Annotated in this window: 37 protein-coding genes, 1 tRNA gene and 1 other RNA gene (2 of these 39 running past the window's edge); 29 read left to right on the top strand and 10 right to left on the bottom strand. The window is 42.4% G+C overall.

The window, feature by feature from the left end; translation table 11 throughout:
- Window positions 1-591: the 5' portion of a YggS family pyridoxal phosphate-dependent enzyme gene (locus tag M8998_RS04290; protein WP_249990891.1), read on the bottom strand. Its footprint begins 99 nt before the window's first position; 591 of the gene's 690 nt are visible here — the first part of the coding sequence; the start codon lies at window positions 589-591; its stop codon lies off the left edge, out of view.
- Window positions 592-666: 75 nt separating this feature from the next.
- Between M8998_RS04290 and M8998_RS04285 the strand changes: the two genes are divergently transcribed.
- From M8998_RS04285 to M8998_RS04270, 4 genes are all read left to right on the top strand, one after another.
- Window positions 667-1,272, top strand: coding sequence for a DUF4296 domain-containing protein (locus tag M8998_RS04285; RefSeq protein WP_249990890.1), 606 nt, complete (start codon window positions 667-669; stop codon window positions 1,270-1,272).
- Window positions 1,273-1,293: 21 nt separating this feature from the next.
- On the top strand, window positions 1,294-3,678 hold the full coding sequence (locus tag M8998_RS04280; RefSeq protein ID WP_249990889.1) for an endonuclease MutS2: 2,385 nt from the start codon (window positions 1,294-1,296) through the stop codon (window positions 3,676-3,678).
- Window positions 3,679-4,000: 322 nt separating this feature from the next.
- Window positions 4,001-7,198 carry a TonB-dependent receptor gene (locus tag M8998_RS04275; RefSeq protein WP_249990888.1) on the top strand — a complete coding sequence of 1,066 codons (3,198 nt, stop codon included), beginning with the start codon at window positions 4,001-4,003 and terminating at the stop codon, window positions 7,196-7,198.
- A 177-nt stretch (window positions 7,199-7,375) separates the two neighbouring features.
- The gene (locus tag M8998_RS04270; protein WP_249990887.1) at window positions 7,376-7,729 is read left to right on the top strand and encodes a hypothetical protein; all 354 of its coding nucleotides are present in this window, start codon (window positions 7,376-7,378) and stop codon (window positions 7,727-7,729) included.
- A gap of 100 nt (window positions 7,730-7,829) precedes the next feature.
- On the opposite strand, the gene M8998_RS04265 is transcribed toward M8998_RS04270, so the two are convergent.
- The 3 genes from M8998_RS04265 to M8998_RS04255 all read right to left on the bottom strand — a co-directional run bounded on the left by M8998_RS04265 (window position 7,830) and on the right by M8998_RS04255 (window position 10,922).
- A complete protein-coding gene (locus M8998_RS04265; protein ID WP_249990886.1) occupies window positions 7,830-8,642 on the bottom strand; it encodes an SDR family NAD(P)-dependent oxidoreductase in 813 nt (270 codons plus the stop codon).
- Between the two features lie 45 nt (window positions 8,643-8,687).
- On the bottom strand, window positions 8,688-9,206 hold the full coding sequence (locus M8998_RS04260; RefSeq protein ID WP_249990885.1) for a GtrA family protein: 519 nt from the start codon (window positions 9,204-9,206) through the stop codon (window positions 8,688-8,690).
- Between the two features lie 90 nt (window positions 9,207-9,296).
- On the bottom strand, window positions 9,297-10,922 hold the full coding sequence (locus M8998_RS04255; protein WP_249990884.1) for an ABC-F family ATP-binding cassette domain-containing protein: 1,626 nt from the start codon (window positions 10,920-10,922) through the stop codon (window positions 9,297-9,299).
- A 289-nt stretch (window positions 10,923-11,211) separates the two neighbouring features.
- Here M8998_RS04255 and M8998_RS04250 point away from each other — a divergent pair, with 289 nt between their 5' ends.
- Window positions 11,212-11,820: a hypothetical protein gene (locus tag M8998_RS04250; protein ID WP_249990883.1), complete on the top strand. Its 609-nt coding sequence runs from the start codon at window positions 11,212-11,214 to the stop codon at window positions 11,818-11,820.
- 189 nt (window positions 11,821-12,009) lie between these two features.
- Here M8998_RS04250 and M8998_RS04245 read toward each other — a convergent pair whose 3' ends face one another.
- A complete protein-coding gene (locus M8998_RS04245) occupies window positions 12,010-13,221 on the bottom strand; it encodes a TlpA family protein disulfide reductase (RefSeq protein ID WP_249990882.1) in 1,212 nt (403 codons plus the stop codon).
- A 310-nt stretch (window positions 13,222-13,531) separates the two neighbouring features.
- Here M8998_RS04245 and M8998_RS04240 point away from each other — a divergent pair, with 310 nt between their 5' ends.
- The 5 genes from M8998_RS04240 to M8998_RS04220 all read left to right on the top strand — a co-directional run bounded on the left by M8998_RS04240 (window position 13,532) and on the right by M8998_RS04220 (window position 21,021).
- Window positions 13,532-14,056, top strand: a complete 525-nt coding sequence (locus M8998_RS04240; RefSeq protein WP_249990881.1) for a sigma-70 family RNA polymerase sigma factor — start codon at window positions 13,532-13,534, stop codon at window positions 14,054-14,056.
- A 106-nt stretch (window positions 14,057-14,162) separates the two neighbouring features.
- A complete protein-coding gene (locus M8998_RS04235) occupies window positions 14,163-15,293 on the top strand; it encodes a FecR family protein (RefSeq protein ID WP_249990880.1) in 1,131 nt (376 codons plus the stop codon).
- Between the two features lie 16 nt (window positions 15,294-15,309).
- Window positions 15,310-18,336: a SusC/RagA family TonB-linked outer membrane protein gene (locus tag M8998_RS04230; protein WP_249990879.1), complete on the top strand. Its 3,027-nt coding sequence runs from the start codon at window positions 15,310-15,312 to the stop codon at window positions 18,334-18,336.
- A gap of 12 nt (window positions 18,337-18,348) precedes the next feature.
- Window positions 18,349-20,001 carry a RagB/SusD family nutrient uptake outer membrane protein gene (locus tag M8998_RS04225; protein ID WP_249990878.1) on the top strand — a complete coding sequence of 551 codons (1,653 nt, stop codon included), beginning with the start codon at window positions 18,349-18,351 and terminating at the stop codon, window positions 19,999-20,001.
- Between the two features lie 33 nt (window positions 20,002-20,034).
- Window positions 20,035-21,021: a metallophosphoesterase gene (locus tag M8998_RS04220; protein ID WP_249990877.1), complete on the top strand. Its 987-nt coding sequence runs from the start codon at window positions 20,035-20,037 to the stop codon at window positions 21,019-21,021.
- A gap of 245 nt (window positions 21,022-21,266) precedes the next feature.
- Here the strand turns inward: M8998_RS04220 and M8998_RS04215 are convergent.
- Window positions 21,267-21,351: transfer RNA gene (locus M8998_RS04215), tRNA-Ser, on the bottom strand.
- A 199-nt stretch (window positions 21,352-21,550) separates the two neighbouring features.
- On the opposite strand from M8998_RS04215, the gene M8998_RS04210 reads away from it, so the two are divergent.
- The 5 genes from M8998_RS04210 (at window position 21,551) to M8998_RS04190 (ending at window position 29,111) form a co-directional block, all read left to right on the top strand.
- Complete coding sequence (locus M8998_RS04210; protein WP_249990876.1) at window positions 21,551-22,399, top strand: GH25 family lysozyme; 849 nt, start codon at window positions 21,551-21,553, stop codon at window positions 22,397-22,399.
- 35 nt (window positions 22,400-22,434) lie between these two features.
- Window positions 22,435-23,415: a cation diffusion facilitator family transporter gene (locus M8998_RS04205; RefSeq protein ID WP_249990875.1), complete on the top strand. Its 981-nt coding sequence runs from the start codon at window positions 22,435-22,437 to the stop codon at window positions 23,413-23,415.
- A 65-nt stretch (window positions 23,416-23,480) separates the two neighbouring features.
- Window positions 23,481-23,849: a transfer-messenger RNA gene (ssrA, locus tag M8998_RS04200) on the top strand.
- Between the two features lie 1,117 nt (window positions 23,850-24,966).
- Window positions 24,967-26,409, top strand: a complete 1,443-nt coding sequence (locus M8998_RS04195; RefSeq protein WP_249990874.1) for an MAC/perforin domain-containing protein — start codon at window positions 24,967-24,969, stop codon at window positions 26,407-26,409.
- A 734-nt stretch (window positions 26,410-27,143) separates the two neighbouring features.
- Window positions 27,144-29,111 (top strand): fimbrillin family protein, encoded by a 1,968-nt coding sequence (locus M8998_RS04190; RefSeq protein ID WP_249990873.1) that lies wholly within the window; start codon window positions 27,144-27,146, stop codon window positions 29,109-29,111.
- 245 nt (window positions 29,112-29,356) lie between these two features.
- Here M8998_RS04190 and M8998_RS04185 read toward each other — a convergent pair whose 3' ends face one another.
- Window positions 29,357-31,051 carry a fibrobacter succinogenes major paralogous domain-containing protein gene (locus tag M8998_RS04185; protein WP_249990872.1) on the bottom strand — a complete coding sequence of 565 codons (1,695 nt, stop codon included), beginning with the start codon at window positions 31,049-31,051 and terminating at the stop codon, window positions 29,357-29,359.
- 1,000 nt (window positions 31,052-32,051) lie between these two features.
- Here M8998_RS04185 and M8998_RS04180 point away from each other — a divergent pair.
- From M8998_RS04180 to ku, 9 genes are all read left to right on the top strand, one after another.
- Window positions 32,052-33,110 (top strand): linear amide C-N hydrolase, encoded by a 1,059-nt coding sequence (locus M8998_RS04180; RefSeq protein ID WP_249990871.1) that lies wholly within the window; start codon window positions 32,052-32,054, stop codon window positions 33,108-33,110.
- Window positions 33,111-33,371: 261 nt separating this feature from the next.
- On the top strand, window positions 33,372-33,950 hold the full coding sequence (locus M8998_RS04175) for an RNA polymerase sigma factor (protein WP_249990870.1): 579 nt from the start codon (window positions 33,372-33,374) through the stop codon (window positions 33,948-33,950).
- Between the two features lie 50 nt (window positions 33,951-34,000).
- A complete protein-coding gene (locus M8998_RS04170; RefSeq protein ID WP_249990869.1) occupies window positions 34,001-35,140 on the top strand; it encodes a FecR family protein in 1,140 nt (379 codons plus the stop codon).
- A 124-nt stretch (window positions 35,141-35,264) separates the two neighbouring features.
- Window positions 35,265-38,576 (top strand): TonB-dependent receptor, encoded by a 3,312-nt coding sequence (locus M8998_RS04165; protein WP_249990868.1) that lies wholly within the window; start codon window positions 35,265-35,267, stop codon window positions 38,574-38,576.
- 18 nt (window positions 38,577-38,594) lie between these two features.
- Entirely contained in the window at window positions 38,595-40,466 is a 1,872-nt protein-coding gene (locus M8998_RS04160; RefSeq protein ID WP_249990867.1) for a RagB/SusD family nutrient uptake outer membrane protein, read from the top strand.
- Between the two features lie 246 nt (window positions 40,467-40,712).
- Complete coding sequence (locus tag M8998_RS04155) at window positions 40,713-41,297, top strand: hypothetical protein (RefSeq protein WP_249990866.1); 585 nt, start codon at window positions 40,713-40,715, stop codon at window positions 41,295-41,297.
- 3 nt (window positions 41,298-41,300) lie between these two features.
- Window positions 41,301-43,424 carry a cation:proton antiporter gene (locus tag M8998_RS04150; RefSeq protein WP_249990865.1) on the top strand — a complete coding sequence of 708 codons (2,124 nt, stop codon included), beginning with the start codon at window positions 41,301-41,303 and terminating at the stop codon, window positions 43,422-43,424.
- A gap of 3 nt (window positions 43,425-43,427) precedes the next feature.
- A complete protein-coding gene (locus tag M8998_RS04145) occupies window positions 43,428-44,804 on the top strand; it encodes a hypothetical protein (protein WP_249990864.1) in 1,377 nt (458 codons plus the stop codon).
- A 238-nt stretch (window positions 44,805-45,042) separates the two neighbouring features.
- A complete protein-coding gene (gene ku / locus M8998_RS04140) occupies window positions 45,043-45,801 on the top strand; it encodes a non-homologous end joining protein Ku (protein ID WP_249990863.1) in 759 nt (252 codons plus the stop codon).
- Here ku and ligD read toward each other — a convergent pair.
- Window positions 45,798-48,269, bottom strand: coding sequence for a DNA ligase D (gene ligD, locus M8998_RS04135; RefSeq protein ID WP_249990862.1), 2,472 nt, complete (start codon window positions 48,267-48,269; stop codon window positions 45,798-45,800). The genes ku and ligD overlap by 4 nt on opposite strands.
- 111 nt (window positions 48,270-48,380) lie before the next feature.
- Between ligD and M8998_RS04130 the strand changes: the two genes are divergently transcribed.
- Entirely contained in the window at window positions 48,381-49,022 is a 642-nt protein-coding gene (locus M8998_RS04130; RefSeq protein WP_249990861.1) for a hypothetical protein, read from the top strand.
- A 68-nt stretch (window positions 49,023-49,090) separates the two neighbouring features.
- Here the strand turns inward: M8998_RS04130 and gloA2 are convergent, their stop codons facing one another.
- Window positions 49,091-49,477, bottom strand: coding sequence for an SMU1112c/YaeR family gloxylase I-like metalloprotein (gene gloA2 / locus M8998_RS04125; protein WP_249990860.1), 387 nt, complete (start codon window positions 49,475-49,477; stop codon window positions 49,091-49,093).
- Between the two features lie 296 nt (window positions 49,478-49,773).
- Between gloA2 and M8998_RS04120 the strand changes: the two genes are divergently transcribed.
- The 4 genes from M8998_RS04120 to M8998_RS04105 are packed head-to-tail and all read left to right on the top strand — an operon-like array spanning window position 49,774 to window position 56,374.
- Complete coding sequence (locus M8998_RS04120; RefSeq protein ID WP_249990859.1) at window positions 49,774-52,956, top strand: SusC/RagA family TonB-linked outer membrane protein; 3,183 nt, start codon at window positions 49,774-49,776, stop codon at window positions 52,954-52,956.
- A gap of 28 nt (window positions 52,957-52,984) precedes the next feature.
- Complete coding sequence (locus tag M8998_RS04115) at window positions 52,985-54,526, top strand: RagB/SusD family nutrient uptake outer membrane protein (protein ID WP_249990858.1); 1,542 nt, start codon at window positions 52,985-52,987, stop codon at window positions 54,524-54,526.
- A gap of 8 nt (window positions 54,527-54,534) precedes the next feature.
- Window positions 54,535-55,299, top strand: coding sequence for a carbohydrate-binding protein (locus tag M8998_RS04110; protein ID WP_249990857.1), 765 nt, complete (start codon window positions 54,535-54,537; stop codon window positions 55,297-55,299).
- 7 nt (window positions 55,300-55,306) lie between these two features.
- Entirely contained in the window at window positions 55,307-56,374 is a 1,068-nt protein-coding gene (locus M8998_RS04105) for a glycoside hydrolase family 43 protein (protein WP_249990856.1), read from the top strand.
- An 86-nt stretch (window positions 56,375-56,460) separates the two neighbouring features.
- Here the strand turns inward: M8998_RS04105 and M8998_RS04100 are convergent, their stop codons facing one another.
- Window positions 56,461-57,671, bottom strand: the 3' portion of a protein-coding gene (locus M8998_RS04100) for a hypothetical protein (RefSeq protein ID WP_249990854.1). Its footprint extends 466 nt past the window's final position; 1,211 of the gene's 1,677 nt are visible here — the last part of the coding sequence; its start codon lies beyond the right edge, outside the window — the gene reads right to left on this strand; the stop codon is at window positions 56,461-56,463.

Below are 57,671 nucleotides of genomic sequence, written 5' to 3'. Positions count from 1 at the left end.
TGACATGCCCATAGACAGTGTGTCAAAGGAATCTGTTTTTCGGAAAAAACTCACTTTGATGCCATCGAACAACATCTTTAACTCGTAAAACTCTTCTTTTATGTGTTTTTCATTGTCCGTATTGGTCGCAATACCCATCAATCCTCGAATGCGAATATTATTTAAATCGTTCAACGATTCATCGCGCAATGCCTCGATCAATTCTGCATGGTCAAAGCCGAATTTTGCTTCTTCATCAGCGATGTGTATTTGCAGTAGACAATCAATGATCCGATTATTTTTAGCAGCATGCTTGTTAATCTCTTTCAGGAGCTTGAGTGAGTCAACCGACTGTATCATAGCGATAAATGACGCGATATACTTCACCTTGTTCGATTGTAAGTGTCCAATCAAATGCCATTCAATGTCTTGTGGCAGCGCCTCTTGTTTTGTAACTAACTCCTGCACCATATTTTCGCCAAATACGCGCTGCCCCGCTTCATAAGCTTCAAGAATGTCTTCGTTCGGCTTGGTTTTGGATACGGCTACTAAGGTTACTTCGCGCGCGCTTAACTCATTTTGTAAAGCTTCTATATTACTACGTATACTCATCTTCTTTGCATTTATTAACGAGCAATGGGATAGGCATTATCGTCCCGAATTGCTAAATTTGTACAAATTTACAAAATGCGTGCTTCATTCTTTGTGTTGATTCCACTGATTTTACTATTGGCCTCTTGTTCAGATAAAAGGCCCGACGGAATATTAGCGGAAAATCAAGCGACCAGATTGCTTACCGATGTGCACATGCTGGATGGCTATTTGCAAACATTGCCCATTGATAGTTCGCAGAAAGTAATTGATACCCTATACAAACAGCTTCTTTCTCGATACGGTCTGGATTCGGTGGCTTTTGCTCGTAATGTGGATTATTATTATGCTGATCCAGTGCTTACGGAGAAAATTTATAACACTATCCAAAAGCAATTAAGTGATGCCGAGCGAGATTTCAGTCGGGTAGATTCCTTGCGTTACGCCGCAGAACGGGACAGTCTAAATCGAATATCTCATTATCAACGATTAATGGATGTAAGGCAGAGTCTTTGGAATTTCTATCCGGATTCGACATTCCGCTTCGATTATGATAGCTATAAGGAGAGTTTGTATAGACCAAGTGGCCTTTACTACCTGTGGAAGCGGAGTGATATGACGCAGTATCGAACGGTGGCACCTCCAGCAATGGATTTGAGCCAGCCAGTAACAACGACGACCGATACGGTGAACGCATTATAATTTTATTGAGTTACATTATCTATGATATACCCTCCTAATGCAGCTGATAAGCTGGGTTTCCTCGAGATTAAAGAGTTGGTTCGGCAGAAATGCTTGAGTGAACCTGCACGAGAATTGGTGAGCAAAATACAACCTCAGGTAAACCCAGAACAGATTCAGAAATTCTTGCGCCAGACTGCCGAGTTTAAAAGCTTGTTGCAGACTGACGATCCGCTGCCAATAGATCATTTGTATCCTATCCGACCTTTGATAGAAAAGGCACGGGTGGAGGGGACTTTTTTGTTAGAAGAAGAGTTTCATCGGGTACTATTGTCATTACGTACCGTATTTGCATTGATCCGTTACTTTAAAGAGCGAGAAGGGCAATATGCACATCTGGATATGTTATTTGAACATCTGACGATTGAGAATGCAATTGTCCGCTCTATAGAACGCGTGATAGATGACCGCGGCAAATTAAAAGAAAATGCTTCGAAGCTGCTTTTAGACTTGAGCCAACAGATTCAGAAAAGCGAGCAAGAAGCACGTAAACGTTTGGAATCGGTGTTCAAAACCGCGCAAAACAACGGCTGGACAGCAGATGGCAACCTCACGATCCGAGATGGTCGATTATGTATTCCCATTTTGGCAGAGAATAAGCGGAAGGTAAAAGGTTTAATTCATGACGAATCTGCTACCGGACAAACGGCTTATATAGAGCCAGAAGAGGTGTTTCATTTAAACAATAAGGTTAGGGATTTGGAGTTTGCGCGTCGGAGAGAAGTGGTGCGCATCTTGACAGAACTTACCGACTCACTACGTCCGCATATTCCTTTATTACAATCCTATCACGGATTGCTCACTAAACTGGATTTTGTAAGGGCTAAAGCACTCTTTGCGATCGACATTGAAGCATCGTTACCGGAGATTTTGGCAACATCTGAAATCAATTTAGTAAATGCGCGTCATCCTTTGTTGTTTCTGAATGCTAAGGCAGATGGTACACACAGTATTGTTCCCCTCAATATTAAGATGGACGAGCAAGGTCGTATCATTTTGGTTTCTGGTCCGAACGCGGGTGGTAAATCTGTTTGTATGAAAACAGTGGGTCTGTTGCAATTAATGTTTCAGTCTGGTCTTCTGGTTCCAGCGGATGGTAATTCTAAAATAGGGATTTTCCGTCAGGTGTTTGCGGATATTGGAGATGATCAATCCATCGAGAGCGACCTAAGTACGTACAGCGCCCATCTTTCTAAGATGAAACACTTTACGCAGTTTGCAAATGCAAAGACATTGGTACTTATCGATGAGTTTGGTACTGGTACCGATCCACAATTTGGTGGGCCAATAGCGGAAGCAGTTTTGGAAGTGCTTAATACCAAAAATGTACGGGGAGTAATCACAACACACTATTCAAACCTCAAAGTATTTGCCAGTGACACAGCCGGATTAGAAAATGCTTCCATGCTTTTTGATAACGCAGCCATGAAACCGCTGTATATCTTGCAAATTGGCAAACCTGGCAGTTCGTACGCGTTAGAGATAGCACAAAACATTGGACTACCAAAGGAAGTGTTGCGTCTGGCAAAAACCAAAATTGGCGAACACCAGCAAAACGTGGAATCACTCTTGGTGAATCTGGAACGGGATAAAAAAGAAATTTACGATACTAAAGCCGCCATTCTAAAGCGTGAGAAGGAATTGCTGACGAAGCAACAAGAATATGAGGAGCTGCGCGATTATGTGGATACGAATAGGCGAGAGCTACTCAAACAAGCTAAAGAAGAAGCACGCCAAATCCTGAAAGACGCTAACAAACTAGTAGAAAATACCATTGCAGAAATCAAATCTGTGCAGGCTGATAAGGAGAAAACACGGGAAATCCGATCTACTTTACATCAAGCAATTGATAAGCATAGCCCGGTAAAACCTGCTGTAGCAAAGCCGATATCTAAGTCGGATGTAGCGGCGGATCAAGATCTCAAAGTAGGAGATTGGGTTCGGCTGCGCGAATCAGGTGCGGAAGCACAGGTAATGGAAATCGCTAAAAATAAAAACCTAATACTGGCGTTGGGAGAGCTTCGGACTGTGGTAAAGCCCGCCAAAGTCGAGAAGCTGCAAGGGAAGGAAAAGAAAAAAGCTGCGAAGCGGATTGGATCGCTATCGACAGGTGATGCCGCCGACTTCAGTCCTGAACTGGATATTCGAGGAATGCGTACTGATGACGCGATGCATCAGCTGGAGCTAGTATTGGATCGTGCTGTGATGATTGGTTATCCTTCTTTAAAGATTGTTCATGGCAAGGGAGACGGTATTTTACGCAAGTTTGTTCGTGAGTATTTAAGGAAGTACAGTCATATTTCCCATTTCGAAGATGAACATGCTGACCGCGGGGGCGATGGTATTACGTACGCCTACATCAAGTAGGCTAGGTAATCGTGTAACACATAGCTGTTTAGATTCGCTATAAATAACTTTGTTTGATACAGAATGACAATCTTTTTTTCCACAATTCAAAAATCTTACTTTTTCCAAATTTACAATTGGAGCACTGATATTTTAACATATCATTAACAGTTGATCTTGCACCATTGATAATTTTTCGATTTTTGAGACTTGTGCTTTAAAATTTGTACTTATCCACACATAAGGATAGTATGAATTCAATATTAAGTTTATGTTAAGCTGTTGATATACTGTTCCCTCTTCTTAATTTTGCCATGCATAATTATTCTATCAAACAAAACTTATGAAGAGATCTTTACTTTTCTTTGCGTTAGTCCTAGCTAGCTACGGAACTATCCAAGCGCAGGTCACGACGAGTAGTGTTACGGGGGTTGTAACACAGTCATCGGGGCAGGCAACACCAGGGGCTACCATCCGCGCTGTACATACGCCATCTGGAACAACGTACTCTAGTTCGACAAATGAAACCGGGCGTTTTAGCCTCGCTGGTATGCGTGTTGGCGGACCTTACCGTATAGAGGTAACTTACGTAGGACAGGATCCTGTGATCTATGAAGACGTTTATCTGAAATTAGGTGAAGCATTTTCACTAAATGTGTCTCTTAATGATGGCACAACATCTCTTGATGAAGTGTTAGTAAACGCGCGTAGTGGTAACAGAGCTTTAAAAACAGGTGCGTCTACAGGAATTAACAATCGTCAGATTCAGTCATTGCCCACTGTATCTCGCGGATTGAATGATTTTACTCGTTTCACTCCACAGGCCGATGTTAAGGGATCTTCAATTTCTATTGGTGGTATGAATAACCGCTTCAACCAGTTAACTATTGATGGCGCTGTCAGTAACGACGTGTTTGGATTAAGTGATGCTGGTACAAATGGAGGTAGTACGGGTGTTTCTCCAATTTCACTGGATGCAATTGAGGAAATGACAGTTCAGGTTGCTCCATTTGATGTAAGAGCCGGTGGCTTCGCAGGTGGTGGTATCTCCGCAGTAACTAGATCAGGAACAAATGAAATCCAAGGATCAGCCTATTTCTATACTAGAAATCAGAATTTAACTGGTAAAACTCCAGGCGGTCTTCGTGCAGATGGTCAACCAGGGACCAGACTAGAAGACTTCTCAGAACATCAATACGGTGTGCGTATTGGAGGTCCTTTGGTAAAAGATAAATTATTTTTGTTCTTAAACTATGAGCGTACAGAAAGTAATACTCCGCTAGGTTTTGCTCCCGGTGAAAATGGTTCTGAGTTGAGCGTAGCCGATGTTCAACGTGTGGCAAATCGCGCAATCGCTTTAGGGTATGATCCTGGAAGTTTTATGGATCAGTCTTCTAGCAATCAGTCGAACAAAATCTTCACTCGACTAGATTACAATATTAATGATATACACAAGCTTACCGCTCGTTATAGCTACGTAGGGGGTAGTGCCGTAGATCTGGGTAGGACTCAGCGAGCATTGACTTTTGAAAACGGGGCTATTCTTAGAGAGAGTAACACACATTCTGCGATTCTTGAGCTAAACAGTCGTTTTTCCAACGTTCTTTCTAACAATCTAGTAGTTGGCTACACATCGGTTAGGGAACCACGTTCTGCTCCAGGAGATCCGTTTCCACGTGTCGCGCTTCAGCTAGGTGACGATCGGTTCATTAATCTTGGAACGGAGCCATTTTCTACTGTCAACCAACTAAATCAAAGTATTCTTACCTTGACCAATAACTTGAACTTGTATAAAGGAGATCATACGTTGACTTTTGGTACGCACAATGAATTCTATAAAATGTACAATGGGTTTATAGGAAGTGCATTTGGTAATTATACTTTTGCTGATTCACCAGCTTCAGATATAAATCCGGCGACCGGTCAGCGTTATACTGCCATAGAAAATTTTGAACGTGGTCGTGCACGTGCATTTCAATACAATTATAGTAACACAGACGATCCTCGTCAAGGTGCAGACTTCTCCGCTTTACAATTAGGATTTTATGTGCAGGATGAATATCAGGCAACTCGCAATTTGAAGTTGACTGCAGGTGTTCGTTTAGACATACCTATGTATCTGACAGATCCTTTAGAAAATACGGATTTTAATAACTCGGCAATTGCTGCAAGGCATGGTGTGCAAACTAATAGAATGCCGAAGCCGGCCTTCATGGTATCGCCACGTATTGGTGCAAACTGGGATGTTAAAGGAGATCGTTCGACAATTGTGCGAGGTGGTGTAGGTGTCTTCACCTCAAGATTTCCTTTCGTGTGGTCCGCAGGAGCATACACACAAAGTGGTGTGCTTTTAGGAGGGAATCAATTAAATGCTGGTTCAGGTGCGCCTAATATCGATTTTATTGCTGACGTAAATAATCAACCGAAGCGTGACGGTGTACAAACTCCATCTGGAAATATATCTGTCTTGGATAGAAACTTGAAGCTTCCTCAAATTTTGCGTGCTTCTGCTGGTATTGATCATCAACTACCATGGGGTATTCAAGCATCTGCTGAATTTATGTACTCTAAAAACTTGAGCACATTTAGGTTTACAGATTTGAACATGGAAGACCCGATTGGTAGATTGAACGGATCGGATAATCGATTACTATATGCGGCGTCTACTAACGACCGTCGTGTAGTTGACAACTATACTCAAGTTATTTATGTAGATAACGTAAATGAAGGACACTCTTGGTCGGCAACGGCACAGCTTTCGAAGACCTTCAGTCAAGGTTTCTTTGGTTCCATAGCTTACACGTACACAGAAGCTAAAGATTTATTCTCTGGATCATCGTCTCAGAATCAATCAAACTTCTTCCGTACTGCCACTGTCGATGGTTCTAATCACGTAACTTTAGGTCACAATCCATTTAGTACTGGTAGCCGTATCATCGGATTCGCTTCTTACACGAAGGAATATTTAGGCTCATTAGGAACTACTATTTCATTGGTATATACGGGCCAGTCTGGTTCTCGATTTTCTTACTTAATTCAAGGTGATCCAGGCCGTGTAAGCTCTGGAAGTGCGAGTGATCAATTTGCGTTGATGTATATTCCTACCGATCAAAATGATATTAAATTGGAAGATCCTAATCAATGGGCTTCCCTCAATACTTTTATCGAAGCAAATCCTTATTTACGAGATCGTCGCGGACAGTATGCGGAACGTAATGGAGACCGTGCACCTTTTACCCATATTTTTGATTTTAAAATCTTACAAGATGTATTCACAAATATTGGTGGTAAGAAAAATAAATTGCAGTTCTCTTTAGATATTATGAATGTTGGAAACCTACTCAATAAAAATTGGGGTCAACAATATACAGGTAGTGGTAGCTTCTGGGATAATAGCTTTAGACCACTGCAGTTTACTACTCTTGATGCAGAGAATAACCCAGTTTATCGCGTAAATAATTTAGATAGAGATCCTTATTTAATATTAGATTTACCATCTAGATGGAGTGCTCAATTTGGTGTCCGTTATATCTTTAACTAGGTGTAATAGTATTGCACATCAATTAACCTTTAAAATCCCCAAGCATTCGCTTGGGGATTTTTTTATTGCAATTCTACAATTTTATCTTTAATAATAAATTAATATGTGGTAAGATCAAATTATAAAAGTCGAAGGCTATATTTGAGCGTAATAATCAATAGCAGCAAAAAGATGTACATGAAATTTTTTAAAAGCCTTATCTATCCCCAATCTATTTATGCATTAGCTGCTGCTTTATTATTGATAACAGGATGTAAGAAAGATGAACCCGGTGCGGAAGAAAATCAGTTTTGTTCCAGTCTTTCAACGCCCGTATCCGATCTGACGTTTACTAACACGGTTATTTACGAGAAGACTACTAATAATCAGTGGTGGAGGCATATTTCAGGTAGATCCGAAGTCGTTGAAGGTTGCCGGCTAAGAATTGTAAGACAAGGGAATCAGTCTGTTTATTACAATTTGGAAAAATTATTCAAATATGAACATATCACTGTTGATAACCAGAGAGAATTAAGGATTTATTTCGATTAACCGAAAATCACATTCGATGAGCGTTTATTTTTATAGATGTATAGTTAACCTAAATTAATTAAAGCTTGAAGAACACTCAAATGATCTTCGAGCTTCAATCCTATTTCTTATTCACCTTATCCCGATATCGCTTCGCAACGACCTGCGTGATCCATCTGTTGGGCAGAATGCTGAATAACGCTGCGCCGATTCGATTTTTAAGACCGGATACGCCCACATGTTTTTTCTTATCCAGTGCAATCATCAGTTCCTCCGCTACTTCTTCCGGGCTTTGCAATATTTTCTTCGCGTTTTCGTAACTCAAACCGAGTCCTTTCCCCATATCATTATCTAATCCTGCTGCTGCGTTAAAGTTAGTTTTCGTCAGGCCGGGGCAGAATAACAAAACATGCACGTTGAAAGGCTTATATTCTTGTGCAATAGCTTCTGTAAATGACCGGACAAAAGCTTTTGTAGCAGCATACGTAGCCATGTAGGGCATAGGCATAAAAGCCACCACAGAAGCAATATTGATGATGGTGCCTCGCCTTTTTTGCTTCATATCTATTCCTAAAAGTTGGGTGAATGCGACCAAAGAAGATACGTTGAGCTGAATCTGATCCATTTCTTCCTTAAGCGCTCTGGTACCAAATTCTCCACCTGATCCAATTCCAGCATTGTTAACCAATGTGTCAATTTCGAATCCTTTAGTTTTGATTTGATGATAGACTTGTTCAGGCATCTCCCGATCGGTCAAATCTGCCGACAAGTAATTTGCCCTGATGCCATATTGCTTTTCTAAAACAGTACATAGCGCGGCTAGCTTATCCGTGCTTCGAGCAATCAAAAGTAGGTTATTCTTACGTTGCGCAAATTGGTGCGCTATCGCTTCGCCTATGCCGCCAGATGCGCCAGTAATCAGGGTTACATTCATATCTTTATCCTTTACGATAATAATACAAAACGCGTGCTACGATGTTTAAAAATTTTTGCTAAAGGTGAATTTACGTTGTGCGAGGTAACTGTAAATGGTAATGATTGAGGTGCATAGAATCTGTGAAGGAGTAGGGTACCAGTGTAGTTTTTCGACAAATAGCTTCAGCAATAAATAATTGAGCACCACAGAACCCATATTGGCTACAAAATACCTGAACAAACGATTGCCGATCGGAAAGCGCATTCCATCGCTCCGAAATACGAGGTAATAGTTCAGGAAGAATCCGGTGAAAAAGGTGACGGCAAAAGACAACAAAAAAGCAAAAATATGCGGGCTGATTGTTATCAATCCAAACACATCCACATAGCGCTTTGCAATCACGTAATGATAAAACATAAAATAGAGGATCCAACTCAGCACGACATTACAGCCTCCAAAAAAGACATACTTGAATTTTTGGTAATTCAATAGATTTACCTTTCGGTTTTTGAAAGATATATTGATATCCGTATCCGCAATATAGCGTTTTAAAGTTTTTATCTTGCTATTGTTAGAATCCATAGAGGTGCTAAGATAACCAGCAAATTATAAAAAAACACCCTCGATGAATAAAATTTATCGAGGGTGTTTTACCATTAATGTTTTTTGTGCTTATTTGTACATTTCTTCGCGCTGCGCTTGTACGGCTTCCGACTGAATGTACTCGTCGTACGACATCAATTTGTCGATGATGCCTTTTGGCGTCAGTTCAATCACGCGGTTAGCTACTGTTTCCGTCAACTCATGATCTCGCGAGGTGAATAAAATAGAGCCTTTAAAATCCGTCATACCATTGTTCAACGCAGTAATTGATTCCAAATCCAAGTGATTGGTTGGTTCATCAAACATTAAGAAGTTAGCTCCTTGCAACATCATTCTGGAGAACATACAGCGCATTTTTTCTCCTCCGGAAAGTACAGAACATTTCTTCAATACTTCTTCACCAGAGAACAACATTTTACCTAGGAAACCACGGATAAACTGCTCATCTGAGTCCGGACGAGTAGAATAGGTTCTTAACCAGTCTACCAAATTCTCTTTGCTGCCTTCGAAGAAATCCGCATTTTCGATCGGCATATCTGCCGGTGTGATCGTTACACCCCATTTGAACTCACCACCAAAATCTTGATCGCGACCAGAAAGAATATCGTAAAAAGCGGAGGTTACCAAGTTGTTTTCTGCTAACACAGCGATTTTATCGCCTTTGTTCACCATGAAGGAGATGTCCTTGAAATACACCTGCCCGTCAATGGTTTTGCTCAGGCCTTCTACCTGTAAAATCTGATCTCCGGGCTCCCGATCCATCGTATTGAACATAATGGCTGGATATTTTCGGTTCGAAGGTTTGATTTCATCAATATTGATTTTGTCTAAAGCCTTCTTACGGGATGTAGCTTGTTTGGATTTGGAAGCATTGGCCGAGAAACGACGGATAAATTCCTGCAATTCCTTTACTTTATCTTCCATCTTTTTGTTCTGATCCGAACGTTGTTTCAATGCTAATTGAGAAGATTCGTACCAGAAGGTGTAGTTACCCGTGTAGATCGTCATCTTGCTGAAGTCAATATCTACAATGTGTGTACATACGGCATCTAAAAAGTGACGGTCGTGGGATACAACTAAGACAATCGCCTCATAAGAAGCCAAGAAATCTTCTAACCAAGCAATGGTTTTAATGTCCAAATCATTGGTAGGCTCATCCAGAATCAAGATGTCTGGCTTACCGAATAATGCTTGAGCCAGGAGTACGCGAACTTTCTCGTTACCATCTAGTTCTTTCACTAATTTGGTGTGCTGCTCTTCTTTAATGCCTAGATTACTCAATAGGGTAGCGGCATTACTTTCCGCATTCCATCCATCCATTTCTGCAAAAAGACTTTCCAGCTCTCCAGCGCGCTCACCATCGGCATCAGAGAAATCTTCCTTCATGTAGATAGCATCCTTCTCTTTCATGATTTTATACAAATCCTGATTCCCCATCATCACTGTTTCTAATACGGAGAATTCGTCGAAAGCGTAGTGATTCTGGTTAAGCACCGACATACGCTCACCTGGAGTGAAAGCTACGGAACCTGTAGAGGGATCAACCTCTCCAGAGATGATTTTTAAGAAAGTAGATTTTCCCGCTCCGTTTGCACCGATAATACCATAGCAATTGCCGGTGGTAAACTTCAAGTTCACGTCCTCAAAAAGTATGCGTTTTCCGAAACGAAGGGAGAGGTTTGATATATTAATCATTTAACGATGTATTTTACGTGTTAATGGAGATTACGCTCCATAAATTATAGTGTACTAATTCGGGTACAAAGGTACGATTAAAAATAGGAATTATTGACATTTATGACGAGGGCTAATCATGGTGAAGATACCGGGGTCAATGATTCAGGAATCAACTGAGATTAGATGATGTAACGAAATCGGAGTGCTTTGAAAAGTACTACCGCCTCTCGAAATACTGGTTTTCGTGGATTGATCTACTAGTCCTTTCGATATATATTAGTACTCGTATTTTATCTATAAAAGCGCTATGAAGAAACTATTCATTATTTTGACATTAGGATTGTTGTTTGCAGCATGTGCAAAAGACAATACCGAAAGTATGGAAGATAGAAATTTTAATAAGCTTTTTGGCGGCAAGCCTTATATAGGTACAGCTAGGGGAGTGCGATCACAACCTGGCACAGCAGATTATACCTGGAATGGAGAAGGTCGTGTTGCAGTGATTGAAGCTTCGGGCGATTCAGTCTCCGTGGTGTTTATGGCGGATTTCGCCGATGAAGGGGAAATAAACCTTAAGTTTCGAGGTAAAATTGACGGGTCTGATTTAAGATTGGAAGCGGCAGGAAGTACTAGCTACTTTTTGATCACTAATGAGCAGATTGACGGAAAGATTGAGAACGCCTCCCAAAGCATGGTTTTCGATGGGATCTTGCAGCGCGGAAAAGCAGATATGACCTTGAGTGTGTATTTTAAACAGACGGATGGCGCATTTCCTGCAGGTTCTACATTAAATTTACAGTTAAATACTAGCCGTGAAATTCCTAATGATGAAGACAATGATGCCGGATGTCAGATGCGTTTGGTTCCGATCTGGAGCCCCAATGGTATCACCATGGGCATGGTGCCTGATTGTTAGAGAGTTGAATGATGGAGCTGTTTCGGTGAAAACGACGGAAGAAGATGATCAGTGCTCTACTGATCTGATCTTAAATCACTGGCATAGCTTTTATATGCTTTGGTAAAACTAGACATATAATCTTCAAATATTCGATATGTCGATCGATTAGCCGCATATGTTCCTAGTTCGGATATTTATATTCTGACCTTAAAGCGTTAATTGATCGTATAGTTGCTGGCGTTCTAACTCATCCCGTACATCAAGGACGTTCATATCAAAATCTGGCGAAATTAACACACAATGAGGTATCCTTTCTACGAAGAATTTTTGCCTCACTTCTTTTACACTCTCGAATGCCAGCAACGATGGCCAAGGAATGTCATGCTCTTCCACTACTTTTCGAAAATTAGCTATTTCTTCCTGTCGATCTATCGTGATGTAAGTTATGTTCAGTCTGTGTCCTAAATCGTTATAAATCTTTTTGAGCAATGGAATTTCTTCTAAGCATGGTATGCACCAAGACGCCGTGAAAACGATTAAGTTGTATTTTGTGGAATCTTGAATTATCTTTTCCTGTTTTTTTGTATAAAGGGAGGGTAAGCTTTCGTTTTCAAATTTACCGTCCACAAACCGTTTTATTTGTGTCGCCCAAAATCCGTCTTTATATTTATCGGAGAGATTATCGTAAATGCTCTGAATGTCTTTTTTAGACTTATAGTTTGTAAGCGAGCTCGCGAGTTGTGTTATCAGGTATCTGGAATCAGGATGCTGTTTAGCGATATGTTTATACGCTGCAAGCTGCTCCTCATACGGCTTATCTTCGTCGTCAAACATGCTGAAAGAATGCGCTGCGCTTCTGACTCTAATATCAGACTCTATATTGTTTTCCGCTGTTATAGAAAAATCATATCTAATTATATCAGCTGTGATTAACGAATCTTCTTTATTTTTTGTCTTTAGCGAAATATACTGATCTGGATTAACCGATTTTTCTTTGAATTTGGCATAAATATAAGTATCCTCATCTTCCACGCCTACGTTTCCTATTGGTTGTTCGCTATCAGAGTCTTCTGAAATAAATCTGACTAACGATATGGTATTGCTTACAGAGTCGTATCCTTTCACACGTAAACTCATCGATTGTGAGTTTAATACAATGCTGTCCGGGATGGTGAATTTCCACATATATGTCTCCATTCGTTGACCTTCGATTGCTATTTTTCGATCTTCGGTATAGTCTAGGAGTGATAGATCCTCAAACGGAGCTTCTTCTAATTTCACAAATAGACGATACGATATGGTTTGCGCAAGGAGGCTAGGGCCCGATACAAAAAAAGCGGATAGGATACATCCAATAATGATTAGGTTTCTTTGCATTGCTTTCATCTGTGGGTTATTTATGAATTTCGGTTTTCTCATAAGAATGTGGGAATAGAATTATACATAATGTTACCTCAAAAAGATTTATATACTAGATGGCGATTGCTGTCGTTACCCCTTCTCGCTGGACGTTCATGGCTTACTCTTTAGACAGCTCGTTAAGATATTGAAAATAGATTTATTGCACAACACAAAAAATCCCTCATCTTTCGATGAAGGCTTTTGTTGCGGAGAGTGAGGGATTTGCTGCGTCATTCAGTAATCTCCTCATATGTTTGTGTAAATTCATATAAGCATAACAATTCCTTAAAAAGAGTTTGTGTGGAAAGCCAATACCTTTGTGGCACCTATGAATGAAATACATGCACTACAATCGGATAACGAGCTTGTCTTTAATAGGATTTACGAAGATTATCATCCGCGTATCTACAGTTTCATACTGAGTAGAACCAAATCTACCTACCTAGCCGAAGAGGTTACACAACTTACCTTTATCAAATTCTGGAAAAGTCGCGATGCATTAAGTCATACATTGGAAATCCATATACAGCTCTTTGGTATGGCTAGGCAAGTGATGATTGATTTGCTGCGAAAAGAGGCTGCTCGCTTCAAGTATGAAGGAGATACGGCAGAAACGCCGCTCACCAATTCCCTAATCAATGCCATCGAAAGTAAAGATATCTTGCAAATTATAGAGAAGGATATTGAGAGCATGCCCAAAATGCGACGATTGGTTTTTGAGCTTAGTCGCAAGCACGCCATGTCGCACCGAGAAATTGCAGATATGTTTTCTATTTCTACTAAAGCAGTAGAAAAGCATATCGGAAAAGCATTAGGCCAACTAAAACAACACCTGTACTCTGTGATGCTCTAATGCATGGTATGTAGTCCCGAAACACGAAATCATACCGACTTTTCAAATCCAGATTAAATAATTGTTAAGCAGATAGGGATGGTGGCTTGAGCCGCGTATTCCTAATATGAAGTCTAAAAAGAGAGCGTCCCCCAATCGGGAATGGACGGATCGAGAACGCCAATTGCGCGAATATCTTTGGAACGATCCGGGGATCGTCGAACGTTTATTTACGGATGATGCTTGGAAATCGTATACCGACGATCTCCCACACTCCGCTATTCCTAGCGAACAGATGTCTGCCCGTCTGCAGGAGTTGATGGCGGCCGACAGCCGAGATAAACTATGCACGCTAAGGCGCATGCGTCAACGTCAGCAATTGGCAAGGTACGCTATCGCAGCAGCAGTACTACTTTTCTGCGGTGTGTTTAGCTGGCAGGTATGGTTTAGTAGCGCTCCAGATAACCTTACCAATAACCCTATTGTAGCTGTTGCACCGCTACCCGACACGTCGTCGACTGTCTTGGTCAATGAGAGCAAGCAGCCTCGGCATTTTACGCTTCCCGATGGATCTACAGTGAAACTCTATTCGCAAGCCAGATTGACTTATCTAAGTAGCTTCTCACCGAGCAGTAGAGAATTACATCTAGCAGGAAAGGCCTATTTCGATGTGGCCAAAGACGCAGCAAGACCATTCACCGTGTATGCCGGCGCGACGAAGACGACCGCTTTAGGGACTTCATTCACCATCAATACACTCGAAAAAAACCAACGTACATCGGTCACCTTGCATACCGGCAAGGTGGCGGTAGCGCCGATTACGATGCAGGCTGTGATGAACCGAACCATCTTGAGTACACAAGGCGAACGAATCTTATTTGATGAGGCATTTCACCTAATCGCGCACCAGACACCCAACGTACAAAAACAAGCAAAAGAAGTACTCGATAAGTCGGAAAATACGGCTGTTAACCATGGTATGTTAACAATGGACAAGATTCCATTGGCACAAGTGATGACCCAATTGGGCAATGTCTATGGAAAAACAATTCACTTTGGCGAGCCTTCACTACAGCAGATCCAATACACAGGTACTGTTGACCTAGCTAAAGAAAAACTGGCTGACGTATTGGCAATCATCTGTCTGATCAATGATTTACGCTATACCGTGCAAGAAGACGGTTCTTATCTGTTGCTGCGCCAAGCGAAGCCTGAAGAAATTAATAGCATACACCAAATCGATACAATAAAACAATAAACCAAACAACTTAAACATGTCACACCATTTGCACACTTTTCAAAAAGTCATGGTACTTTTTGTTCTCCTAGGCGCGACGATCGGTCGAAGCCACGCCCAACAAGTACAAGTACGGGGCGGTACACAAAATGAGTCTGGAGGTTTCTTATCCGGCGTTGGGATCGATGCGGTTCATACCGAAGACGGCTTGAGTTACACGACCACTTCTAACAATCAAGGATTGTTTTCATTCAGTGGTTTGCCGACGGGAGGGCCATACCACTTTATATTCAATTCACTGGGTTTTGAGCCTGACACCTTACGCGGCTACTATATAAGATCGGGCGAGGTGCTGGCACTCAGCATCAAGATGCGTCCGGTAACTACTGCAATAGAGGAAGTGGTGATTGGTTACGGAAGAATTTCCCGTAAGGATGTGACGAGTTCGATCACGACCATCGAAGCGGAAAATATGAATGTCGGTGTGTTGACCTCGCCTGCGCAAATGTTGCAGGGCAAAGTTCCGGGCTTAACTATTTCTACCAATAACAGTAACCCAAATGCGACGCCTTCGGTGAGTTTGCGGGGAGCATCTACCTTACGGACTGGCGAAGCCATGGAGCCGTATTATGTGATCGACGGTGTTCCGGGCGCTTCACTGGCGCTAGTAGCACCAGATGATATTGCGAGTATCAATGTACTTAGAGATGCATCTGCAACCGCTATCTATGGTTCGAAAGCAGCCAATGGCGTTATTATCGTGAGCACCAAACGTGGCAAAGCCGGACAAACGGGCGTTTCGTACAATGGCTATGTGGCGCTGGATAAAGTGGCGCGCCGCTATGAAATGATGAATGGCCCGCAGTACCGTCGATTTGTCGAAGAAAACAACTTTAGCATAGAACCAACGGACGATCTCGGTGCCGATACAGATTGGCAACGAGAAGTAGAGCGCACCGGCGTGTCCAACAATCACAACATTTCTCTACTAGGTGCTACCGAGCGTACCCAATACAACGCCAGCATCAATACCTTTCAGAATAATGGGGTGATAAAAGGTACTGACATGGGGCGGCAGATCGCTCGCGGTTTCGTACAGACCAAAGCGCTGAGTGATCGACTAACCGCTTCATTCAATGTCAATGCCAGTATTACCAAGCAAAATGATGTGCTTGCGCTTGGCGACGGGCTGAGCGTGTACGACGCCATGTATTACTATTTGCCAGTTTCGCCCGTTAGGCAGGAAGATGGATCGTGGTTTGAGAAGACAGACCGCTCTCAATACGTAAACCCGGTATCCTTGATCGAAGAAAATGCAAATTTTACAAAAACCAAGGTATTGCAGACACACGCGCGTTTGGGCTATGAGATACTGTCGGGCTTGACCTACAATTTGGATCTGTCGATGCAAAACCGACAGTTCAACCCCTCGCAGTATTACACCAGCAAATCCATGGCAGCGCGTAATCAAAATGGCCGTTCTATCCGCGCCGCAGTGGAAGACGAGCGTAAAGTAATGGAGATGAACTTTAACTACGAGAAGACATTTGGCGACAAGCATAAGCTGAATGCACTAGCCGGTTATTCTTGGGAAGAAAACAATAATAATGACGGTTTTCAACTCACTACATCCGATTACTATGATGATGGCTTAGGATATTACAATCCCGGAATGGCCAATGTGGTCGACTTGCTTGGATTCGGTAATTATTACCTGTCCACCTTACGCATGATCTCTTTTTATGGTCGATTGAATTATACGTATAACAGCAAGTACATCTTTCAGGCAACGGTACGTCGCGATGGTTCTTCTGCATTTGGTGAGAACAATCGCTGGGCAACATTTCCATCCATCTCTGCTGCATGGCGCCTGTCAGAAGAAAGCTTCATCCAGGATTTGGGTGTTTTCAACGATTTGAAACTACGTGCTGGTTATGGCGTGAGTGGCAATTCATTAGGATTTGATGTGTTTACAGCGCGCCGTGTATATGGAGCTACATCAAGCTTCTACACGGACGCCAACGGGCGCGACTTACGGACTTTGGCCGCTTTACGCAATGCAAATCCTGATTTAAGATGGGAACGTACAGGGATGCTCAATCTAGGTTTGGATTTTGCCATCTTGGATAATAGGCTAAGTGGTACCTTGGAATACTACACCAAAAATACGACTGACTTAATTTATGATTATGCGGTATCCACTACAAAATACCTGTATAGTTCCTTAACGGCGAATGTGGGCGAGATCAACAATCGCGGTGTAGAGCTTACCTTAAACTTTGCGCCACTGCGTACAGGAAGCCTACGATGGAACACCGATATCGTAGCTTCGCATAATAGAAATGAGGTAACTCGTATATCGAATCAAGAGTTTTCGACGGCATATATCGACCTGGCAAATCTGGGCGGTGCCGGACAAAGTAATGCGTTTCAACAGCGCTTGATGGAAGGGGCACCTATTGGACAATTCTATACTTGGGAGTGGGCTGGCTACAATGAAGAAGGCATTTCCACATTCTACGAGCGCGATGCACAAAGTGGTGAGCGCACAGGTAATACCACCATTACGCCAGTAAATAAAGATCGTGCAATGACTGGTACGGCACAACCACGCTATACCTTGGGTTGGAACAATAATTTTCAATACCGCGGTTTTGCGTTAACTGGTATGTTTCAAGGCGTATTTGGTCATCAGATCATGAATGCTACACGTGCTCGCCATTCTAATGTGGTCGGTAATGCGGGGCAAAAAAATGTCTTGGCTAGCGTGTTTGAAACCGAACGGATGACAGATATCAATGCCCATTATCTATCTGATCGCTATTTGGAGAACGGTGATTACCTACGTTTGGCTTACTTGACGTTGGCTTATCAAATTCCTACCAGTGGCACTTCAATCAAAAACCTGCGCGTATATGCTACTGTAAATAATGTATTCACACTCACCGGATATAAGGGTGTAGATCCTGAAGTGGATCTAGGCGGTTTGATGCCCGGTATCGATAATCGCCAAACTTATCCGCGTACTCGCACCTGGATGTTTGGTCTAAACTTTAACTTATAATCTGAATCAATCATGAAATTATCTTTCTATACTTCTATTATATCCAGTGCATTAGGTACGGCTTTGTTACTTGCATCTTGTACTGATCTGGATGTAGATATTAAATCTCAATACACCGAATTTCCCACTACAGAGCGCGCTGCCGAAGCGATCTCGGCAGATGTATATGCTGCCTATCGAAGTGCCTTGGGCAACAATCATTGGATGGTGCAAACGATATCATCTGATGAAGCCGTGAGTCTGGCCATCGGTACAGATTACTACGATGGTGGCCGCTTTCGCGAATTGCATGTGCACAATTGGACGGCGGATAATGCGCTTTTGCCAGGTATCTGGAATGGCGCCATGTCTGGCATCAACCTCGCCAATAATGTTCTCGCTATCTTCAATGATGACGAGGGCGAGAGCGCCGCACCGATGCGTGCCATGCGCGCGTACTTCTATTTTATCCTGATGGACAACTTTGGCGCTGCGCCGCTTATCGTATCGAAGGTAGACCAGATCCCAGAACGAACTTCACGTGCCGAGATTTGCCAATTTATCGAATCCGAATTGTTAGCAGTACGTGAGCGTTTGCCGGTTGCCGTTTCTGCAGCTACCTATGGTAAAGCAACGCGCCATATGGCAGATGCATTGTTGGCGAAGCTGTACCTCAATTGGAGCGTGTATACGGCGGGCGATGTCGCGACCTATACTCCTGCAATGACGAATGAAAAACTAAATGAAGTCGTGGCTTTTTGTGATGAAATCATTCAATCCGGACAGTTTAATCTTAGCAGCCATCGCTTTTTGGAGAAGTTTAGACCAGATAATGGTCCGCAGATTCGAGACTTTATATTCGCCATGCCTTATGATCGGGAGAAACAGCAGGGAATGACTTATGCTCGTTTCTGGATTCACCGTAGTAGTCAAAATCAATTTGCTCCGCTGCCGCAAAGTGTGGGGGGAACGTTACGCGTATTGCCCACGTTCCTAGAAAAATTTAATCTTCCAGGTGATGAACGCAATGCTTCGTATATGGGTGGTTTGCAATATTACTGGTCAGATTACGCGCCCGATCTTAGTCGACCATTCTTAATCAGAACGTCCAAACGAGGTATCGATCAGGATTATACGGGTGCAGATGCGGATGCCGTGTTTAACTGGCATATGGAAACGACCAAAGAGATAAAATTGCGCCCTGATGGTGGACCAACCCTAAATGCGGGTAATGACCAGAAGGGGAGATCTATGGGATATCGTTCTGTGAAATTCTATATGGATGTCAATGTGACGGCTGCAAATCAGCGAAGCCAAAGTAACGATGTACCGATCTTTCGCTATGCTGATGTCTTACTGATGAAAGCAGAAGCGATTCTTCGTGGTGCTGCGCCAACACAAGGGCAAACAGCGCAATCGCTGATTAATGAGATCCGTACTTATGTGAAAGCACCAAATCTGACACAACAGCCTACACTGACTGACTTGTTAGACGAGCGCGCACGCGAATTTGCAGATGAATCGTGGCGCAGAAATGACCTGATTCGCTTTGGTGTGTTTGAGCAAGATTGGGGCTTCAAGTCGCTTTACACAGCAGGCTACAGTGAAAACTTCCGTAGAATATTTCCTATTCCGCGTCCGGTAATGGAGGTCAATACCAATTGGACACAAAATAATGGATACTAGCAAAGACAACTACTGATGAAGAGAAGAGACTTTATGAAAAGTACACTAGGCACGGCGCTCAGCGCCGGACTAGCTACGGTACCGCTAGTGAATGGTATGGCAGGAACTCCAGAAGACATGGAAGGTACGGCTGTAGACGGACGTGTGGTAGCCAAGGGCGAATACGATGTGCATTTTGTCGCTATTGGTGATTGGGGGCGTAACGGTGCAGACCACCAACGGCAGGTAGCGGTGCAGATGGGAAAGTGGACGACAGCACATCCGAATGACTTCATCATATCCACGGGCGATAATTTTTACCCATCTGGCGTGGTCAGTGAGCACGATCCCTTATGGCGTTATTCCTTCGAAGATATTTATTCGGATTTTTCGTTGCAGTGGGATTGGTATCCCATTTTGGGAAACCATGATTACAAGTCAGATCCTGATGCACAAGTGCGATACAGCAAGATTAGCCGAAGATGGAAGATGCCTGCGCGTTATTATAGCAAAGAGTTTCGTTTGAAGGATGGTAAAACAGCCTTATTGGCATTTATAGATACCAATCCTATGATCCCGGAGTTTTACAGCAACAAAGAGTATGGTCCGCATGTGGAAGGGCAATATCCTGAACGGCAATTGGACTGGCTGGATGAGCTCCTTAGCACGTCGACGGCGACTTGGAAAATCGTGGTGGGGCATCATCCAATCTATACAGCTGGTCCTCGTACAGAAAACTATGATACCAAGGCGGTGCGCAAGGTGTTGCAACCTATTCTGGAAAAACATCATATTCCTGTCTATTTATCTGGTCACGAGCATTCGCTACAGGATGTCCAAGAGGGAGGAACCTGCTTTCGCCAGTTGATCTCTGGTGGCGGCTCTGAAGTGACGCCCGTGAAGCCGGATTTGGATTTTGTAAATTATGCAGCATCTGCCTATGGCTTTATGTATTTCAGCCTCAACCAAGAAAAGATGCAAGTACAATGCATTGACCATCAAGGAAAGGTGTTGTATACAACAGAAATAAATAATACGTGATCCATGCGTCGAATAATTCACGATGGGCGTCGTAAACTTTGTTTTGCAGGGAGTCCAAATAGTGGTTGATAAAAGAATCCCTCATCTTTCGATGAAGGATTCTTTTGCGGAGAGTGAGGGATGGGTTTAGCCCCACTTCCCCAAACGCAGCCCTAAACCTCCAAGGATCGAACCCCTGGCCAACCCTTCTGTTCGAACCCTCACAACACAAAAAATCCCTCATCTTTCGATGAAGGATTTCCTTGCGGAGAGTGAGGGATTCGAACCCCCGGACCTGTAACAGTCAACAGTTTTCAAGACTGCCGCATTCGACCACTCTGCCAACTCTCCGCTGCAAAGGTAGAAAATTACCATATAGCTCCAAAACATATTTTTTAGTGTGCTGAAAATGAATATTATGTATTTTTAACAGCATGAAATCTGCATTTTATCTGTACAATACCCCAGCTATTAATGTCTCAGAAGTTCCAAATTCGTTTCGTTATTACGCTTGTGTGACGATATAGAAAGAAGTAATTTCGCGTTGTATATGGCAGCACCTCGGAGAAGCAGAAAACAGGTAGTCGTTTCGACTAAGAAAGAACGTTTGCCGTACCTTCTTTGGAGTATTTTTATCCCGTTGATCTTAATAATGATAACTGGCCTATGGCATTATCGAGCAGGCATTATATATTATACACAGACATTTTTTAGTAATGATAAGCCCGATCAACCTGGTAATAAGAGGTACGATGCTAGGAATATTTTTCTAATGTCCCAGCATAAAGATTATACGTTTGGAATGGATGTTAGTCATTATCAGGGGCATATTGTTTGGGATAGTATACGTACGATCAATGATCAATTTCCACTAGATTTCGTTTTTATTCGAGCCACTATGGGAGAGTCGGGCAAAGACCGGGAATTCAAAAATAACTGGGTAGGGGCTAGTCAAAAATCAAAAATAAAGGGCGCCTACCACTATTATCGGCCCAATGAGAATTCGCTAAAGCAAGCAAAGAACTTTATTAGGCAAGTGAAGTTGCAACCGGGCGATCTTCCGCCGGTACTCGATATTGAAGAGTTGCCACGTAATCAATCACTTCAAAATCTTCAAAAGGGTTTAAAACGATGGTTGATCACGGTGGAGCAACACTATAAGATCAAACCGATCGTTTATTCTGGTGATAGCTATTATACAGACTTTTTAGAAAGAGAATTTTCTGATTATGTATTATGGATTGCTAATTACAATTTTTGGGTCGAATCGCCCAAAGATCATTGGGATTTTTGGCAATTTTCAGAAAAAGGCAGCGTCAACGGGATCGCATATCCTGTCGACTTAAACATGTACAAAGGCAATATAGAAGAGTTGGAAAAGCTGTGCCTGCCGTTCTGATTTTTTTGGTTAGTTTTGCTATAAATTAAGGGTTAATGTCAAGAGAGAAAAGACTTATTTTGCTGTCTTTGTTCACAGGTGTCGGATTGATGCTGGTGAAGTTTATGGCGTATTTTATCACAGAATCCAATGCGATATTTTCGGATGCCGCCGAGAGTATTGTCAACGTGGTCGCCTCTTCCTTTGCGTTCTATAGTATCTATCTGTCCGCTCGGCCAAAGGATGAAAATCATCCCTATGGGCATGGTAAGGTAGAATTCTTTTCAATCTTTGTAGAGGGAGGATTGATTTTTATCGCGGGTTCTATTATCTTGGTCAAAGCGTTCTATGCCCTGATCGTACCTTCTCCAATCACCAATATTATGGAGGGGTTGTGGCTAATTCTTGCTACTGCGATCGTAAATTTCGGTGTTGGAGAATATTTGAAAAGGAGGGGAGCTACTCTTCGCTCGATGACCATCGAAGCGGATGGGAAACATTTGCAGATTGATGCGATCAGCTCTATCGGATTGATCGCCGGGCTTTACCTGATGAAGGTCACACAAATGGCTTGGATCGATACGGCGCTTTCTGCAGGGTTGGGTAGCTATATATTGTGGAGTGGATACAAGATGTTGCGAAAGTCCATAAGCGGTCTCATGGATGAATCTGATGTCGAGGTGATGCAGGAGGTGGTAGATGTGTTGGGGACAACTCGTAAAGAGGATTGGATTGATGTACACAATATGCGCATTCAGCGTTATGGCAGAGAGCTGCATGTAGACTGTCATCTCACCATGCCGAAATATTACACACTAACAAAAGTACACGACGTAATCTCTGATTTTGAACATACTTTAAATAAAGGCTTGGATATGCCGACCGAGCTTTTTATTCACGCTGATCCCTGTATGCCGCAATGCTGTCATTATTGTAATGTCAAGGATTGTCCTATTCGCGCCGAGGAGTATAGCAAGCATATCGATTGGACATCCGTTAATCTCCCGAAGAATATGAAACATTTTAGGGAGTGTTAAATAACGTTTATCCCAAAAAAATGCGTACTTTTGTATCCTTGTAATTATTGCGAATCTTACTATTTGGGGTCGACCGGAATTGACAGGATAGCGATGGTTATGTAAGCATGCAGTGCATTGTTAGTCTAGCACTATAATCTGAACTTTCAACTTTACAACTGGCGAAGAAAACTACGCCTTAGCTGCTTAAGTTAGACTTAACATAGCTATTTGTCTCGTTAGACTTCGTTCTACCGTCTAACATCAGAGGCATCGAACTGTAGAACTGGTTAATGTGATGTTACTAAGCATTGACAAGATTCAGTAACTAAGGAGCAGGGTATAGGTAAGCGACTCACCTTCCAGGTTCCCGACAATTAAAGAGAAGCTAAGCATGTAGAAAGCGTAGATCATACTATGTTTGGACGAGGGTTCGAATCCCTCCGGCTCCACAAAAAAGCTCAATCGAAAGATTGGGCTTTTTTTGTAAGCGAGGGATGAGAATCCGACAGGAGGGTTCGAACTGTTTTCGCTGCGGGCCGGTGTGCGGGGTTATGGGACGCAAGCAATCCCTCCGGCTCCACAAAAAAGCTCAATCGAAAGATTGGGCTTTTTTTGTGACCGAGGGATGAGAACCCGATAGGAGGGTTCGAACTTTCTTCGCTGCGGGCCGGTGTGCGGGGTTATGGGACGCAAGCAATCCCTCCGGCTCCACAAAAAAAGCTCAATCGAAAGATTGGGTTTTTTTTGTAAGCTAGGGATGAGAACCCTTCAATCAGGTTCTTACTTAATGCCTGCGGATTTTTGGTACGAAAGCAATTCCGCTGGTTTCCTATTTCAATATGTAAAATAGTTGAAATTAGATAGTTATTGTATTTACTATTGTTAGTACGATTTTGTAAATCATGGCTTAGAGAATAAATAAGCAAAGGAATTATTTGTTCTTATTTAAAGCCATAAAAGACATTTTCAAATCAATGATGAATTAGGCTGCGAACACATGAAAGGCGCAGCAAACCAGATAGCCGATCACCACCATCTGAATAGTATTGATGTTAAAATGAGCAATATCATTTGGTGTATATATTTTTTTCTCAACATAGGTAATGTTTTATAAATAATGTGGAGAAATAACATGCTTATAAAGGTTATTTCGAATACTAGTTAAATTAGTAAAAGAGGCGTGTGAGGTAAAGAATGCGAGTGATATGGTGGTTGATATTGGTAATAAGTCGCCAATTTTGTACTATACTAAATTGATAAACGTTTAGGTAGATAATCACTTTTATCATTCTTTAACCATTAATAATTAAGTCTCCCTATTACATCTTTATCTATCTTTATTTAAGTTACTTGTGTGGTTTATATAGGCATAATTTGTTTCGTGTATAACAACTAATTTTGCGGAATATTGATCTTATGCAAATGCTTGATGGTTTTTATAGGTAATGCAAATATCTCGATGTTTCATTATTACTACTATGATTAGTTATAAAAAATAATATTAACATTTTAAATTTTCCTTTTATTATTAAATTTTATATATTAGCAAAAACTATTTATCTCATGTGTATGAAATTAAAATTAATTGGAACTTTCTTACTATTGGCTACAATGGTAGGTTGTTCAGTATCCGAACTTGAAAATTTAAATGATCAAGACCAGATTGATCAAGAAATTAAAAAAAGGAAATCAACAATCAGCAGAAGCGTAATGGCAGCTTCGGATCATGGCCCCACTAATTTAATTGGTCATGGTTATGACGCGACTGGTTTATATGCTAACAGAGTCTCTGCAAAGTTAGCAGTTATTGATGTGCCCAAGTTTATCGCCAACAATAATGAAAGATTTATAGATGATGTTGGTGTGAATGACGATTTTAGATATATAATAGCGGATAATGCGGAAAGCTATTCTGATTCTCTATCGATAAACATTAATAGCGGTTTTGGAGTGAAAAAAATGTTCCGTACTGAAATAAATGCCTCATTCGGTGGAAGTTCTGCTTATCATGGAAGTTATTCATTAGCAAGTGCTAACAAACGAATTTTTATGAGGACATTGAGATTGGCAACGGCAGTCGAGGATCTGAGAAATAACTATCTGAGTCGCGAATTTCTGGAAGATTTAGAAAAGTACTCTCCTCAAGATCTTGTGGAATTTTACGGAACCCACGTTTTAACTCATATTCATTTGGGGGCAAAATTTTGTTTGGGTTATAAAACAGAGACCAATACAGAAAATAAACATCAGTCAGTAGCGGCGGGGCTAGCACTAAATGGGTTACAAAAAGTATGGAATGTAAAAGTAGATTTTGCTTACAATCATTCTGCAGCTAATTCCAATTCTAAACAGCAGATTAACTATAGATCAATTGGTGGAGACGGTAGCAAAGGATTGGTGGGAGAGATGATTTTAGATGGCAAAACGCCTCAAAAGATTAATATCGACAACTGGCAATCTACCGTAAACTTAAAAAATGCGGTATTGATTGAATATGGAAAAAATGGAATGGTACCGATTTATGAGTTTATTTCAAATCCTACAAAAAGGGAGTATATGAAAATCTATTTGGAATGGTATCTAAATAAGAATTCGACAAAGATTACACTTAATAAGATTCCTGTATACAGATATTATTGGACTTGGGCTCAAGATCATATTTATGACCCTCGCCCAAACTTAAGAGATTATGACTCAAATCTACAAAAGGAACATATTCCATTCTATGTGTATAACTATCAAGCACCCAATAGTGTTCCCGTTTATAAATATTACATAAAGTCTTATAAATCACATGTGTACTACACCGACCCTAATTTGCAGCGTCGAAATTCAGACCTTTCAAATCAGGGTATAATATTTTACGTTCCGAAAGCTACTGTACCTGGGGCAGTTCCTATTTATAAGCATTTTCATGCCTCTATGCACGATCATACATTTGAAAGGAATAATTATTTTATAGGATGGGAGAATCAAGGCATTGTATTTTATGCTTTTCCCAAGCCGCAGTAGTAATTAAAGTCAGTAAGATTTCGAACCCAAGCTTTTAAATTAGCTTGGGTTTTTTTGTGGAATTACAGTTTGATTGTATGCAGTAAAAGGTGTGTAAAAGCAGTAGTATAATCTTGCGCATCCTATTCCCTAAGCGCAGATATTGTAATTGCTTGATAGCCTTAATTTAGTATAATATACTGGTGAGGTGGTTGTCAATGCATCTTAGCTAATCCAATTCATATTCGGGATTAATTTCTTACGTGCAATCGGATACAATAGCTTAATAACGGTCTGAAGAGACCAAAATCTTGCTAAAACACCAATATCTATCTGCGCATTAGAGTAAATATAAATTCATAAAAATAAAATTATTTTTAAATTATTGTTTTTATTTATGTATTGAATCCAAGTATAGCAAATTAATGTTATTTTTTTATTTTGTAGTTATGTTATATCTTTACATTATATTTATAATAGTATTAGTTATATATATTAAATTATGTCAATCGCTGTATTAATTTTTACATGATTTTTGTTGATCAATCTTAATTTTATTACAAACAAAAAGAAATAATGATACCTGAAAAGAAACAATATGTCTCTCCGGAAATACAGGTTGTGTTTCTTGCGCTTGAAGAGAACTTTTCTGCCTCATCGGCAGTGGTGAGGCTAGGTGGACCGAACTCTTCGAATACTCCTGAGATAGAGGGTTGGGAAGATCAAAACTCTTCGAGCAATTTATATTTTTAAACATGATGTCAAATTCTGTTCAAAGACATGGGATTATAGTTTATGCCTTCTTGGCAGTTATCATTTCTAGTCTAATCTTTTCTTGCAAAGAAGATTTGAACAGCATTAGTGGGGAATCAACGTCTATTTCTGTAGATATCATTGGCATTACAGAAGAAATAGAGGCCGGGCAGGGTTTAGGTCTTGGAATATTACCACGCGCTGCTTCAAAAATACTTGAAGCACAGGTACCCATTTCTCCAAATAACGTTATTAATTTTTCGGATCTATCAGATGTTCAGGCGACTATTATATCTGAGCAAACAGGTATCGACGACAGATCTTCTATTAACGAATTTGATAGGAATCCCACGATGTCGATGCTAGCAAGTACACAAGCAAGAGCTTCAACTTTAATGACGCAAGGTAGAACATACAGATTACTACTTTATTATAAGAGGAATGGTCAGTTTGCCATGTCTGTCTTAGCAAACGCTGGTACTACCACTAACATTGAAGTTGTACTCAATGAAGAGTACCTCTGGTATGCTTACTCCTATAATGATACCCAGGATATCCCACAGCCAGCAAATACTCAAAACCCAAGCATACAGACTCCGATAGAGAGGGATCTTTTATACGCTGCCGGCGAATTTAGAACTGTTCCGGGAAATACAACGTTGCCTATCACGTTCAAACACGAGTTGGCAAGAGTTACCGTTCGGGTAAATGCCGAGCCGATATATGCTCAAATCGTGGATTTGAACGCTATTTTTACAGATGAAACGCTAAGACAGGCAAGATTTGATTTGCGTGCTGGTACTAAATCGGGTATTACCCCCATCGCCACAGGCCCGCTTACTTTTAGCAATGTAACGACAGGTTCTGACGCGGTTAAGATAGCGACGTACTACACTGCCGACCCCTCCAACCTGAGCAATGTCCAGGTTAGATTCAATGCCCTGTCGGTTCGCTATCCTAATGGTCGAGTGGAGCAATTAGTGGTCAGTGGGTCACCTCTTACGCACACGGTTGGTAACTTTACACGACCTAGGGTCGGGATGTCACTAAATGGTAGTGTTAACCTACTTCGTGTAATTTCTGGTAAAAGAATTTTACATGTAAGCACTGATATCATTTTCGGTTATTCTGCTGGAGACCTCAATAGGGCATCTTACCGTATGTTATATGAGCCGCGTAATTTTGGAAATCAGACCAATAGTATATTCAGAATGCAGCCCTTTGTACGAACTCGCGTCTCTAGTATCGCCGCTTCCGATAGACTGCTGGTTCATCTTAGAGCGACACCTAGGCCGGATATAGTTATCATTGCGTTATTTTATCCTTTGAACACAGATGAAATCACGGAGTTAGCTAATTATGTGAGAGCAGGTGGAGTCTTGATTCTGATGATTGATAGTGCCCCAGATGTTGCGCAAAGCAATCAGCGGAGGAATGTTCTACGTAATATATTTAATACCGCAGCAATAGATTGGACTCGAGTTAATGGCTCCGGCGCGGTTTATCAGCTTCCCAACATAAATGATAGAATTCTAAATGGTCCATTTGGCGATATCAGAAATCTGTTTCGAGGCGAAGATGCGAATTCAACCACCTCACTTACCGGAGTTCCTACCGGTAATATTACGATATATACTGGAGGAAATGCCATAAACTATAGCAATCAAAGCAACCCCGGTATCACGATGTTCAAGCACAATACGCTTAATTTGTTTTTCGTAGGCGATGGTGGGATGTTGGCTAACAGCAGTTCAAGCGGATCAATCACTGATTATTTTGCCCAACCTTTTGCTACTGTACCTGCAGGCGGAAGTCCGTACGAAAACTTCCCGGTTCGCAAAGAGAGTTACGGCGGACCTGGAAATGGCAGGGCTGCAGGAAGCATGCCTGTTTATAATTCTGTTCTATTTGCCAATTTAATGGTTTGGGCTGCCGAAAGAGCAGAATACTATGGAATTAATACTAACTAACATTTCTGGAAATATATAAGAATTTAGGAGGTTAACGAAAATAGCATCATAGTATTTTTTCCTTATTAACTTTTGCCTGTTCAAGGTTAATGCGCAAAAAAAAAGGTTATAACATAAGAAAGCCTCTCTAAAAGAGAAGCTTTCTTATGTTATAACGGTGAAGTGCAAGATATTGCTTACTCGATGGCTCGGCAAGAATTAAATAAATCTAAACCGTACGACCTTGATAGAAGCTTTTTCCATCTTTATAGTGTAGCGGTACATCTCACATACCTCGACTGTGCCACGTAATTTACATTATCCTGAAGTTCTGAAATAGTTTCTGAAGTTGAATTGAAAATCAGTCTCCACAAATTGTTTCCAGATGCAGAACTCGTCCAATAATGTCCAACTGCACCTCTGTTTTCCAATGCTCCAGGAGTTATTGGGTTTGTGCCGACTATATTGTAAAATCCTTGCGCTGGCAATACGAGTACGACATCTGCTCTGCGTACACTGGTTAGTACCTTTCCTGAGTTATAGTTTCCTGACCCAGCTTCAAAAGGGCCTCTATTAGTGACAATAACATTGGCTAGTAGTTGTTGAATTTCTGTCCTTGTCGGAACTCTGTAACCCGTTGGGCAAGGGTCGGATACGGTTCTTGCAGGGGCAGCTTCTGATCCAGAATTCCAAGAGTTCCGGGGCACAGCAGCCGCACTTGTACTATTGCTCCAGTTACCGTTAACGGCCGTGGCAGTTGGTGCTGCGACAATAACATTCCGACCAAATTGATAAAAGTTACCGTGGAATACGGATGTTATCGGATCCGGATTAGCACTGGTATTAGGGTCAACGCCTACGTTATGTAATGCCCAGATTCTACCGTTAATACGTGCGGCTGGTCTGCCTGAATGTGTCAAGTATTCATCAGTGGGTACAATATTTAAAATTAAATTGTATCTCACTCCTGGTGTTACCCGAAGAGTCGTAAACGGTGTTAAATTGTTTTGTGTCAGCGGTCCGATGGTTATCGAAGGAATGGTAAAAATGGTTGTTTGATTTGCAGGAGCATTAATCATCGTTGGTACAGCGTTGACCACCTGACCTCCCAATGTTGGGTAAGTTACAGCGGATGTGGTCGCGGTGCCATTCCGTGTAAATGAACCATCTGATAAGTTTACCAATGAATTTGTATTATGCGGTTGAAAGTTCGAGCTAACAGCAGTGATATTATATCTCGTCTGAGAAGCATTAATAGTTGTAGTGATTTGACTAAATCGGTGTTTCAAAACAATATTTAGTCGATTAATAGAATTTCCAGTAACGGTCAAGTTTTGTCTAAAATACATATAGTCCTGCGTACCTCCGACACTGATTTGTGAGTTGGCCAATGTCCTGCTAGCCGTGGCAGCGGGCGTTACAGCGGGAAGATCAGCCGCCGTACTATTTATGGAGTAAACTATAAAGCTGTACGTACTACCACCATCGAGTTGTAATGCTTGTGTGCTGGCTTCCTGCCCGCGGATATAGTCTCTTTCCGTCACATATGCACCAGCCGAATTATATACTAAGACTCTATACCTGATGTTGGCAGAAAGATTGGTTGTGTCTAATGCTGCTCTGCTAGCATCCTTGAGTGATTGATTTCCTGTTTGCGTTGCTTGTGGATCTACTGGTGTTAATTCAGCTACCATCAAAAAGCCATTTCCAAGTTCGATTGTATTTTGCTGGACCGAACTTCCTTCCACAACGTCCGTTAAATATGGTGTAGCCGCTCGATTTCCAAGTTCTTCTACGGCCTCAAAAGTGGCTGCATTTAGGGTGAATTCAACGGTACCTGTAGTACCATCTCCTAATTCTCCATTTTCTAACTTGTTACAAGAAGAAAGCCAACATGTTGAACCTGCTACGATCAAAAGAAGTAGGTAGAAGTGTCTTGATAATTCTGTCATTTTTTTCATAATGATGATATTAGATTGGCGGTAACTGACTAATCAGCATACGATAATCATAAAAAGTACAGTGCCCAAATTGTATTATGGATACTAGAAATATAAAATAAGTTTAGATTTATGTAGTAGTAAGCTCAACATGTCTAATCTATTTTAGACGGGTCGCTTTTGCATTTTGTTACCAAGCTTGATTTCCTACTACATCTGCTTCTGTGTCCCATTCCTGCCTTACCTGCGAAGATGAGTTAACGGGGGTAACAGTGGCTGAGGCAGCTCCAATACAATATTCTACAGTAATTGTCTCTACTTCAATTGAGGGTGAGGTGTAATGGGCTTTGGGTTTTTGTTTCTTGTTGGTGGTTTTCATAAAAAATTAGATGATAGCAAATTATTAATACGTTACGATGATCTCTAGTATGCTAAAGTGTGGACAAATAGCATTCAAGCCTTATTAGTGTACTCAAAAGTATCAAAAATAATTCTATAACAATACCACTCTCAACATATAGCATATTATTGCGATAAAATTTCGCGTTACTGCACCAAGTATTTATCTATTTCTTTAGAAATGATTAGGGCCATTACGGCAAAACAATTTAAAATCCCTCTTTTTGAGTGTTTTTTAACAGTATAAGTACTGAAATTAATACACTCAAATAGCGATTGAAATTTCATTATCCTCGGATCTTGGAAAGATGATGTCACTATGCCTAATGATTATTACACAGAACCTCGTGTAATTAGCCGACATCTTTCAGTTAAGAAAAAAACCTTGTAGCACCCTTTTCCGAGAAGTAGCATGAGCCAGAATTTAGGGATAGGTTGTGAAATTATTGAAAAACAGTTGTTTAAGTTTCTTGAAAATCTAGCGTTATTAGCTTATTTATTGTAAATTTATCAGAGATGGTTAAAAGGTGGGTTCGAATAATAGTGTCATGATCACCCTTTACAAAGTCTCGTAAAACATCTTATCGAAAATCAGACGTCATAAAACCTAATCCAATACGCTATGAAATCACTAAAATCTTTCCTATTAACGACGCTCGCCGCGTCGGCTTGTCTATTGCAGGCAATTCCGTGTACACGGGTGGTATATAAAGGTCCTAATGGCACAGTTATTACCGCCAGAAGTATGGATTGGCGAGATGAAATTCCGGTTAATTTATGGGTTTTTCCAAGAGGAATGCAAAGAAATGGGGAGGTAGGGGAGCAATCCGTTACCTGGACTTCCAAATATGGAAGCGTATCAGCCAGTGCCTGGGATATCGCCACCACAGATGGAATGAATGAAGAAGGTTTGGTCGCCAATGTACTATGGTTAGCGGAATCCACTTACCCAGCCTTTGACCCCAAGGGAGCTACCCAAGGACTCAGCATTTCGGCCTGGGCGCAATATGTACTTGATAATTTTGCCACTGTAAACGAAGCCGTTATGACACTTCGTCAAGAAAAATTTGTGGTGGTAAGCGATGTCATTCCTGGTACAGATAAGTTTACCACGCTCCATTTATCTATATCCGATAAGACAGGGGATAACGCCATATTTGAATATATCGACGGGAAGTTAACGATTCATCACGACCCGAGTTACACGGTTATGACCAATTCGCCCGCTTTTGATCAGCAGCTTGCATTAAATACCTATTGGCAGGGGATACCAGGTACAGTGATGCTGCCGGGCACCAACCGCGCAGCTGATCGTTTTGTGAGAGCATCTTATTATATTGATGCTATTCCACAAACAGATAATACCCGAAACTCTTTAGCAAGCGTATTCAGCGTCATTCGCAATTGCTCTGTGCCTTTTGGGATATCTTCTCCTTCGGAACCAAACATCTCCTCCACGCGATGGAGATCTGTTTCTGATCAAAAGAATTTGACGTATTACTTTGAAACTGTCAATGCGCCGAGTGCATTCTGGCTCGATTTGAAAGAATTAGATCTTAGTGAGCGTGGCAAAGTGCTTAAATTACAAGTGGAAGGAAACTTTAATCTGGCAGGGCGGAGCAATAGTCAACTTGTTCAGAAGGAGCCCTTTAGATTTATGGGGTTAAATCAAACGAATTAAAGCATTTACTTCAAATCAATTCGGGTATTTTGCTGAGATACTGTTTGCGAGGCATTCTTGCTAATACTTCTGTATTAGCAAGAATGCTTCTTTTGTTTAATACTTTTATCTGTTCTGCATTATAAGATTGATAAAGTTGTTTTTAAAACGATTTAAGTATAAAAATCTGCCAATCCATACAGCTTAATCTTACTACTTTTGCGATTCGATGGATTATTTTATAAATTGCCCAACGCAGTAGTTCTAACCAGTTATCTACCAATGCCAAATTATGAACATGATAGTCTTGAAAATCTGTTTTTGCTGACACAGCAAAATGATAAGACCGCATTTGACCAGATTTACAATAGAACGTGGGAATCCCTCTTTGTTTCTGCATACTCCATGCTTAAAAATGAAGATGTAGCTAAAGACCTAGTGCAAGAAATTTACATTGATTTATGGTGCAAACGGTCGACCAAGCAAATTAATCATGTACAAACTTATCTGAAGCAAGCGGTACGTTTTAAAGCTATCGATCGATTTCGTAAAGTCAATGCTCGTTTTGAATCAGTAGAGGGTTTTGTTGACGAGTTGACGGACTGTGAAGCATCTGATAGCAAGCTCCTACAAAAAGAATATGCTGCAGTCATTGACGCCTGGATGGCGAAACTGCCAAAGAAGCGTCGAGAAATATTTAGGCTTCAGTTTGAGGAAGGAAGAACGACAAAAGAGATTAGTATCGCCTTAGATCTTTCCATAAAAACAATCCAAAACCAAATGCTTACCTCCAAAACAGCGCTTAAATTACTGCTGGAAAAAATAATTTATATTTTTTTTCTTTTTTTATTTGGGAGTTAGGGGCTATTGCTACGACTTATAGTTAATAGCCATAAGTAAACCGACTTCTGATGCCCAAAAATAGAGATTTAGTCAAGATATTTCTGTTATCTGTCTTTTCCCGTTATAAGCGTGGTAAAGCCACTCCCGCGGAACAAAGCCTGGTAGAAAAATTCTTCGCCCGAGTGGAGTCTGAAGAACAACCTATGGCCAAACCTGAGCTTCATGAAGTCAAAATCCAAATGAAGCAAGAGATTGATCAATACCTCATCGGTAAGCAATCAGCACGCTATCCTTTCCTAAAGATATTCATACCCGCCGCCGCTATTCTGCTAATTCTTCTGACATTTTCTGATTCGACGAACTGGAACGCAAGGCATAACGATTCTTCGTCCAACGTATTTAATTCAGTACACATTAGTCCTACGCTATCTGTCGGTAAACTACATTTTGATAATTTGCTGGATAGCTTACCAAAAGAGGCGCGCTACCGCGAGCTGAAAGACGAGCAAGTATTGGATTTGTCGGCGGTACAGTCGTTAAACGCAGCCGATAGCCTAATCATTACCAATCCGACCAAAGCAGCATTTGCCGTGATGTTGTCTGACGGAACGCTCGCTCGCTTAGCATCCGGCGCCCGAATTGCTTATCAGTGGAATGACGAATCATCTGATAGAAAATTACACATGAAAGGAAAAGTATCTTTTGACGTTGCTAAGATGAAACGGCAGGGTAGGAACATTCCATTTTACGTCGAGACAACTATTCAGCAAGTGGCTGTTCTAGGAACAGTGTTTACCGTAGATGCCAATTCAAATACAGAACATTCCGTAAATCTGCATGAAGGGAGCGTACGGCTCAGCCATCATGCAAGTCAAGATCAAGTACTTCTGCGTCCCGGTCAGATTGGTTTTGTGGCAGAGAATAATCCCCGCATATATGTGTCATCATCTAATAGAAATCAGCAAAAATTGATGGCTTGGCGAAAGCAACAATTCTATTTCGATGATCAACAATTGAATGATGTGATGACCGAATTAGCAGATTGGTACGGGCGTGAGATTTCAGTACACCAATCAGCGCGTAATCTTCCAATAACCGGTATTGTGAGTCGTTATAAGCGTATCGAAGATATTTTGGAGATCATTAAGATGACCAATACAATAACCTATTATGAAAAGAAAGGAGTGATCTATGTTGGCTTAAAATAAGGGTTAGGAATGGTGCAACATTCCTAACCTTATACCCTTAGGTACTAGAAAATTAACTATTTGACTAATCAATTTATTTCAAATGTATCAATTGTTTATTGAAAAACATAGACTATTAATGTCTATGATGCGAATTTTCGTATGCTTTTGTGTGCTTCCATTATATTCTTGGGGCAGTCATACGATTCCTGTAACAGTCCTACAGGAAAATATTACCATATCGTTTAACAATATCACGTTTAAACAGGCATTTCAGGACTTGAACTCCAAAACCGGATTAGAATTCATTTATTCCTCCAGCGACTTTGACGACAGGAAAAAAATTTCACATCGATTTGTAAATACTCCTGTTGGCGAAGTATTGCGCACTATATTCGATAATTCTGGTATTAGCTACACACTAAAAGATCGGACGATCATCATCCAACGATCTGCTAGAAATGCCAATGTACAAACGCAGCGTACCATTAGTGGGGAGATTATAGACCAAAATCAGCTGCCTTTGGCAAATGCAACCATTATCTCAAACATCAGTCGCCGGCAAGCCACCACTGATGAAACTGGTCGCTTTTCGCTAAGAGTATCTTCTGTGGATACCGATTTAAGTGTTTCTGTATTGGGTTACGTAACCCAAACGGTTGGATTAGATACGCGAACAAATTACCGAATATCCCTAGAAGATAGCACAAGTACCTTAGATCAAGTCGTGGTCGTGGGTTTTGGTACGCAGCGTAGAGCTTCGGTAGTGGGTGCCATCAGCACTACGCAACCGCGTAATTTGCAGATAGGTACCTCTCGCTCGATGAGTAACAATTTAGCGGGACAGTTAGCAGGTGTGATTGCCGTACAGCGCTCAGGAGAACCAGGTTACGACAACTCCAACTTTTGGATCAGGGGGGTAAGCACATTTGGTGGTAATCGCAACCCACTTATTTTGGTAGACGGGGTAGAACGTTCGTTAGATAATATGGATCCCGAAGAGATAGAATCATTTTCCGTATTAAAGGATGCCGCGGCAAGCGCCGTATATGGTGTTCGCGGAGCGAATGGTGTTATCTTAATCAATACCAAAAGAGGAAAAATAGGAAAACCAACCGTTACCGCACGTTTCGAGCAAGGGCTAACTGCTCCTACGCAGCTTCCAGAGTTTATTGGTGCTGCCGATTACCTAGAGGTGATGAATAGCATTCGTAGAGAGCGCGGCGAGGAGGGGCTTTATAGTCAGGAACGCTTAGACAATATTCGTAATGGAGTCGACCCCGATCTGTACCCAGATATAAATTGGTTAGACGCCATTTTGATGAATAGTGCCCATAATTCTAGGGCCAATTTGAGTGTCAACGGTGGATCAGAACTGTTGCGCTATTCCTTGGTCACGTCTTATTTTAGTGAAGGCGGACTTATCGAACGGGATAGAGCACAGTCATGGGATTCCTCTTCTAAGTTAAATCGGTACAACGTACGCTCCAACGTAGACGTGAACGTGAGCCCTACCACATTATTCAGGCTTAATATTGGCGGCTACCTGCAAGATAGAAGTCGGGCACCGCAAAGTGTGGATGAGCTGTTTTCTGAAGCTTTTGTCATCCCTCCTTATGTGCATCCAACGATTTATTCCTCGGGTGAGATCCCGCGGACACCGTCCAGAACAAACCCTTGGGCACTTGCCACCCAGCGAGGTTACGAGCGCTTTAGCGCCAGCAAAATTGAGTCTCTTTTTTCAGTAGAACAAGATTTAAAGTTTTTTCTGGAAGGACTGAAGGCTCGGGGATTATTCTCCTTTGATCGTTATGCAAACAATTCAGTCATACGTAGCAAAAATCCCGATTACTATAATCCCGCTGTAGGTCGCGACGAAAATGGCAATTTACGCCTTGTTATTGATAGTTACGGCCAAGAATTTTTGGGTTATAACACGGGCTCCGAGTGGGGAGATAAAAGTGTCTACCTGGAGGGAGCAATTACCTATAGTCGCCTGTTTGGAAAGCATCATGTCGACGGGCTCTTCTTGTACAATCAGCGTAATTATGATAATGGAGATCTGCTGCCCTATCGCAATCAAGGCGTCGCCAGTCGGTTTTCCTATAATTACGATAACCGATATATTGCCGAGTTCAACTTTGGCTACAACGGTTCTGAAAATTTTGCACCTGGAAAGCGATTTGGATTCTTTCCCTCATTTGCTTTAGGCTGGCTGATATCCGAGGAAGCATTTATGCAAACGGCAAAAGATACATTTACCAAGTTGAAACTACGTGGATCTTATGGCCTAGTGGGTAACGATCGATTAGATGGGCGACGCTTTGCCTACATTACGACGATCAATGAGGGTAGTGGGTATTCCTGGGGATTAGACAATGATTTTCGGAGAGCCGGCCGGATGGAGGGAGACCAAGGTAATTTAAATCTCACTTGGGAAACGGTTGCTAAAGCAAACCTTGGATTTGAACTCGGATTGTGGAATGCCCTAGACTTACAGGTCGACTTATTCAATGAAGATCGGCGCAATATCTTTATGCAAAGGCGCTCTATTCCTGGATCGAGCGGATTTACAGCCCTGCCGTGGGCTAATTATGGTCGCGTTAAAAATCGGGGTATAGACCTGTCTTTGGATGTCAATAGAGCGCTCAGAGAAGATTTATTCTTATCGCTACGCGGGACCTTTACCTATGTTAAAAATCGCATCATTGAGCAAGATGAGCCAAGTGTGGTCATCGGTACATCTCGCTCATCTACCGGTAAACCCGTAGGTCAGCTTTTTGGGTTGATTGATGAAGGTTTATTTACCGAAGCAGACTTTGCAGATGTAGGAAATAATGTATTAAGGGATGGCATTCCAAGACATACGTTTGGTTTAGTACGTCCTGGCGATATCAAGTACCGTGATTTGAATAACGACGGAGTTATAGACGCACTGGATATGACAGATATCGGCGGCACCGAAGATCCACAGATCGTATTTGGCTTTGGTGCCAATTTACGGTACAAATCATTGGACTTCGGATTTTTCCTACAAGGAATAGGCAATAGCTACCGCATTATCGGAGGTGCCAACTTTATTCCAGGAAGTGCCAACGGAGCTATGGGCAATATGTACACCAACGTCGACGATCGCTGGACCGTAGAAAACCCGAGTCAAGATGTATTTTATCCACGTCTATCCGATTACCAGAGCGCCAACAATAATATGGCATCTACCTGGTGGCTGCGTGATATGAGTTTTATCCGTCTTCGTAATGTTGAATTGGGCTATAGCTTGCCAGCTAAATGGCTGGATCCGGTACATATCCGCAATTTTCGAGTGTTTGCACGAGGAAACAATTTACTCACATTTTCAGACTTCAAATTATGGGATCCAGAACTGGGAGTAAACAATGGCCTGCGTTACCCGATCATGAAATCGGTGTCCTTCGGACTTGAAATGAATTTTAAATAAGCCTACAAACAGCTCATTATGAAAGCGATAAATTATACTCTAAAAGTACTGTGTGCATTATTGGCTCTGGTGTTGTCATCCTGTTCCAAGTTCTTGGATAGGATGCCAGACGATCAGCTCACCTTAGAAATGGTATTCAACGACAAGACCCGTACCGAAGATTGGCTTGCCGGTATTTACAGCAATATCCCGGATCCCTATTGGGGATATGCCAGAGATATCGAACTCGATCCCCTTTCGGATGATATGGCGCCGTCTACCGGATGGGAGCAATTTGGCTGGACGGTTATTGGCAAGCAAACGGGAAACTGGAACCCCAGTAGTTCTTGGGGGCCTAATTATTGGGTAGAACTTCCCAAAAGAATCCGTTCGGCCTATATATTTTTAGAAAATGTGAAAGCCAACCCAGCGCAACTCGTGACCGAGGAAGAGGTCGCGCTTATGAAAGCAGAAGCACGATTTATGATCGCCTACTATTACTCGCTTCTATTGGAAACCTATGGGGCAATTCCGTTCCAGTTAGGACTCACCGATCCGGCAGCCGGCCAGGAAGAATTGATGATAGGACAAAGCCCTTTCGATGAGGTGGCTGCATGGGTAGATCAGGAATTGCTAGATGTTGCACAGCTACTACCAAATAATTATAGCAATGCCCAAAAATATGGACGTGCAACTGCTATCATGTGTTTGGCAGTTAGGGCGAGGTTTCTGCTTTTCGCGGCGAGTCCTTTGGTAAATGGTAACTCCGATTACAGTGGATTTACCAACAAAGAAGGCGTGGAGATTTACAACAGCATAGCTGACGCTGGTAAATGGAGCAAAGCCATGGAAGCGAGCAAACTCTTAATTGAAAGATCCGCAGCAGCAGGACACAAATTATACCTAGAATACAATCCAGATGGTAGCGTAGATCCATTTCTTTCTTACCAGAATATGATGTTTAGGCGCCCTCAGGATGGAAATACTGAAATATTATTCGCTCGCCCGGAGTCAAATGTCTGGGAATACGACAGGCATGCGCAACCACGAGGAACGGGCGGTAATGGCGGCATGGGTATTACACAGTCGTTGGTAGATGCCTTCTATATGGAAAATGGTCGGCCCATCAATGACCCACTTTCGGGCTACACGGAGCGAGGCTTTTCTGAAACCGACGAAATACGGAATACACAATGGGCCGAATCGAGAGGCGATGGAAAAGTGACATTGGCCGGCACATTTAATATGTACACAGGCCGCGAACCCCGGTTTTATATTTCTGTATTGTATAATGGCGCCTGGTTTCGTCGGGAAAATCGTACCACACAATTTTATAGCGGCAACTGGGATGGTGGGCCTACACACGATGCGCCACAAAATGGGTATTTGTTGCGCAAAAAAGTGCATCCAAACCATGATCCACGCAACGGAACGAATCCCTACCGACCGGGTATTCTGTATCGTTTAGGCGAGGCATATTTGAATTATGCGGAAGCGCTAAATGAGGTGGACCCGGGTAATCCGGATATTGTGAGATACATTAATATGATACGTGTACGCGCGGGGATACCACAGTACGGTGCTGGTAATAACGCATTACCTATTCCGGCGTCGCAAGAACTCATGCGGGAAGCCATCCGCAGAGAAAGACGCGTAGAATTGAATAACGAAGGGATTCGTTATCGGGATATCCGACGTTGGAAAATTGGGGAATCTGTATTAAATGGTAATTTCTTCGGCATGAATTTCTCCGGAACAGAGCAAGATGATAGTCCAAGCAATCCTAGGGCATTTTTCAAAAGATCGGTTTATCAGCGTCGTGTGTTTACCGCTAAAAATTATTGGTTCCCAGTGCCTCAGTCTGAAGTAGATAAAAACCCTAATCTGGTACAGAATCCTTTTTGGGACTAATCTTTTCCTGATCATATAAGCTTAGCCGAGGAGAAATTCATCATCAGAATTTCGCCTCGGCTTTTTTTCTTCGTGACGAAATCTATGAAATGAGCATAAAACCCCCGATACCATATTATTTAAACTATTTTTACACTAAGCTAGGATCGGGTATAGTACAACTATTCCAATCGAAAACATTTATACATATCTAAAGTTAATAAGGAGGCAGGTGCGTGAGATTAATGCACCAAAATATAATCTACGATGCTAAAAACATACTTTTATGCTCTCTTGATTCTTGTTTCAAGCACGACTGCATGTGGTGACAATTCACGATCCGAAGAATTAGATAAGCGGGAGGCAGCAATAGCTGAACGCGAAAGGCAGGTGTCTGCAATTTCCGAACATTACGAACAGTTGCTCGCTATGCAAGATAGTTTAACTAAAAATAAGCTTGCAGAAGTGAAGCACAATAGTGACGACATGCGGTGGACAGATAGCCTCCTAGGTGAATGGGAGAGTAGGTTAGTGTGTATTTCTACGAGCTGCCGTGGTTACGTAATCGGTGATCAGCGTACCGAACAGTGGACATTCTTGTCAGACACCACCGGTTTGCAATTGCAGGTGGCTGGTAAAGCCAGCGATACGAAGTCCTATTGGGCAGCATCTTCTGGCAACAGGAACGAATTAATACTCAAAGACGAACAATTTTCCCAAAGTAGCAAGACTGCTACGGTGTTGTCCTTTAGTGAGATAGCTACAAGGCAGATTCGTGGACAAAAACGTAATACCGGTCCAGATAACTGCAAATTAGTATTCTCTGTACTCTTAACGCCGAGATCGAAATAAAACATGGTAAACTTAGCTATACACGGATTCACCTTGCCGGTGGAAGATCCTATCATCAAGTTTTTAATTGAGCTGGTGATCATCCTTTTCATTCCGATACTATTAAACAAAATCAAAGTTCCGCACCTGCTTGGACTTATCATTGCAGGTGCTATCGTTGGTCCAAATGGGTTTAATGTGTTGCTGCGCGACAGCAGTGTGGTAGTGATTGGCACCACCGGTCTGCTCTATATCATGTTTCTTGCCGGCTTGGAGATCGACATGGGCGACTTTAAAAAGAATAAGTGGAAGAGTATCACTTTCTCTATGTATACGTTTATTGTCCCTTTTGTATTGGGGTTGATAGGAGGGTATTATGTGCTCGGCTTTTCTGTACTCACCACCGTATTATTTGCCAGTCTTTTCTCTTCTCACACCTTGATTGTCTATCCATTGGTTAGTAGTTTGGGCGTCACAAAAAAAATATCGGTTAATGTCACCGTGGGTGGTACGATGATTACCGATGTATTATCTTTATTAGTGCTGGCCGTGGTCGTCGGGATGACGCAAGGCGAAGTAGGTACTGCTTTTTGGGTGCAGCTATCCGTTTCTATGATCCTGTTTTCGGTCATTGTGTTGTTTGTCTTCCCGATTATAGCACGTTGGTTCTTCAAAACGATACACGATAAAATTTCTCAATATATTTTCGTGATCGTCATCATATACCTAGGGGCGCTATTGGCTGAGTTGGCAGGTATAGAAGCCATTATAGGTGCCTTCTTTGCTGGGCTAGCCTTAAACCGATTGATTCCGCATACCTCACCCTTAATGAATCGGGTAGAATTCGTAGGTAATGCATTATTTATACCATTTTTCTTAATAAGTGTGGGTATGCTGATCGACTTCCGTGCTTTTATCAGTAGCTGGGAAACATTGGGTGTCGCTTCTGTGATGTTAGTAGCTTCTATTGGAGGTAAATATGCCGCAGCTAGGCTTACCCAATCTACTTTCCGCTTTACCAAAGACGAGGGTATGCTCATTTTTGGGATGAGCTCGGCTTCTGCGGCCGCTACTTTAGCCGCCGTGTTAGTTGGTTATAATGTGATCCTGGGCGAATCACCCGATGGTGAACCCATTCGCTTACTCAATGAACATGTTTTGAATGGCAGTATTTTATTAATTCTCGTTTCCTGCACCATCTCCTCGTTCATTTCGATGTCGAGTGCGCAACGTATTGCAGAAGCAGAAAATGAGAAAACTGTCTCGGATAGTGATGGTCAGGAAGAGAAGATCTTGATGCCGATCAATAACGAGGAAATGACTCAGAAGATGATTAATCTGGGTTTGCTGATTAAAAACAAAGGCACCAAACAAGGCGTGTATGTTATGAATGTAATCAATGAGGAAACCAAAGAATCCTCCTTGAAAAATGCCGAAAAGATATTGGATAATGCGGTGAAATTAGGCGCATCAGCCGATACGCTGATTACGCCAATCAAGCGATACGATAGTTCGGTGGTTTCTGGCATCAACAATGTGATTAAAGAAAATGATGTCACGGATCTCATCATCGGGTTGCAAAAAGAGCGCGGATTTACGCCGTCGTTTGTCTACAATCTTTATAATGGTTATTTGAAAAATGAGCATGTCAACCTGATGCTATATCATGCCATACAGCCACTTTCTACTATCAAGAATTATGTAGTGCTAATACCGCCTCGTGCAGATCGGGAGCCCGGTTTCTTTTATGCGTTGTTGCGGATTTGGAATATTGCTAAAAACTCTGGTGCAACCATGCAATTTCATGCCACTGCTTCGATGATATTAGTGTTGCAAAGAATTCTGAAGAAATCCAATATAGAAGCCCAAATGAATGAAATCGAGACATGGGAAGAGGCACAACAGCAGGCGGAAGACCTAGGTCGAGATCAAGGACTCATCATCGTGATGGCCGATCGAAATCTATTTAACTACTCATCACAGATGCACGCGGTACCTGATTATTTGAATAAACAATCGGTTGATAATAATTACATCTTAATCTATCCTTTCTCCAAAGAACGAAACATCACGCAGGAATCAAGGTCGGTAAACAATATCAATGATTTTGCTACGATTGGTAAGCTTATCTCGAAGGTTTTTAAATAAAATATGATGATGAGTAACCAACCTGTAAAACACCTATCTCGCTACTTCAGCACCTTGTTGCTACTTATCGCTGTGTGTAGTACTTCAGCTAATGCACAAACGGCCGACAATGAAGAAATTCTAATGATGTATCAGGCTGATCAGGCAAGTCGCTTATCTCCCGATACCGATTGGACTCTTTTGGCTAAGCAGGATAGTTTGCGTCGTATCCGAGCCTATGAATTGATTGACTCTGGTCTATTGACCACGGGTAATGATTATCATCATGCGGCCATGATTTTCCAGCATGGCCTCGATTCGGTAGATTATGGTAAGGCGGTCGATTTAATGAGAAAGGCGTTGGAATTGGATTCTACCATAAATAAGTGGCTACTTGCAGCCGCTATTGATCGCGAACTCATGAGTAAAGAGCAACCGCAAATTTTCGGTACACAATACCGAAGGGAAGGAGATCGAATGGTTCGTTACAAAATAGACACTACGCAAATCTCGCCTGAGGAACGGGCAGCACATGGCGTTAGAAGTTTGGCAGAACAACTTGTAGTCGAAAGAGAATTTAATCTTATACCTATTTCTAGCTATCACAGGACGGCTGAGTCGCTCGAACAAACGATGTCGTTTATAGAACAGGAACGCGAGAAAGGCGATACTTCACGCTTTAATGTCGGCGAAAATGGTCTACGTCATTTTGCCGATCAATTGATGCAAAAGGGCGATAATGAAGGTGCTGCTCGTGTTCAACAATTGCAAAAGGCACTTTACCCAACAGCCGTAAATGAAGAAGACTGTCATTGTCCGGAAAATAAATATGCGCCATCGAAAGCAAACCAAGTATTCACCTTCTCGAATGGTCAAAAAATAGTTGCCTGTGGGTTTGTATTGAATCATGGTGCATTTCTCGAGCTTTCAGAATTTGTGTTGGCAGAATGCGATAGTGATCATATTATAGATTTTTGGGATGCCATGCGAAGCTGTCGCTTGAGCTTTTCGCGAGATACCTTACTGATCGAAGACTTATATACTTTACCACTTGGGGATAATTTGCAGGAAACAGTGATAACATGGGCTAGAGAATACATTTCTTATGATCATGGCGTACTGAAACGCGACAAGGCGATTAATCGAAACCTGAAATTGTATGATCAGTCTACAATACAAGCTGTGTTGAAAGCCTACGAGTCTACCGACAATATCCTGAATGATGCCAAAATGGGGTTGTTAGACCGGCTATTTGTTGCAGCTATCTCGAATAGCGAAGAGGCAAAAGTAGCTTTTATGCAATTTAGAGGCCGTTTTCCGGAGTTGGACGGAGCCTACTTGCATCAATATCGAATATTACAGGAAATGCTTACTGCATGGGACGGAGTTGATCGCCCGTAAAGTCGTTATCGGAAGTCATGGTTCCGGATAGGCACGATGACTTAACCGCTACTAAATTCAAAATTTTCTTTCCAAATAATTATCCTGAATAATTCCGACTTAATCCCAATAGTCACAATTTGTAATAGTGAATCAGATAGATGCGTATTTAGCGTATGCGTGATTGGTAGGCTCATTTCATACGCGTAGACAAACATTTTCTCCCAATTCTTCGTTGTTCAAGAAACATTCTACAACTATGCGTGCAATCTGGACAGGTGCGATTGGATTTGGTCTGGTCAATATTCCGATCAAAATATTTAGTGCTATACAGGAGAGTCAATTAGACCTGGATATGCTGGATCGTAAAGACCTTTCCAATATTCGCTATAAGCGAATAAATGAGAAGACGGGGAAAGAAGTGGTCTGGGACAATATCGTTAAAGGCTATTTGCTGAAGGATAAGTATATAGTGCTGGAAGAAGCGGATTTCGAAGACGCACTTCCGGAGAAAAATAAGATGATCAACTTACAGACCTTTGTAAAAGAAGCGGACATTGACTCCATTTATTTTGATACGCCCTATTACCTAGAGCCACAGAAAGGGGGAGAGAAAGCGTACTCTTTATTATATAAGTCCCTTGAGAAAACCGGGCATGTGGGTTTAAGCACTTTCGTGATGCGTACCACCGAAAATCTGGCCATTGTACGGCCATATGATGGGATGTTGGTATTAAACAAACTCCGATTTGAAGAGGAAATCAGGGATACAAATGATTTAAAAATTCCAAAAACGCGTATTGCCAAAGCGGAGATGGATATGGCTACCAAACTAATCAAACAGAATAGTTCGGACTTTGATATATCAGGCTATACCAATGAGTACAGTAAAGAATTACTTAAGATTATCAAGAAAAAGGCGCAAGGGAAGCGCGCGAGCATTAGAAAAATCAAGGTAGATAAGGAGAATACCAAAGCATCTGAACTCTTAGCGAAATTGAAGGCTAGCCTCGGTTAAAAGGAGTTTATAGCCTTTTTCAAGTTCGCCTTCTGCGCAAAAATATCAGCCCAGGGGTCTTTCTTGGACTCAATTCGATCCAATACCGTCTTTATCGTGAATTGACCGATCGTGAGCTCGTCGTTTACTTCAGACCAATCTAATGGTGTGGACACGGTGGCATTGGGCTTAGGCCGCACAGAGTATGGAGCTACGACTGTCTGGGCACGTTTGTTTTGCATGTAATCCAAGTATATCTTATTTTTTCGCTTATTGGGTGCACGTTCCAGACTAGTGGTATCCGGATGCTGTTCATGTATCAATTCGGCGAGCATTTCTAAAAAATCCCGAACCACATCAAATGAGTATTGCTCACCCATATGTATATAAATATGTAAACCGGTCGAACCAGAAGTTTTGATAAAACTTTCGATGGCAGCGTTGTTCAAGATCTCGTGCGCCGTATTAGCTACAGCAACTACTTCTTTAAAATCAGCACCATTAGGATCCAAATCAAGTACGCCAAATACAGGTTTGGTTTTCTTGCGGTAGCTTTCTAGCCAGGGGTTGATCTCAATAGAACCCATGTTGGCAATCCAAAGCAAAGTGGGTATGTCATTACAGATGAGGTAATTGACGGATTTTCCCGTCGATTCTGATGTTAAGCTCACCGTCTTTAGCCAATTCGGTCCAGTATTCCTATCTAGATCTTTCTGAAAAAAACTGGCTTCGTGAATGCCATTGGGAAAGCGGTTTAAGGATATCGGCTTATCTTTTAGAAAAGGAAGCATTAGCGCAGCGACTTGTTCATAGTAATGAACCAAATCTCCCTTCGAGATTCCTTCTTCTGGCCAATACATTTTTTTCTGATTGGTGAGCTGAAGTTTCTTTCTTCCAAAAATCAGTTCACGTTCATTCGCTATTTCTATTATTGGATGTACGCGTTTAATTTCGGGTAACTTCTTGTCGCTGCGCAAGGCCTTAAAAACAGGATGCCTCAGATGTCCATCTGCCGTCCATTCTGCAAAATTAATTTCCGCTATCAACTTAGGCTTCATCCAGGTCACTTTCCTTTCATTCGCTACTTTTACGGAGGAGTCAAAAGGTTTTTTCTTTACGATGATCTTCTTAAATTCAGTAGTCAGATTTTTCAGCTGTTCGTCACTAAATCCAGTGCCCACATTGCCAATGTATTGATATTTGTGATCTTGCAGAACCGCCAGAACAAGTGCTCCAAATCCAATTCTACTGCCTGATGGAGCAGTAAATCCAACAATGATGGCTTCTTGCGATTGCTGTAACTTTAGTTTGCGCCAAGAGTCGCTTCGTTTGCCCGATCCATAGCGGCTATCAGTTTGTTTGGCCATTACACCTTCCCAATCGTTTTCCTTTGCTACTTCCAAAGCATCCTTCTCTGATGTACCCACGATTTCTAACAGCCTTATACTGGGCATATCTAATCGTTGAAGCCAACGTTTCAAGAGATCTTTGCGTTCTATCAATGGAAAATCACGTAGATCGTTATCGTCTAGCATCAGCATATCAAAAACATAGTAATATAACTTATAGCGTGCAGGCAGTGGTTCACCGTTTTGTAGTAATTGAAAGCGGGTTTTTCCTTTAGCGTCTTCTGCTACAATTTCGCCATCGAGAATAACTGTTCTGTCGGTTTTTTGAAGATCTTTGACGATGGAGGGAAACTGTTGGTTGAAATCCTTGTCATTACGGGAGCGAAGTAGCACCGCTTTATGAGATACATGTGCTATGCTGCGGAAACCGTCGAGCTTTTGCTCGAAGATCCAATCGTCACTATCCGTCACGCTAGAAGCTAACGTCGCTAACATAGGCATGTAAGAGTCCGATTCTAAAACGTCAACAGTCTGTTCTTTTTTACTCGGTGCCTTTCGAGATGCTTGTTTTCGGAATAGTGTTCCTGCTGCTTTTTCGCTGGCATTGACCTCATCTTCGGCATCATAGCTATCCTTGATCGCGTACTTATCCGCATGTTTTATGAGTAGCCAGGCATTTTCGTCCTTGGCATGTTTCATACGGACCAAAGCAAATTCGCCTTTGAGCTTTTTGCCGTGCAGTACGATCTTTAAGCTCCCGCTTTCCAGCTGCTGTAACAACTCTTTCTCGCCAAGGGATTTATCCAATGGGGTGTAATAACCTTTGTCGAAAATACGAACAGTACCAAATCCATAGTTGCCTTTTGGTATTTCTCCTTCAAATGTGCGGTAGCTCAAAGGATGATCTTCTACCATGACTGCTAAGCGCTTATCATCGGGGTTTAACGACGGACCTTTGGGAATAGCCCAACTTTTTAATACACCATCCATTTCCAGCCGGAAATCGTAATGCAAACGTGAAGCATGGTGTCGCTGCACTACAAAACGTAATTTTTTAGTACCCTTCTTGCCACTAGTGCCAGTTGGCTCTTTCGTGGATTCAAAATTCCGTTTATCGTTGTATTCCTTCAGCGCAGTCATGTATTAAAAACATTTGCTGTCCGTATTGGTTTGCGATCGAAAATATACTGGTTTTCGGGGATTTAAAAACCCCTACTTACCTTTTATATTTACGTATACAAAAACTAGCGTATGTTTAGGAGTGGAGCTTTATTAATTCTTGTAGCATCAGTGTTGTTTTCATGCAGTAAGAGTGCTGAACGTGATGCAGATCCAGAGGATTTTGCGTCGCGGGTATCGACCGAAGCATACCTAGGTACAGCTAAGTCAACGTTACATCTCCATGGGTATGAAACTTTCCCCTCGGTAGAGGGAGAGGGTAGCTTCAATATCACGAATGTATCGGGGGATAGCGTGATGGTAGCTTTAATCTGCAGATTATCCACTGGTGATGGTTTTAGTTTTGGGATACCCGGTAAGCAATCGGGCAAAGCATGGTCTGCTTCTTTTGATACTGGTAATTTAGTGATTCAGGAAAATGGGGGCATGTCTGGACTGATGCAGACAGACAAGCAGGAAATATCCTGGGATGGCATACTCTTGACCAACAAAATGGTTTTAGATGTAAAAATAAAATATCTAAAACAAGAAGGAAATATTACCGAAGGTTCTATTATCAATACGCACTTGGATTTGGCTCGTTCGGGCCACGAAGGTGTTACAACAAACAATGGATGCAGGGTCATTGTCTGGGAAACACGTAGCGTCTTTAATATCTACAGTGGCGGAGTTGATATTTTACGTGTTCCAGTTTGCCACCCTATGAAAGACTAGCTATTCAGATCGGTTCGTCCAAGGGACTTTCCGTGCTGGGTATCTGGCTTTGATGCATAATATCTACTTTATACCTCATAAATTTCTACCGGCAAATTATCCGGATCGCTAAAAAAGGTGAATTTTCTACCGGTATACTCATCAATTCGGATGGGCTCAGTCTCCACATTTCTTGCATTTAAATAATCGACCGATTCGTCCACATTTTTTACCGCAAAAGCAATATGCCGTAAACCACTAGCTTCCGGTCTGCTAGGTCTTGCCGGTGGGTTGGGGAAGGAAAAAAGCTCAATTACATAATGATTATTAATCGCTAAGTCCAATTTATAAGAGTGTCGTTCTTCACGATACACCTCTTGAATAATATCAAACCCCAATATCTCTGTATAAAACGCTTTTGATTTTTCGTAGTCCGAACAGATAATTGCAATATGATGTAAGCCGGTAATTTTCATGTCTTTTAGATAAGGGATTTGAGTTCTAATACAGGTTGCAGAATATAAAATTAGGCATTCAAATACAGGAAAGATACCACACCGAATTGGAATTTCAAAAGATCAGATACTATTTGATGACAAAGATTAGTTTTCCAAAATCACAGCTGGCGAAGTCGAAAAATTTTAGCCTATGGGGATTAAAGTCGTGGTCATCAGATTGACCTAATTTGGATATATTTTGATCAGATATGACAAACTAAACAGCTTGATCCTTGCTTATCTTGCTGTTTATAAACCTAAAATCACATTTGTATATGAGACAAATTGCAGCCCTGCTGGGCTTGTTGTCGACCGCGGTAATTCCGTTAGGGTCGATGCAGGCAAATGCTACCTCATTAACCGTTCCTTACCGCCGCACGCTCAGCAGTAAAATAGAGCACTATCACATCGTACAGGCTGCTTTTTCTGTGAAAGGAAGCGTGCAAGATGCTAACGGACAACCTATCCAAGGCGTATCTGTTCGGGAAAAGAATGCTAATAATGAAACGATTACACAAGCAAATGGCAGTTACCAACTCCAAGTGAGCAGCGATACCGCTACGCTGATCTTTTCCTTTGTAGGCTATCAATCGCAAGAAATCGCCCTGTCGCGTAGGGCGACGGTAAACATCACCTTACAAACCAATGATAGCGACATCGATGAGGTCGTGGTTATTGGTTATCAATCCATCCGAAGAAAGGACTTAACCGGAGCAGCGTCTGTGGTAGAAACACAAAACACCTCTGCCAAGGTGGCGCGCTCCCTGCCAGAAGCATTGCAGGGGCAAGCTTCTGGATTGGTCGTCCGAAATTCAGGTGGCCCCGGTCAGGGGGCGGTGGTCAACATTCGGGGATTAAGCACCTTGTATGGCAATGCCAGTCCGTTGTACGTTATTGACGGCATGCTAGCCGATCCGAATGTAACGGTCAACCCCAATGATATTGAAAGTGTGCAGGTACTTAAAGATGCTTCTGCGGCAGCAATCTATGGTGCACGCTCTGCCAATGGTGTAATCATCATCACGACTAAACAGGGAAAATCAGGTCCTATGGTGGTGAATGCCTCTGGGCGCTACAGTGTCTCGAGCTTGCCAAATACGTTTGATATGATGAACGGGCCGGAATACGTGGCCATGAATCGGCAGGCCTACGAGAATGCGGGCTACACGCAACAGCAGTCTGTAGCGAATTACGATGGCACGGATGTCAATTGGGGCGACGAAGTATTTCGTACCGGTGCCATCCAGGATTACAGTGTATCCTTATCTGGCGGAGGACCGACGTCCAAATATTTCATGTCTGGATCGTATTTCAAAGACGTGGGTACCATGATCGAACGTAAATTTGACCGCGCAGCCCTAAGGATCAATACCGAGGGTTCGAAAGGACGCGTCCGCGTTGGTGAAAACCTGATGGTATCTACTTCCTATGGTCGCTCACCCTTTTCTGGCGGTGCATTCGGTGGGAATCCATTTTATGATGCCTTTAGCATGCTCCCGATTATACCTGTTCAGGATTTTGCATTTATCAGTGATGCCAATCCAGGAGGCTGGGGTATCGGTTCCAACAATGCACGTACTTATTCACGCAATCAGGTAGCGCAAGCTTATATCACCAATTCATCTTATAATTATGTCAAGCTATTAGGTAATTTGTACGGTGAAGTAGATATCCTGGATTGGCTGCGGTACCGAGTCAATGCCGGTGTGGAAACCAGTTTCGACAAAAATACAGCACTCCGTGGAAAGGGTATCTGGTACTGGAATCAAATCGATCCGCCTACCCGCATTGATGAAGATCGCTCGCAGTTCTTGAGTTATCTCTTCGAACATACCTTGAATTTTAATAAAACCCTGGATAAACATCAAATTAATGGGGTAGTGGGCTATACACAGCAAACTATAGGTCGGGAATCTATTGGTGCCGGTAAGACCGACCTATTGGCCGCTTCCGATCAGTATTTTACCACCATCAATTCTGCTACAGGGGAGAGTATTTCTTCCGGTAGCCGGGGTCGGAATTTTATAGACTCCTGGTTGGGTCGTTTAAATTATACCTATGATGATCGTTACCTGGCCACCTTCACCTTTCGCTCCGACAAAGATTCTCGCTTTTCCAAGCCATACCGTACTGGCTTCTTCCCATCCGGCGCATTGGCGTGGCGCCTTAGCAACGAAGATTTTTATGACATCAGCTGGTTACCCGAGCTAAAGTTACGAGGATCGTATGGCGTTTTGGGTGCGGCAAACCTAGGAAACTACCAATACTTGGGGCTAATTAATCAGGCGCCACGCGCCATCTTTGGCTCTGGCGAACAAACCGCTCAAGTAGGTGCCACGCAAGTGAGTCTGGTAGACCCGAATCTGCGTTGGGAACAAAAAGCCACGCTAAACGTGGGTTTTGATGCGGCGCTTTTCAACCCGCAGTTCAATGTGTCTTTCAACGCATTTCGATCCGTCACCAAAGATGTACTCTTGTATTTGCCACTTCCAGGATACCTGGGCACAGTTGGCGGAGGCGGAATTTTAACCAATATTGGCTCCATAGAAAATAAAGGTCTTGAACTAGAGCTAAGCTACCGCCCAATGCGCCAGCCTGAAAAGAGTTTTACCTGGGATATTTCTGGAAACTTCAGCATCATCCGTAATAAAGTGCTGGAGTTAGGTAACCTCGGAATCGATCCGACTACCGGATTGCCGCGCAACTACATACAGTCTGGCAATACACGTACGCAAGTGGGGCGTTCGATCGGAGAATATTACCTGCTTCTTACCGACGGACTTTTTCAGAATCAAGAAGAAATTAATGCGCATCGCGCACAGGCTGGCATTGCGCAGCCTGGCGATGTACGCTACGTGAACCTATTGGATCGTGGTACGAATAACGACATTACACCAGATGATCGTACCTATGCCGGTACGCCTTGGCCCATGTTTACTTCAGGCATACAGTGGAATGCATACTATAAAAATTTCACGCTAAACCTGCAGATGTATGGTGTATACGGTACCAAATTGTACAATGACTTGCGTCGCGATTTTGATGGTATGGGCTATTCCAATTATCGCCGTGGCATTGTGCCGTGGACCGCGGAGAACCCAACCGATTTCCCTCGTTTAGGCGTTTCTTATACCAGCAATACGCCTGGTGATCCAGCGGTTGATCAAGGTATTATTTCCAATGTACGTGGCGACAGTGATCGCTGGCTGGAGAATGGCTCTTACTTGCGGTTAAGTAATGTGCAAATCGGTTATAATCTGCCACAATCGCTTTTGCAACGCTTGCACATACCCGCTATGCAGGTGTATGTAAGCGGACAAAACCTATTAACCATTACCAATTACTCTGGTCTTGATCCGGATGTGGTAGGCGCAAATGCCAATTTAGAGCCAGGTGTTGATGTCGGTGGCTGGCCGCCAAACCGCATCATCTCTTTTGGCATATCACTAGGACTTTAATCATTGAATCGGAAAAAGACATTTAACCATGAAAAAAATAGTACTATTTCTACTTACTCCCCTGATCTTGACTAGTCTGAGCTGTCAACGAGATTTTGATGAGCCTAATCCGGATATGCTAACCACAGTATCCTTTTGGAAAAGTCAGGAAGATGCAGTCAAGGGAATCAACGCCGTATACAGTTCATTGAATAGAAGCGATTCCTATTACAACCGAGGCATATTCTTCCTGTACTTATTGCGTTCGGACGAAGGCTTTGGATCTGGCGGAGATATCGGTTTGAACAATAATATGTCGTTTGCTTTTACCAGTAATAATACGAGCAACGGCACTTGGAATGCCATATTTCACGCGAACTTCCGAGCTAATCAGGTCATTAGCTATGTGCCGGAGATTGCCATGGATGAAACATTGAAGAAACGCATCATTGGGGAAGCAAAGTTTATCCGTGCGCTGAATTATTTTAATCTGGCGGTGTTCTGGGGACGTCCGCCTTTGGTGTTGACGCCGCTGTCGCCAACAGATTATCCGCCTAATGCCACACAGGAACAAGTCTTCGCACAAATTGAAAAAGACCTGACGGAAGCCATCCCCGATCTTCCCTTATCGTATACTGGTGAAGAGCTTGGGCGTGTGACACGCGGCAGTGCTTACGGCTTATTGGCCAAAACCTATTTACAACAAGGAAAATTTAACGAAGCCAAGTTAGCTATGGATTGGCTGGTAACAGGTGAGGGCAGCTCGATCTATGGATTGATGGATGATTATGCAGATAATTTTAAGAAAACCGCGGAGAACAATCGGGAATCTCTCTACGAAATCCAGTACAAAGAAAATCCGGCAGAGAACGGGGATGATGATACCAACCCAGGCATTAGCCTGAATACAGGATCTTCAGTGCCCAAGTTTTTAGCCCCTCCTAATCCGGGCCCGGGCTATGCAGATGGTGGCGCCAGAAGGTGGATTGTTACGCTATTTGAGCAGGAGCGCACAGCAGACGATCGACGTGACCCACGTGCGGCAGCAAGTTTCCTGTATGATCAGACCGACGAGCGTGGACCGGCATTTACCATGGTGTATGGACAAACCTGGCAGGCCATCTACGGTGGAAACGATCAACGGGTATGGTTTCGCAAATTGTTGAACGACCATTGGAAGAACGGGGAAAGCTTTAGTTCGCCTAACAATTATCGCATGATTCGCTATGCCGACATTTTGTTGATGTATGCGGAATGTCTGAATGAATTAGGACAAACGCAGAGCGCCTATCCGCATGTAGATCGGGTGCGCACACGCGTAGGTTTGCGTCCACTCAGCATTGCCAGGCCGGCATTGGATCAGGCCAGCTTCCGTGAGCAGATACGGCAGGAGCGCACCTTGGAATTAGCAGGTGAAGGATGGCGCTATTTTGATCTGGTAAGATGGGGCGAGTTCGCCAATAACCTCTCCGTTTTGCGGCAGCGTGATCCCGAATTTACCAATTTTGTACAAGGCAAGCATGAGTGGTACCCCATTCCTCAATCTGACATTGATAACAATCCAAACCTGACCCAAAACCCAGGTTATTAACCGAATATATGATGAAAACGATTATATCTATTCTATTTTGCAGCGTTGCCTATATGCTAGGAAGTTGCGAGCGAACGGTCGACATTCCATCCAGTACTCTTGCTCCAACTATCCTCCTGACGGCAGATACGGTAGCAATTGCTAGCGGAAATTATGTATTACGAGCCGCTGGGCAAAGTGCTTATGGCGGAGCGCAACTTCGCCGGGTAGATTTCTATAAAGGGGAGGAGAAGATCGGCGAGAAGCGTATTGCTCCCTTCAACCTGGAGTATAAAGTCAATGAAAGTGTTCCCGATCAAAGCCTAACATTTTATGCTGTGCTGATTGATGAAGCAGACAACCAGGTTAAAAGTAATACCGTTACGGCGCGGGTCAAAGTGTTACCGATTCGTATGGAGGCGGAGAATGCAACCTTACGTGGTGTAGCACGTATTGCTAATGATCCCGAAACGCGAGAAACATCTTCTAATCAAGCTAAAGTCGGTGCTATTGATAATGCTGACAGTGGCATTGATGTCACCATTCAGGTACTAGCTGCTGGCGACTATCAAATACGGATCGCTGCTGGTACTGGTTTCAACGGGACCTCCCATAAAGTCTTTATTGACGATGATGAATCAACTACCCAGATTTATACGATTGCAAACCGTGGCTGGAATGTGTGGCAGACTCACGATTTGGTGTTTCCACTTGCTGTTGGTACCCGTAAGATCAGTATCCGTCATCAAACCATGTATGGAGAGATTGATTACTTGGAATATGCCAAACTATAAACTTACTATGATGAAAAACCTATTTTATATTGTCTTTTTAGTGATCTCCTTAAGTTGTGATAAACGTGGTGCAGGACCGTTTTTGGCCACGCCCAAAGCTCCCGAAGCAACTGGGCCGGCCAAATTCCAAAATCCTTTGCTTACTGCTGCACCTGATCCTTGGGTAGCACAACGCGGCGATTTTTATTACTTTTTACAAACTTTGGGCAACCGGATCGAAATTCGAAAAACGGCTAAGATGAGTGAACTGGCAAGTTCAACAAGTCAGGTAGTATTCAATGCACCGTCTACCGGCAGCAACAGCCGCGATGTATGGGCGCCAGAACTCTTTTTTTTGCGTGGCAAATGGTACATCTACTACACCGCCAGTAACGGGCAGGATGTGAATCACCGGATGTTTGTCTTAGAGAATGCCAATGAGGATCCCACGACCAATAGTTGGGTAGATAAAGGACAGCTTATTACGCAGCCTACCGACCAATGGGCTATTGATGGGAGTATCTTTGAGCAGGGCGATGATCTATTTTTTATCTGGTCTGGCCGTCCCGGTGCGCAACAAGGTAACCTAACGCAAAATATTTACATTTCTAAAATGTCGGATCCGTTTACCTTAGTTGGAGAGACCATGATGATCTCTGCGCCTGAGTTAGACTGGGAAAGAAGAGGATTTAGTGTAAATGAAGGCCCGGAAATTTTAAAAAACCCAGCCGGTGAGGTCTTTTTAATTTATAGCGCGAGCTATTGCGGTACAGACGATTATAGTTTGGGCATGCTAAAGCTCACTGCTGCGGCAGATCCCATGAAAAAGGCATCTTGGTCCAAACACCCCAATCCGGTATTTTCGAAAGCACCGACAGCATATGGAGCAGGGCATAATGGTTTTTTCAAATCAAAAGACGGAACTGAAGATTGGATTATCTACCATGCGAATAGCGAATCACATCCAAATAATGATGGCTGTGGTAACGTACGCAGTACCAGGATGCAGAAGTTTACCTGGAATTCAGATGGCACCCCTAATTTCGGTCAGCCAGTAGCGGCCGGTGCTCAGCTGGAGGTTCCAGCTGGAGAGTAATTCGCAAGCTAAATTGCGCCATGGAACAGATAAAAAAAGGAACTACTCAAAGAGTAGTTCCTTTTTTTATCTGCTTTCAACTAAGGTTACCTAACGCATCTATATGGTTTTCTATCCAGTCTATTACCATCCGTAGCACCGGCAAATGGGCCATAGGAATAGGTCGGATTGGTGGTGCCAGTTTGTGTAAGTTCAGACCGTGCACGAGAACTCGTCGTGGCTGCATTTTCTCTTAACCAAAATTCACCTGATGCTGGACTGCTTGGAGATAACAAATGTCCTTGTTGTACCAGCGTGCCAGCAGATTGTGAAAAATACCCTAGATACAATAGTATCAAAGAATTATCTGGATAGGCAGGATTAGCTGCTACAGATGCCGCTTGATCCCATTGCGCCGTAAATCTAGCATTGCCATCTACTACGTTTCTAACCGTTCTGGTTGGTGTACCTAAAGCATTTCTGTTTGCTTCGGTAGGGGTAAACCATACGTTGTTAGGATAGACCAACGTACAAGGGTCTACTGTGCTCGAGTATGCACCTGTAGGCGTTGTAGCCGATTTATTCCAAAATTCCGTTGCCAGTGTTCCAATCGCATAATTGTTGTTTGGTCGGAAACGATATCGATCATTTTGTCCGGTACTGGCATCATATAACATATTTGTTCGCGCCCATCTTACATTATTGATCAGTACAGTAGATTCTATTAATCGCGTGATTACGACATACCTACTTCCGATGACTGGCGTTAATGCTCCGTTTTGAGGTACTAATGTATTCGCAGTGAAAGATCTTGTGCTGTTGTTATCTAAAGTAATATTTAATGCATTTAGTCTTACCCGAAGTGTACCATTAGTAACTGGAGTGGTGCTAACGGTATGGAACACAGCCTTCTTCACCGCATCACCAAAATTAGGGTCCACGACCGTCATATTATTGGCAGTTATCGCAGGCGCATCAACGATGTTTGAAAAGGCTGCCGTTCTGATATTGAGATCACCAATTCTATTGATTTTGGTGAAGGTGTTGTTCACCAAAGCACCAACATCCAAACTCGTGGTATTTTGGATCCGTCCAAATATTCCGCGTGTGTTGAGATCAACCTCTATTCTAGCTGTAAGACGTCGAAATGTTATGGTTAATGAATTATTACCAAACGCTGGCGTAATTTGTCCCGATGCATAAAGTACATCCTGATTCGCTAAATTAGAAGAGGGTATTATTCCCGATGAATTGATGTCTGGTACCGAAGTAGTGTTGATAGATACAGCATACCAATTATAGCTTTTGCCGGCATCTA

It is taken from the genome of Sphingobacterium sp. lm-10 (assembly GCF_023554555.1).
Classification (GTDB): Bacteria; Bacteroidota; Bacteroidia; order Sphingobacteriales; family Sphingobacteriaceae; genus Sphingobacterium.
This window is presented reverse-complemented; position numbering and strand designations above follow the sequence as displayed.

Coding starts and splice junctions, on each gene's coding strand:
- M8998_RS04285 (WP_249990890.1), top strand. CDS start 667: ATGCGTGCTTCATTCTTTGTGTTGATTCCACTGATTTTACTATTGGCC.
- M8998_RS04280 (WP_249990889.1), top strand. CDS start 1,294: ATGATATACCCTCCTAATGCAGCTGATAAGCTGGGTTTCCTCGAGATT.
- M8998_RS04275 (WP_249990888.1), top strand. CDS start 4,001: ATGAAGAGATCTTTACTTTTCTTTGCGTTAGTCCTAGCTAGCTACGGA.
- M8998_RS04270 (WP_249990887.1), top strand. CDS start 7,376: ATGAAATTTTTTAAAAGCCTTATCTATCCCCAATCTATTTATGCATTA.
- M8998_RS04265 (WP_249990886.1), bottom strand. CDS start 8,642: ATGAATGTAACCCTGATTACTGGCGCATCTGGCGGCATAGGCGAAGCG.
- M8998_RS04260 (WP_249990885.1), bottom strand. CDS start 9,206: ATGGATTCTAACAATAGCAAGATAAAAACTTTAAAACGCTATATTGCG.
- M8998_RS04255 (WP_249990884.1), bottom strand. CDS start 10,922: ATGATTAATATATCAAACCTCTCCCTTCGTTTCGGAAAACGCATACTT.
- M8998_RS04250 (WP_249990883.1), top strand. CDS start 11,212: ATGAAGAAACTATTCATTATTTTGACATTAGGATTGTTGTTTGCAGCA.
- M8998_RS04245 (WP_249990882.1), bottom strand. CDS start 13,221: ATGAGAAAACCGAAATTCATAAATAACCCACAGATGAAAGCAATGCAA.
- M8998_RS04240 (WP_249990881.1), top strand. CDS start 13,532: ATGAATGAAATACATGCACTACAATCGGATAACGAGCTTGTCTTTAAT.
- M8998_RS04235 (WP_249990880.1), top strand. CDS start 14,163: ATGAAGTCTAAAAAGAGAGCGTCCCCCAATCGGGAATGGACGGATCGA.
- M8998_RS04230 (WP_249990879.1), top strand. CDS start 15,310: ATGTCACACCATTTGCACACTTTTCAAAAAGTCATGGTACTTTTTGTT.
- M8998_RS04225 (WP_249990878.1), top strand. CDS start 18,349: ATGAAATTATCTTTCTATACTTCTATTATATCCAGTGCATTAGGTACG.
- M8998_RS04220 (WP_249990877.1), top strand. CDS start 20,035: ATGAAAAGTACACTAGGCACGGCGCTCAGCGCCGGACTAGCTACGGTA.
- M8998_RS04210 (WP_249990876.1), top strand. CDS start 21,551: ATGGCAGCACCTCGGAGAAGCAGAAAACAGGTAGTCGTTTCGACTAAG.
- M8998_RS04205 (WP_249990875.1), top strand. CDS start 22,435: ATGTCAAGAGAGAAAAGACTTATTTTGCTGTCTTTGTTCACAGGTGTC.
- M8998_RS04195 (WP_249990874.1), top strand. CDS start 24,967: ATGAAATTAAAATTAATTGGAACTTTCTTACTATTGGCTACAATGGTA.
- M8998_RS04190 (WP_249990873.1), top strand. CDS start 27,144: ATGATGTCAAATTCTGTTCAAAGACATGGGATTATAGTTTATGCCTTC.
- M8998_RS04185 (WP_249990872.1), bottom strand. CDS start 31,051: ATGAAAAAAATGACAGAATTATCAAGACACTTCTACCTACTTCTTTTG.
- M8998_RS04180 (WP_249990871.1), top strand. CDS start 32,052: ATGAAATCACTAAAATCTTTCCTATTAACGACGCTCGCCGCGTCGGCT.
- M8998_RS04175 (WP_249990870.1), top strand. CDS start 33,372: ATGCCAAATTATGAACATGATAGTCTTGAAAATCTGTTTTTGCTGACA.
- M8998_RS04170 (WP_249990869.1), top strand. CDS start 34,001: ATGCCCAAAAATAGAGATTTAGTCAAGATATTTCTGTTATCTGTCTTT.
- M8998_RS04165 (WP_249990868.1), top strand. CDS start 35,265: ATGATGCGAATTTTCGTATGCTTTTGTGTGCTTCCATTATATTCTTGG.
- M8998_RS04160 (WP_249990867.1), top strand. CDS start 38,595: ATGAAAGCGATAAATTATACTCTAAAAGTACTGTGTGCATTATTGGCT.
- M8998_RS04155 (WP_249990866.1), top strand. CDS start 40,713: ATGCTAAAAACATACTTTTATGCTCTCTTGATTCTTGTTTCAAGCACG.
- M8998_RS04150 (WP_249990865.1), top strand. CDS start 41,301: ATGGTAAACTTAGCTATACACGGATTCACCTTGCCGGTGGAAGATCCT.
- M8998_RS04145 (WP_249990864.1), top strand. CDS start 43,428: ATGATGATGAGTAACCAACCTGTAAAACACCTATCTCGCTACTTCAGC.
- ku (WP_249990863.1), top strand. CDS start 45,043: ATGCGTGCAATCTGGACAGGTGCGATTGGATTTGGTCTGGTCAATATT.
- ligD (WP_249990862.1), bottom strand. CDS start 48,269: ATGACTGCGCTGAAGGAATACAACGATAAACGGAATTTTGAATCCACG.
- M8998_RS04130 (WP_249990861.1), top strand. CDS start 48,381: ATGTTTAGGAGTGGAGCTTTATTAATTCTTGTAGCATCAGTGTTGTTT.
- gloA2 (WP_249990860.1), bottom strand. CDS start 49,477: ATGAAAATTACCGGCTTACATCATATTGCAATTATCTGTTCGGACTAC.
- M8998_RS04120 (WP_249990859.1), top strand. CDS start 49,774: ATGAGACAAATTGCAGCCCTGCTGGGCTTGTTGTCGACCGCGGTAATT.
- M8998_RS04115 (WP_249990858.1), top strand. CDS start 52,985: ATGAAAAAAATAGTACTATTTCTACTTACTCCCCTGATCTTGACTAGT.
- M8998_RS04110 (WP_249990857.1), top strand. CDS start 54,535: ATGATGAAAACGATTATATCTATTCTATTTTGCAGCGTTGCCTATATG.
- M8998_RS04105 (WP_249990856.1), top strand. CDS start 55,307: ATGATGAAAAACCTATTTTATATTGTCTTTTTAGTGATCTCCTTAAGT.